Here is a 57,671-nt window from a genome sequence, read left to right as displayed (position 1 = left end):
GAGATGGCTCTTTTAGAGCCCCACTTAGGAGAACAGCGCGCTACGACACAATTACATTTAGGGGGCGGTACGCCTACCTTTTTACAAGCCGATGAGTTAACTAAACTCATGCAAGGCATTCAGCAGCATTTCCAATTTACCGCAGACGCTGAATTAAGCATTGAAATTGACCCCCGCACGGTAAATGCTGAAAGCTTATCGTTTTTAGCAGAATTGGGTTTTAATCGCACGAGTTTTGGTGTGCAAGACTTTGATCCGGCGGTGCAGCAAGCGATTAATCGTATTCAGCCTTTAGAAATGGTAGAGCTTGCTATTGCCTCAAGTCGAGAAGTGGGTTTTGAGTCTATAAATACAGATTTAATTTATGGCTTACCAAAACAAAGCATCGCTAGTTTTAGTGATACGGTTGATGCTTTAGTGGCGTTACGTCCTGATCGTATTGCTTTATATAATTATGCGCATTTACCGCAACGATTTAAGTCACAGCGCTTGATTAATGCAGAAGATTTACCGAGTGCGGATGAGCGTCTACAGATTTTTTTGATGGCTGCACAGCGCTTATTAGATGCGGGGTATGAGTACATTGGTTTAGATCATTTTGCCTTACCTAATGATGAATTAAATTTAGCACGCTTAGATCATAGCTTACAACGCAATTTTCAAGGATACACCACGCGCGCAAATAGCGATCTTATTGGATTAGGGGTGTCAGCTATAGGTAAGGTGGGCGGTACGCATATTCAAAATCAACGCTCTTTAAAAGAATACCGTGCCACTATAGCAGCCAATGAATTAGCGACTTTTCGCGGCTTTGTGATGGATCAAGACGATCTATTACGTAGTGATGTAATTATGACATTAATGTGCAGCATGCCTGTGCATTTCTCCACATTCAACGCGCGTTACCAGATAGATATACAGCAGTATTTTGCCGCCGAGTTAGCGGCATTACAACCTTATGTAGAGGCAGGTTTAATAGAGATCACAAATCGCCACATACACGTCACAGCCAAAGGCCGTTTGTTCGTACGTGCTATTAGCATGGAGTTTGATAAATACTTACGTCAAGCGACTAATGCAACGTATTCACGGTTAATTTAACGGAAAATCAATCATGGTTATGCGGTTAGCGAATCACTCTTTGTTTCAAGGTTGGAGTAAGGCGGAGTTAAAAGCGTTATTCGCTGAATCGAGTCCGCAAGATTATAAGATGGGAGAGGTGATTTTTAAGCGAGGGCAGTACAGTACAGCTCTTTATTTCATTGAGGCAGGACAGGTGCAATTACAGTTAACATCGCCTAAAGGAGTGGTTAAGAAATTTACCACTCTGCATGCTGGTGAAAGTGTGGGTGAGGCGTATATGCTCATGGATAAGCCTTATGGTATTGATGCGGTGGCATTAAGTCCGGTAAATATGAGCACCGTGTCGCAAAAGTCATATTTTGAATATATAGCACAACACCCCCATTTAATGCGTTTACTGGTGGCTAGTCTCAGTGAGCGGCTTTATTACTTATTGGGTGATCTGTTTACTGCAAGGCTGCATTCAGGTACTCAGCGGGTGATTTGCTATTTACTGGAAGATTCGTTCTTGAGCTCAGGACCCCGTATTAGCTTAACGCAGCCTAAATCGAAGATAGCCGCCGCGTTAAATTTAACGCCGGAACACTTTTCTCGCATCTTAAATGACTTGTCATCACGCGGTTTTATTGTGGTAGAAGGGCGGCATATTGAGTTTTTAGATATAGAAGGACTGTTTGCTTATGAGCGCTAGTTTTTCTTTTCTCCACCTAAAGCGTCTAGCAACTCAGTAATCAACACATTCAGCTCTGTGCTCATCAGTAAAAAATCACTATCAAAGCTTTGGGCTTCATCTTGAGCGTTTTGTTCTTGTTGGTCGCTAAGTAAGTCTGTGGGAGTTAAACGTTTGACTTCTAAGCCGTCTGTTAGAACAAAAGAGATTTTATCTGCCCACGTAAGTGCTAAGCGAGTGCATTGTTTACCCTCACTAATATGCTTACGTACTTCGTCACTATCTAGATTATGACGAGCATAGCGTACTATCGCACGGCTTTCGCCAATTGCACGTAGCTCCGTATCTTGATCTATAGAAAATGGGTAAGGGGCGGTGAAATCAGCCAGCCAGCTTGTCATGGCGGTGCTAGGAGAGAGTTCAGTATAAACTGGTACAGCAGGAAACACCTCAAAGGTTTTAGCTAATAAACCCATCACTTCATCTGCAGTAGCCGCTGCGGCAGCATCTACGGCTAACCAATGGTTTATAGGATCTATCCATACAAAAATCTCCCGCTTTACACTAAAGGCGCGTGGTAACAGTTCTAGAATTAGATCGTCTTTCAGATCTCTCATCTGTTTGCGCCCCACCTTATAGCCTTGCTCTGCGGCTTTTTCTTTGGCACGTTCACGAGCGATTTGATTAATCACAGTGGTGGGCAACAGTTTTTTCTCTGCTTTAGCACACAATAAAATTTGCCCTTCAATACGATGCACTAAATCCGTATCCTCGCGCGGAGCTGTCCAGCCTAAGCTAACCGGATCTTGGCTGCCACCAGGTGTAAAAGCCTGTTTAGCAATGGCTTCGTCTATGGACTCTAGCTTCCACTCAGGGTGCAGACGAAAAAAACGTAAATTTTTAAACCACATAATTAAATAATACTTAATACAATAATAAATGAAAAAACAGACTTCAATTGTACGCACAAATACAGCACGCTAGGCTGAAAGTGCAGTTTTTTTAGCCATTGCTATTACTACATAGAGCAAAATAAGCGGAAATCTATTAAGCTAAACGATATGAGGTGTTAGTTAAAAGTGATTCGCCATCTGTTTATTTATACAGTACAATAAGAGCATAGCGATAACAATGAATATGGGCAAGCGCTCATTAATACAAAAAGGATAGTTACATGGATGATAGGCGTAATAAAGCAGTAGCTGCAGAGCGTGAGAAGGCTTTAGCCGCAGCATTATCTCAAATTGAAAAACAGTTTGGTAAAGGCTCCGTGATGCGTTATGGAGACAATCAAGTGGAGCATGATATACAAGTGTGTTCTACTGGTTCTTTAGGCCTTGATATAGCCTTAGGCGTTGGTGGTCTACCTCGTGGGCGTGTGATTGAGGTGTATGGCCCAGAATCTTCGGGTAAAACTACCCTTACCTTAGAAGTGATTGCAGAAATGCAAAAACTAGGCGGTACCTGCGCTTTTGTTGATGCTGAACATGCTTTAGATGTGCAGTATGCCTCTAAACTGGGGGTTAACCTTAGTGATCTTCTTATTTCTCAGCCAGATACCGGTGAGCAAGCCTTAGAAATCACAGAAGCGTTAGTGCGCTCGGGTTCTATAGATTTAATTGTGCTGGATTCGGTTGCGGCACTTACCCCCAAGGCTGAGATTGAGGGCGACATGGGAGACTCTTTACCCGGTTTACAAGCCAGACTCATGAGTCAAGCTTTGCGTAAACTTACTGCCGTTATTAAACGCAGTAATTGCATGGTTATCTTCATTAATCAGATCCGTATGAAAATTGGGGTAATGTTTGGTAATCCCGAAACCACTACAGGTGGTAATGCATTGAAGTTTTACTCTTCTGTGCGCTTAGATATTCGCCGTATTGGTGCAGTAAAGCGGGGTGATGAAGTAATAGGTAATGAAACCCGCGTTAAGGTAGTAAAAAATAAAGTAGCACCTCCTTTCAAGCAAGCTGAGTTTGACATCATGTATGGGGGCGGTATTTCACGTGAGGGTGAAATTATCGATTTAGGAGTGAAGGCTGAAATCGTCGATAGGGCAGGTGCTTGGTATAGTTACGAAGGCACACGTATTGGTCAAGGCAGAGATAATTCCCGTGAATACCTACGAGAAAATCCGGCGTTAGCACGTGAGATTGAAAACAGAGTCCGTGCCCACCATGGTATTGCTCCCCTAGAAGCCATCGTAGAGGAGGCCAAAGAAGAAGAGACTCCAACAGCAACAAAAACTGCGGCTAAAACAATTACAGACGACAAATAAGAGTGTTAATGCCTTATGCGTGAATTTGGTTTTGATGCTAACGATAATGATGAGGATTTTGAGCAGCTCGTAACTGAAGAGTCTAAAAGTACGAGCGCTGCCACAAACGCTACGCGCAAAGGGCCTAGTTTAAAAGCTCGCGCTATTGATTTTTTATCACGGCGTGAGCATTCGCGTTTAGAATTACGGCGCAAATTACAACGTCATAGTGATGATCTAGATGAAATTGATGCATTACTGGATGAGTTGCAAAAAGAAAATTGGCAGTCTGAAGCGCGTTATGCCCAAAGTCTTATTAATAGACGTGCGTATAAGTTTGGTACGGCTCGCGTAGTTCAAGAGCTGCGCCAAAATGGTGTTGCAGATAGTCATATAGAAGCGGTGCGTGAGCAGTTACAAGAGTCTGAGTTTGAGCGTGCCTTAGAAGTGTGGGAGCGCAAATTTGGCTTTGTTCCTGAAGATCGTAAGGCCTACGCAAAGCAGCACCGCTTTATGGCGAGTCGTGGTTTTAGTCCTGATCAATTGCGGCGCATACTCGATCGTCTTAGTAACTCCTTCTAGCTTAAAACTACTTTTACGCAAAATAGTGAAAAGCAGGTTCTTCAAGCATTAACATGGCTTTTATTCATCAATAGATAATTAATTATGTCTCATGGCCATTGGTTTTATGGTGATTAGGGCATTTTTCACCTGGTCTCACATATTACGGACAGCACGCAGGAAAAATGCGGCGTATTGAGTCAGGTGCGTTATACTCGGATGCTTAGATTCTTTGGTTATGTGTTTTATATAAGAGTGGTTTTTATGACGGTATCTACAACGCCAGTAGCACGTAAACCGCTACATAAACGCTCAATTACTCTAGAAGTGTTTGAGCGCGAAGACGGGCTTTGGGATATAGAAGCGCAGCTAATAGACACGAAGGCTTACAGCTTCTCTCTCAAAAGAGGTGGCGAACACCCGGCAGGAAAACCCGTGCATAATATGTTGTTATGTATCACTCTTGATAGTACGTATACTATTATTGATGCAAAAGCACAGTATATGGCAGCGCCGTACATAACTTGTGATGCAATTGCCAGCAGTTATAAGCAGTTAATTGGTTTAAATTTACTTCGGAAATTTAGGTATGAGGTTCGAGCCCGTTTTGCGGGTAGTCATGGTTGTACGCATATGACTGAGCTTATTAATGTGTTGCCTACAGCAGCCATTCAGGGCATTGCCTCTAGAGTAAAACCTGCTAAGTCAGATTCTGAACCAACTACGCGCCCATTTCATATTGGGGGCTGTCATGCTATGCGTGCTGATGGTGAGGTGGTACGAGAGTATTATCCTCAGTGGTATGAAAACCCCAATGCAGCATCTTAATCAAAGTAAATATGAGTTTTATTAATTAGGCTGATTGAGATAATTAATAATTTTTTTATGTGTTCTTAGACTGACAGGTACTAAATGAAAATTCATGAATATCAGGGCAAAGCACTGTTAAGAAAGTACGGTGTCGCAGTGCCAGAAGGCTATCCTGCGTTTTCCGTCGATGAGGCAGTGGCAGCAGCTGAAAAGCTAGGTGGGCCCGTTTGGGTGGTGAAAGCGCAAATTCATGCCGGCGGTCGCGGTATGGGTGGCGGCGTAAAAGTCGCACGTTCTATGGATGAGGTAAAGCAATTTGCTACTGAAATTTTAGGTATGCAACTGATTACCCATCAAACCGATCCATCCGGTCAAAAGGTACGTCGTTTACTGATCGAAGACGGTGCAGACATTAAACAAGAGTTTTACCTAGGTATAGTCACTGACCGTGAATCACAGCGTGTGTGTGTGATGGCTTCTGCCGAAGGCGGTATGGAAATTGAAGAAGTGGCTGAAACTAATCCTGAGAAAATTCTTAAGGTATTTGTTGATCCAGCCAAAGGGCTTACAATCGAAGAAGCCACCGGTTTAGCGGCAGGCATTGGTATTCCTGAAAGTTCTCAAGCACAAGCCGCTGATCAAATTCAAAAGCTATATCAGGTGTATTGGGATACAGATGCCTCTTTAGCAGAAATTAACCCGCTTATTTTGACGGGGTCCGGCGATATCATGGCCATTGATGCCAAGTTTAACTTTGACACCAATGCTTTATTCCGTCAGCCAGAGCTCGTGGAATTTCGTGACCTAGATGAAGAAGATCCCGCTGAGGTTGAGGCCAGTAAACACGATCTCGCTTACATTCAACTAGATGGCAATATTGGTTGTTTAGTGAACGGGGCGGGCTTAGCGATGGCTACTATGGATACCATTAAATTATTTGGTGGTGAGCCAGCCAACTTCTTAGACGTAGGGGGTGGAGCTACCGCTGAAAAAGTCACGGAAGCCTTTAAAATCATGTTAGCAAACGATGATGTTAAAGCTATTTTAGTGAATATTTTTGGTGGTATTATGCGTTGTGACGTGATTGCCGAAGGGGTAGTTGCAGCGTGTAAGGCAGTAGATTTAGATGTGCCGCTAGTAGTACGCATGAAAGGCACGAACGAAGAAATCGGTAAGAAAATCTTAGCCGATTCAGGTTTGCCTATCATTAGCGCCGACACCATGGCTGAAGCGGCCACTAAAGTCGTTGCTGCCACTAAATAACCGGAAAGGATTTTTTTCATGTCAATTCTGATTAACAAAGACACCAAGGTTATTACCCAAGGTATCACTGGTAAAACAGGCCAATATCATACTCGTATGTGTCGTGAGTACGGCAATGGTATGGCTGCCTTTGTGGCAGGGGTAAACCCACGCCGCGCAGGCGAAGAGTTTGAGGGCGTACCTATTTACGCCACGGTTAAAGAGGCCAAAGAGGCTACAGGTGCCACTGTATCTGTAATTTATGTGCCCCCAGCAGGTGCTGCAGATGCCATTTGGGAAGCTGTAGAGGCAGATTTAGACCTCGTTATTTGCATTACTGAAGGTATCCCTGTGCGCGATATGCTTGAAGTGCGTAATCGCATGCGAGCTGAAAACAAAAAGACCTTATTGTTAGGCCCCAATTGCCCCGGATTAATTGTGCCTGATGAAATTAAAATCGGTATTATGCCTGCACATATTCACCGTAAAGGTCGCATTGGTATCGTAAGTCGTTCAGGGACTTTAACCTATGAAGCCGTAGCGCAAGTGACTGAGCTTGGTTTAGGCCAGTCTGCTGCTGTTGGTATTGGAGGGGATCCCATTAATGGTTTAAAGCACATTGATGTGCTCAAAATGTTTAATGATGACCCCAACACCGATGCGGTGATTATGATTGGTGAGATTGGTGGTCCTGATGAGGTGATTGCCGCTCGCTGGGCCAAAGACAACATGACTAAACCCATTGTAGGCTTTATTGCTGGTGTTACCGCTCCTGCGGGTAAACGTATGGGCCATGCTGGTGCGCTTATCTCTGGTGGTGATGACACCGCAGATGCCAAGCTTAAAGTGATGGAAGAGTGCGGTATTAAAACCACACGTGATCCGTCTGAAATGGGTAAGTTGCTTAAATCTGTTCTTGATAGTTAATCATTAATTATCAACAGTTAAGTTTTGCTCATAGACCCTGCTTATTAATAGCGGGGTCTTTTTTTAAAAAATTATGGAAAATACTAGGCAAGCATTAGATACCCGAGCCAGCAGTTTAATGGTGTTGATGTGTTTAATTATGGCTTTTGGTCAAATTACACTTAAATACACTGTGGCCGATATGAACCCTACACTACAAATAGCATTGCGTTCAGGGGGCGCGGCTTGTTTGATTGTCTTAATGGCTTTGTGGCAAAAGCAGCCTTTATTTATGCTTAAAGGCGGTTGGAAGCCCGGGATAGTCGTGGGTCTACTTTTTGCAGGTGAGTTTTTATTGGTAGGAGAGGCGTTACGTTATACTACCGCTTCTCACGTGGCTATTTTTTTATATACTGCCCCTATTTTTGCTGCAGTAGGTTTGCATTTGTTCATTCCTACTGAGCGCTTAAGTTTTATACAGTGGCTAGGTGTAATACTTGCCTTTGTGGGTATAGTTATTAGCCTTTTAGGGCGTGATGGTAGCGGAAATACCTTAAGTAGTCCTAACTTATTTCTGGGCGATCTTTTAGCCATAGGTGGTGGTTTGTTTTGGGGGGTTACTACCGTTGTGGTGCGTAGTACTCGTCTTAAAGAGGCGCGAGCTACTGAAACGCTGCTGTATCAGCTTATTGCCGCTTTTATTCTTTTAGGGCTGGCAGCACTACTTATGGGTCAAGCGACGATCACTTGGACTTTTGCCTTATCTGCAAGCCTATTTTATCAAGTGGTTATTTTATCTTACGGGGCTTTATTACTTTGGTTTTGGTTGTTGCGTAAGTACTTGGCGTCACGTTTAGGAATATTGTCTTTTATGACGCCTTTGTTTGGTGTGATTTTTGGTGTGCTATTGCTTGATGAGAAAATTGATCGAAATTTTATCATGGGTGCTGCTTGTGTGATTGCTGGAATCTTGTTGGTAAATAGAAAGTAGTCGTTGTTTGCAGTTTGCAAGGGTAGTCAAATTACGTTACCCTTTGCGTGGGTATTTGCTTGGCATGGGGTTAAGCAAATAGGTAACGCGTAGGTCGGGCCGCCTATGCATTTAATTTTGAGTTTTATTATGGGTAATAATACCTCACCTAACACCCTTCCTTTAGGTCATCGTATCAGCCAGTCCGTGTCGGACGCTATCTCCCGTTTAACGCATATAGAAGCCTTTGGTGGTGTCGTATTGATTTTAGCGGCCTTGATAGCGTTAATTTGGGCTAATTCACCGTATGCACAAGGTTATACCGATTTTTGGGGGCAAACCGTGGCCTTTCAAATTGGTGATTTTTCCATGTCAAATAGTCTGCATTTTTGGGTTAATGATGCGTTGATGACGGTGTTCTTTTTAGTGGTAGGGATGGAAATTAGGCGTGAGATTCATGAAGGCGCTCTTGCAAGCTTTCGTCAAGCTTCCTTGCCTTTAGTGGCTGCAGCCGGTGGCGTTTTAGTGCCAGCCTTAGTTTATTTGGCGTTAAACTCAACGCCTACGCTTAGTATGGGATGGGCTGTGCCTACAGCCACTGATATTGCCTTTGCTGTAGGTGTATTGGCATTATTAGGTAAATCCATTCCTTCTAATGTACGCGTATTGTTATTAGCCGTTGCTATTATTGATGATATTGTTGCTGTATTGATTATCGCCTTTTTCTATTCAGGCGGTTTGGATTACACAGGTTTATGGTATGTGTTACTTGGCGTTGTATTAGTTATCACTTGGCAACGTTTAGGTTTTGCTTCCGCTTATCTTTACATTATTCCTGGTGCCATTTTATGGTTTGGTGTGATGAAAATGGGTGCTCACCCCACATTAGCAGGGGTAGTGCTGGGTTTAATGACCCCTGTTTATGCTAGACCTATGCTTGAAAACCCCTTGGTGCAAGTGGAAAAAAACATGCACCAAATCCGTAAACAGAGTGAAAATCCAGATACGGACGAAGCGCTTTTGCTACAATCTATTGAGAATATACGTGAAGCTCAGCGAGAGATGTTACCCCCCGTAGCCCGAGTGCAAATGCAGCTACATCCGTGGGTATCTTTTATTGTGATGCCAGTATTTGCTTTAGCCAACGCAGGAGTGAGTTTCCAAGGCTTAGATGTTTCTAGTGGAGGTGCCCAAACTGTTATGCTGGGTGTCATACTCGCTTTGGTTGTGGGTAAACCTCTGGGTATTTTTGTACTGTGTCGTTTAGCGGTATTGCTTAATATTTGTCAGTTACCAGAAGGGGTCAGTTGGTCTGGGGTTTTCCTTATTGGCTTATTAGCTGGTATAGGCTTTACGATGTCTATTTTCATCGGCACCTTAGCATTTGCAGATCAAGAGTTACTCGGTGCTGCTAAATTAGGGGTATTAACCGCTTCATTGTCAGCAGCTCTTATGGGCTTGGCATGGGGAGTATTTTACCTGCGACGCTTGCGTGCTTAATTCATACGTGTGGAATATAAAATGGGTTTCTTTTATTTAGGTTATTATTTATGCTGTGGGTTGTAATCGCTATTGCTGCCATATCTGTTATTTTAATGGTGCGAGGCGGCGGCTGGTATTTCAAAGAAGACAACAGCATAGAATATGCTCCCACGAAACGTAAAGGGTTTTATTATATAGTCGTGGGAGCCAGCCTAATTATGAGTTTGGCCGCTTGGAATGAGTTTTATTATAAACGTTCCCAAACGTCTTTAGAGCGTGAAGAAAAGCGTTTAGCCGCCATTTGTACTGATGTGGTTAAAGCGTATAACCGCTCTAAAGAACCCATAGAAGCCACCATGACAGACATGAAGCTTGTACAGTTTCCATTTTTACCGCGGGCGGCTTCTAAAGCCATTGGTAATTGTCAGTTTTCTATTATTGCTACGGTAGATGCCACGTATAGAACGGGTGGCACCCATGAGAAAACGTACGAAGCCTTAGTGGAGTTTGATCCCACGCAGGAAAGCTGGCATTTGCGCGATATAAAGTGGTTGGATGACTAACTATCTGTTATAACAAATAATTATGGCTGGCTAATTACTATTGGTATTATTGGTTAAAATTATGACTCAACACACTATAGATCGCAGCGCAGGCAATTGGTTTAAAGCGGAAGAATGGGAGACACTCAGTGAAGGTTTACCCGTTTATAGAGGCTTTAGCCGTCCTTTAGCAGAAGGGAGTAATCATATAGATCCTCCCACAGATAGGCAGCCTAAAAATATTCCTATGGCCGCTCACCGTATTATTGATCAATGGTTTTTAGAACATTTTGGTTTTAATTTCCGTACACGAGCACTTTTTGGCAGTGGGAGCACTGAAAAAGCAAAAGCCCACGCCGAGGGCGGGGAAATAGGCTTAATTCGTCCGGCGGCGGACTTCATGTTTTGCTGGAGCCCACACAGTTATGATTTATTTGGTGAATACGCTCAGCTTGAGTCTGATGAGCAGCTCCCAGAGCTACTAGAGCGGTTGGAGTTCACTACAGAAAACTTAGGCCTAGCCATTCGGTCTGGGCATGAAATTATGCTGGCATCAGACGCTTTTATTGCTGAAAAAGTACGTTATATCTAAGTCATCAATACCAGGTTAAAGGGTTACAAACCGGTTAACCCTCTAAGATCGATTCATCTAAAAAGCCCCCACTTTGGTGTGACCAGAGTCGAGCGTATATACCCCCATGTTGCAATAATTCTTGATGGGTGCCTTCTTCTACAATACGTCCTTTATCTAAGATGATCAGTCTATCCATGGCCGCAATAGTGGATAAACGATGGGCAATAGCAATCACGGTTTTGCCTTCCATTAGTTTGTCTAAGCTGCTTTGTATAGCCGCTTCTACTTCGGAGTCTAAGGCACTGGTGGCTTCATCCAATAATAAAATAGGGGCGTCTTTGAGCATGACGCGAGCAATGGCCACCCGTTGACGTTGACCGCCTGAAAGTTTTACACCGCGCTCACCCACTTGAGCATCATAGCCAGTGTTACCGTGCATATCGGTCAAGTCACTGATGAAGTCCGTGGCTTTTGCGCGTTCAGCAGCCTTTAACATTTGCGCTTCAGTAGCTTCAGGGCGCCCATAAAGAATATTGTCACGCATAGAGCGGTGTAGTAGCGAGGTGTCTTGGGTCACCATACCTATGGCACTGCGTAGGCTATCTTGGGTGACATCTGCAATGTTTTGTCCATCAATAGATATGCTGCCACTTTGTGGCTCGTGAAAACGTAGTAACAAATTAACTAAGGTGGATTTACCCGCGCCTGATCGTCCAATTAAACCTATACGCTCTCCGGGTTGTATGGTTAGATCAAGGTGATCAATCACGGGTTGATCTGAGTCTTTATAGCCAAAATTAACCCCGTTAAAGATGATTTTACCTTGACGTATTTTTAAGGTGGTAGCGTTAGGGGCATCTAGACTTAGGCGCGGTTTACTTAAGGTGTTGATACCATCTTGTATGGTACCTATGTTTTCAAAAAGTCCCGTCATTTGCCACATGACCCACTGTGAATAGCCAGACAGACGCAAAGCCATGGCAATAATGGCGGCTACTACACCCGCACTGGCTTGGTTTTGGGACCATAAATAGAGCGCAGTGCCACTGGAGCCTAAGAGTAGTAGCGTAGCCATTAGGTGGTTTGTGATTTTAAAGAAGCTTACAAGACGCATTTGAGCGTAACCAGTGATCCTAAACGCATCCATGGCTTGTTTGGCATAATCTGCTTCCCGCTTAGTGTGGGCAAACAGTTTTACCGTGGCTATATTAGTGTAGGCATCAGTAATACGGCCCGTCATCATAGAACGGGCATCCGCTTGTTTTTGTCCAATTTTTCCTAAGCGCGGTACAAAATACCAGCAAGCCAATACATAGATCATAATCCACACCACAAAGGGGATCATTAGACGTAATTCAAAACTACCTGCCAAAATTAAAATGCTGATTAAATAAACACTAATTCCAACCAGCACATCTACCACCATAAACACCACTTCACGCACAGCTAGTGCGGTTTGCATGATTTTAGTGGTGATACGACCAGCAAACTCATCGGCGTAAAAAGACATGCTTTGATCTAACATGAGGCGATGATAAAGCCAGCGTAAACGCATAGGAAAGTTAATCGCTAGCACTTGATGCATCACCATGCTTTGTATGGCGACTAACACCACGCTAGATAGTAAAATTGCGCCTAAGCCCAACAAGGTGCCACGTTGATCTTGCCAGAAATCAGCAGGTGAAACTGCACTTAACCAATCAACCACTTGACTCATAAAGGCAAATAAAACGGCCTCATAAGCCGCCAGCGCGGCTGAAGCGAGTGTTAGGAGGGCAATCCAGCTCCGCGTTCCCGTTGTGCAAACCCACATAAAGGCAAAAAAACCAGTAGGTGGTGTTACCAAGTCTGTTTTGGGGTAAGGCGGTACACGTCGTTCAAAAAAAGCAAACACAACTAATCCTTTGTTTTTCAATCAAGAGCAGGGTACCATTCCCTAAAAACCAAAAAGCCCGTATATCATTACGGGCTTTCTTAAAATTATTCTACCCTATGGGCAGTATAGAGGACGATGTCTTGCTTAGGCAGAACAAGATAAACATTCATCAGGTACTACCACGCCACTTTTTGAATAAAAGTAATATTGACTTAAGACGTTTTCATCCGTAAAGGCCATGGTCATTAGCTCTGCAATCTGATCTTCAGAGCCTTCGTCTGCAACGAAGAAGTTAATAGACTGACCTTGGCAGGTGTGTTTTTGACGCTGTGAAGCATGACGCAAAATGACTTTTTGCTCTACCTCATACGCATTCATAAACACTTGCTTTTCTTCATCAGTGAGCCAGTCTACATGTTGTACGCTACCGATATTGTTAATAATATCGCGTATAGTAGCTTCATTATAGACGCCTTTTTCTTTCATTTTCTCATAGAAGACGGGCGGAATACGACGCAACTCACCTACAGCAGATGCCATATCAAAAATCATCCCCGCATCAGGTGACCATGACTCACTCACTCCACCCATTAATAAGGCGGTGGATTTTGTGGGTGCATAGGCTGTGCGGTGTGTATTACGTACGCCATAGCCTTTACACCATTCGGGCTCACCAAATTTTTCAGCTAACCATTTGGAGGCACGTAAAGATTCTTCTGAGATGTGTTTTGCCATTTCATTAGATAAAAATTGCGCCTCTAAGCTGCCATAAGGAATGCCTTTAGACTGCAAATAGGTATGAAAACCCATGGCACCTAAACCTATAGCTCTGCCTTTAATCGTAAAGTCGCGTACTTTTTCTAAGCCAGGCATACCCTCACTGTTACGAATAAAATCTTCACATAAGCAGTCTAGGAATACCGTAGCAATAAAAACGGAGTCTGAGTTTTTTATCTGCTCCCAATTAACTAAGTTCATGGAGGCTAAGATGCACGAATAGGTATAGTCTTCAGAACTATGCAGCATGATTTCTGTACATAGATTTGTGGCCTTGATATCTAAGCCTAAGTCTTTGTACATCTGGGGGCGCTGTCTGTTAGCCTTATCAATAAAGAAAAAGTAGCCTTTACCAGTAACTAGCTTGACATATAAAGCACGCGTAAATTTACGACTGGCTTCGGGGTCACCATTTTTTAGGGCTTCAATAAAACTATCACGTACGGTCCAACCAAAGTTTTTACCGTCAGGATCTCGCATAAGCAGATCAACGGCTTCATCCCAGTCAGGGTGCTCTATATCTAAATAACCCGCAACGGCACCACGTCTATTGCCGCCTTGGCTAATTTTAGAAGCGCAAGTAAAGTAATCTTCCATGACGGGGACGGGACCACTTGCTTCACCGCCCGCTGTAATTGGAGCACCACGAGGACGGATGGAGCTGAAGTCAGCACTTGTACCGAAACCATTTTTAGATAGTAGCGCCATCTCTTTTAAACCATCATAAAAAGAGACCACACTATCGCCCACAAATTGCCCTGAGCAAGACACGTTCATGCCGCGGTTAGTGCCCGTATTGGAAAGCGCGGGAGTAGCGGGCGATAAAATGCCATTCCAGAGTTCATTAAAAAAGAGCTCTTCCCATTTTTCTTCTTCCCCTACCATATATTGCGCTAAAGTTTTAGCAATAGTACGGTGACGCCCTAATACAGCCGGCTCATCTTGGTATTGGTAGTTTTCTTTAAAAAGCTGCCAGCCTTGCGTGATGTACCAAGGGGGGAGGTGGCCAATTTCTTGTAAATGTTTACGTTCAGCACTGAGTTGTTCAAACATCTGTACTTTATCTTCCGCAATACCGGACTCTCTATACGGCGACATGCTCTACCTCTGGTCTAAATGTGAGTTTATAACGATCCCAGTTACGACGGTATTGGATTTGAGTGCCGGCAAAAAAATCAGGCACCTTTACGGTGTTAAGTTGGTCGTAAAACCAGCCTGAAATTAGACCTGGCTCTTGGTTAAACATAGCAGGCATATCTAGACGTTCAAGTACAATATCAACGCGATCTCGTACAAACTCTAGAAGCTCTTCTTTGGTAGTAACACGGTTGCCCGGTATCTCAAACATGAGATCAATGATGCGAGCTTCATGTTGGTAGAGCGTTTCTGCCATCTTCCAAATGGCTTCGCGTAGTGCTTTATCTTGTGCTTCGTTGTGAAAGCCCATGGCTGCGCGCTCTTGTTTGCATTCTTTGTGTAAAAAGCTGGAAGCAATAGAGTGAAAGTTTTCATCTTTGGCTGAGGCATCTATACCCGACACAAAATGCGGAATAAGGTTAAAGCCGCGGCTATTAAAGCCTTTGAAAAAACCAAAAGCAGAATACAGTACCACTCCTTCAAGTAAAGCTAGAGCAGCTGTGACCTCTAGAGGGCAATCGCTTTCAGCGTAACTGTCTATGAAGTCAATACGTTCAGCCAAAATAGAATCCCGCTTCCATTGTGTATAGAATTCATCAGTGGAATTACCCATTACCTTGTTACCTAAGTCATAAAAAGGCGCGTGTACGTGTAGTTCTACATCTGTGAATTTGGCACACATACGAGCAATTTCAGGGCGAGGAAACATTTTGGGGATTTTGCCACCCCAAAGGTTTTCACCACCTAACATCAGCTCATATTGGGTGAGTATGGATTGTGCTGTTAAGACCCCATGAAGTTCAGCTTCATTTAGATTGATTTTGAAATCCTGCTCATCTTCTTCTACGCCAAGTTCTTCAGCGGTCCAGTAAATGTCTTGCTGACCAATGGCCATTTCGGTGGCCCAGGGGTATCTGGCAACGTACGAATCCGTAGGGGTTTCTATTTGACTTTTGTAGATCATAAAATCCTAGTCCTTGGTTATAGGCTATGCAGAATGCGGTGGTGTGCTTGTCTCGTTGCTAACTAGCGCAGACAATAGCAAGGCATCCTAAACAGAGCACTAGGCTCAAAATTTAGCCGGTAATTTTTTAGGGAAAGGTATAGGTGCTGTTTTTTGTACAGTACGCTTTGGTTTTTTGTGTTCAGTGCCACCATGTAGATGGTTAGGGTGTTAAACCACAACATTTGGTGTTTTTATTTATTGTAGTACGTATAGGTTGTGGTTTGCAACTGAAGAGCACAAATATAATATATGACGTTTTTTCGCAAATGCTTGTGCTTGAGCAGCTATATTTAGCCTAAAGCATCATAAGCGATTCGTGGTGTAATAGCAAAACGTTGTGGTGTATATGTCTAAAAAAATTAAGGAATTCTATGAGCAAATATCGTTTTATGACCGCGGCTATTGTGATGAGTGGTTTGCTGGGCGCGTGTGCTACGCAAAAAGATATTTTGCCCACTCAGGAGAATGTGGATTTAGCAAAATATGCGGGGGTTTGGTATGAGCAGGCATTATTGCCTAATCGTTTTCAAAAAAAATGTGTTTCTGATGTGAGTGCGGAATACTTGCCACTAGATAGCACCCGTTTGCAAGTGGTAAATCAATGCAGAAAGGCCGATGGTAGTTTGAGTGTGGCTAAAGGTGTGGCTAGGCTTAATGGTTCTATGAAGCCAGCGAATCCTGCTGTGTTACAAGTGCGTTTTGCGCCCGCTTGGCTTAGTTGGTTGCCTATGGTGTGGGGTAACTATTGGATTATAAAAACAGTGGGCGAGTATGAGTATTCTTTGGTAGGGAGTCCAGACCGTAACTATTTATGGGTGCTTTCTAGAGAGAAGCAAGCCGATAGGACGGTGGTAGAAGAATTGCTAAAGTATGCTGATAGCTTAGGTTTTGCAGTTGATAAGGTGAAATATACCGCGCAGAACCCCTAATAAACACAAATTGGAAAAAATAAACCCAAGTAAATACAGGTTACTATAGTGTCTTTAATTGAAAAAAGATTGGCTTAAGAAAAAGGGAAAAAGAGTTATGTTTGAGCTGTTAAGAGTAAAGAAGGTGTTGTTAAGCTTCTCTTTAATAGCAGTCAGTGCTGTGTCATGGGCGCAAGATGAGATTACAGTGGCTTTAGCACGCAGCACAATTACGGCAGCAGAGGAAACATTCACTATCGCCGTGCCTAAGCAGCTGGGTTACTTTGATGAGGAAGGTATTCGGGTTTCTATTATTACTACTAATGGCTCTACGGCAGCCTTACAAGCGGTAGCAAGTGGGAGCGCTGATATTGCTTATACGTCTTCTGCAAATATTGCTGTAGCCATAGAGAAAGGTATGCCCATAAAGGCATTTGCAGGAATTACGGTGCAATGGCCTTATTTTATAGGAGTTCCTGCCGGTTCTGATATTGCATCCATAAACGACTTAAAAGGAAAGCGTATTGGGGTTATTAGTATGGCATCAGCGTCGTATGCAGATTTAAAAGCAAATTTAAACATTGCGGGCTTAAGTGAGCAAGATGTCACTATTATTCCTGTGGGTGCCGGTGTGCGAGCTGCTGCAGCTTTAAGTAGCAACCGGATTGATGCAGTGGATAGTTATTCCGATTCTTTTACCGTGATGCAGCAAAATGGGGTGCACTTAGAGTTATTAGAGCGTCCAGAGGAAATGGCAAATTTGTTTAGTGTGACTATGGTGACCAGTCAGAAGATGCTGGATAATGCTCCAGAGTTATTAACTAAATTTGTTCGTAGTGCTTATAAGGGTATTATTTACACGCAGCTTTATCCAGAAAACGCCTTAGCACTTAGCTTCAAAGAGTTTAGGGATTTGCCGGGTAGTGAGAATCCTCAAGGGAAAGAAGCGCAAAATACCTTGGAGGCTATGCAGGTGGCCTTAGCAGATTCCACCCCTAGTGATGAGGATGATCCTCATAAATGGGGGCAGTGGTTAAATATTAGTCCAAATCGTTGGCAGTCATTATTAGATTTTTCCTATGAAACCGGACAGATTGAAAGTAGAATGACGCCAGATCAGGTTTGGGATGGTAGGTTAATGGACGCCATTTACTCATTTGATATTGCGGATATTGAGATGCATTAATCGGCTTAGGAGTTTTAGAAATAATGGTGTTTAAATGAGCATAGATGAGAGCTCACCTTCAGATTTTTTTGTACAGATTTCAAATTTAAAGAAAGAGTACCGCACAAAAAAATCGCACTCCATTGTGGCCTTAGATGAGGTTAATTTATCTATTAAAAGAGGTGAGTTTGTTTCTTTAGTAGGCCCCTCTGGTTGTGGTAAAACCACCTTACTCAAGATTTTAGCCTCTTTGATCAAAAGCACAGAAGGAGAGATTCTTATCGATGGGCAGAGAGTGAGGAAACCATCCGCCGATGTAGGAGTAGTGTTCCAAGAGCCTACGTTACTACCGTGGCGTACCATACTTGAAAATATTATGCTGCCCATTGAGTTAGTGCGCGGTTTAAATAGAGAGCAGTATCTCGAGTCCGCTTTAAACTTGATGAAAAAGGTAGGTCTTAATGGTTTTGAAAACAAATACCCAAAAGAGCTCTCGGGCGGTATGCGCCAGCGTGCTGGTATTTGTAGGGCGTTAATTCGTGATCCTAAAGTGCTTTTGATGGATGAACCTTTTGGTGCTTTAGATGCAATGACACGCGAGTTCTTGAATGTGGAATTACAGCGGATTTGGATGGAGCAGAAAAAAACCATCGTTTTTGTTACGCACTCCATACCAGAAGCCGTTTTTCTCTCTGATCGTGTAGTAGTTATGTGCCCTAGGCCAGGAAGGATTAGTGAAATAGTGCCTATTGATATGCCTAGAGCCAGAAAGCTGAGTGATATGAATAGCGAGTACGCGGGAGATGTTTTAGCGCATATTCGGCGCCATTTTGATAATAGCTCTATGATTGACTAGCAAAGCGCAGGCTACAGGTATTTTAATGAGAAAAAGAAAAACGAATAAAGTAAGACAGTATTTGCTAGTGTTAGCTGTTTTTTTTATATTCACCTTGGTCTGGCAATGTGCTGTCACCGTACTTGAAGTGCCAAGCTATATTTTGCCTCCACCTACCGAAGTGGGTAAAAAGCTTATTGCTTTACCTAGCACATATTTTTTTTGGAATGATGTGGTCACTACGGTGCGAGAGGCATTTTATGGTTATGCGATTAGTATTATCATTGCGGTGATTTTAGGTGGATTAATTTCCCAGTTTTATATATTAGAGCTGAGCCTGATGCCTTATATAGTGGCATTCCAGACCATTCCTAGCATTGCTTTAGCGCCCATTTATTTAGTTTGGTTTGGTTATGGGATAACGGCAAAAATTGCCATGGCGGTTACTATTGCCTGCTTTCCTATCATGATTAATGTTATAGCAGGCTTGCAATCTACCAACTCCGATCAAATTCAAATGCTGCGAGCATTTGGTGCCAGCCGTCTACAGGTGTTTTATAAAGTATCCATACCCAATGCCTTACCGCACTTTTTTACCGGCTTAAAGCTGGGCGTGATTATGTCTTTAACTGGGGCATTGGTGGCTGAGTTTGTAGGTGCTAAGGCCGGGCTGGGTTTTAGAACCATGCAGTTTTATGAGCAGCTTAAAATAGCCGATATGTTTGGAGTGCTCGCTGTTTTAGGACTCATAGGCATACTGGCCCATGCACTGATTTCTTATTTAAGACGGAAGGTGATTTTTTGGGAAAGAGGGGATGAAGGATAAACGCATGAAACTAAAACAAAAAACCCGCAAAGCCATAGACTGTGCGGGTTTTTGGTGCTTATAGACAGCTTATGGAGTCTATAGAAACATGAATTCTGGTAGGCAGTACTGGATTCGAACCAGCGACCTCTACGATGTCAACGTAGCGCTCTAACCAACTGAGCTAACCGCCTAAAGAATTTACTATAGCTAAAAACTATAAGTATTGTCAAGATAAAAGAAATTTATACAAAGTAATAACAAAGTAAAAGATAGATTGGTAGCGATATTACAACAGGTTGTCTTGGTTTTTCCTGCTAGGTGGGGCTTCTGATGGTAAACTAGTAGCAATTGCTATTAATTTAGATTTATATATTTATACAAACACACAAATCTTGAATCAGGTGCATGAAAATGACATTTACGCGAACTACTAGCTGGCAACAATAATTTTGGCTGCATTGTGTTCGCTCGTTGATTCAAGCAAATTACAGATACATTAAACCGCGGCCTTAGTGCCGCGTTTTTTATTTTTAGGATGTTGTATGGTTCAGATTACCTTGCCCGATGGTTCGCAGCGCTCGTTTGACGGGCCTGTTTCTGTTGGCGACGTGGCTCATTCAATTGGTGCTGGCTTAGGGCGTGCTGCTCTTGCAGGGCGAGTGACTACAGAAGGAACTGAGCCTACGTTGGTCGATACCCATTACGTGCTTGATGAAGATGCGCACTTAGCGATCATTACTGCTAAGGACCCCGAGGGGCTGGAGATTATTCGTCACTCTACTGCGCATTTGCTTGCTTATGCTGTACAGGAGCTCTATCCAGAAGCCCAAGTGACTATTGGGCCAGTGATTGATGATGGTTTTTATTATGACTTTGCTTATAAGCGTGCTTTTACGCCAGAAGACTTGGAAGCCATTGAAAAGAAAATGACAGAGTTATCGCGCGCGGATTTGCCCGTTAGCCGCGAAGAATGGGATAGAGATGAAGCCGTTGAGTTTTTCAAAAGCATAGGTGAGATTTATAAAGCTGAGATCATTGAGTCTATTCCTGCCGGAGAGACCATCAGCTTATATCGCGAAGGGGATTTTATCGACTTATGTCGTGGGCCTCATGTACCTTCTACCGGTAAGCTTAAAGTTTTTAAGCTCATGAAAGTAGCAGGGGCGTATTGGCGCGGTGACAGTAACAATGAAATGCTACAGCGTATTTACGGCACGGCGTGGGCCACCAAAGAAGAGCAAAATGCGTATTTGCATATGCTTGAAGAGGCTGAGAAGCGTGATCATCGCCGATTAGGGCGTGAGTTAGGTCTTATTCAGTTTCACGAAGAGGCTCCTGGTCTAATTTATTGGCACCCTAAAGGCTGGACGGTTTGGCAGCAAGTTGAACAGTACATGCGTAAGGTCTACCAGCGTAACGGTTATCATGAGGTCAAAGCGCCGCAAATATTGGATTTATCTCTCTGGAAGAAAACAGGTCACTGGGATAATTACTCAGAAAACATGTTTACCACTGAGTCTGAAAACCGAGTGTATGGTCTTAAGCCCATGAATTGCCCTGGTCATGTACAGATTTTTAATCAAGGGCTGCATTCTTATCGCGAGCTACCCATAAGATATGGTGAGTTTGGTCAGTGTCACCGTAATGAGCCTTCAGGATCATTACACGGCATGATGCGGGTGCGTGGTTTTACTCAAGATGACGGTCATATTTTCTGTACTGAAGATCAACTGCAACAAGAATGTATTGATTTTACCGCTTTACTGCAGCAAGTTTATAAAGATTTTGGTTTTGAAGAAATACTTTATAAGGTAGCCACACGTCCTGAAAAACGCATTGGTGACGATGAGGTATGGGATAAGGCTGAGGCAGCTTTAATGGAAAGCCTACGTCGCACAGGGTGTGAATTTGAAATTGCGGAAGGCGAAGGCGCATTTTATGGCCCTAAAATTGAGTACACGCTGAAAGATGCCATTGGTCGTCACTGGCAATGCGGTACCATACAGGTTGATTTTTCCATGCCAGCCCGTTTAGGCGCTGAGTACGTGGACGCAAATGATCAGCGTCGTACACCTGTTATGTTGCATCGCGCTATTTTAGGGTCTTTTGAGCGTTTTATTGGTATTCTGATAGAAAGCTACGCAGGTGCTTTGCCTGCTTGGTTATCTCCTGAGCACGCGGTGGTGTGCTGTATTGCAGAGTCTTCCGCTGATTATGCGAAGCAAGTGGCAGCCGAGCTCACCGAAGCGGGGTTCAGGGTTAATAGTGATTTGCGTGGTGAGAAAATCAACCGTAAAATCAGAGAGCATAGTATGCAAAAAATCCCCTACATATTAGTTGTAGGAGATAAAGAGCGTGAGGCAGGTACGGTCGCAGTACGCGGTCGTGGGGGCCTCGATCTAGGGGTTATGCCACTGGCCGATTTTTCAGAACGGCTACATAATGATATTAAACAACGTAACTAAAGCAGTATCCTTAGTCTTCGTTGATTTATTGCTATTATGAACTCATGCTGGCATAGATAATATTTATTTAATTTTGGGAGTTTTAGACATCGCAACTGATAAAAAACATCGTATTAATGGCGAAATTCGTGCTAATGAGATTCGACTCATCGGTATTGATGGTGAGCAACTTGGCATTGTAAAAGTCGCAGAAGCATTAGCTATGGCTGAGGAAAACGAAGTTGACTTAGTGGAGATTGCACCTACAGCAAAACCACCCGTCTGTCGTTTAATGGATTATGGCAAGTTCCGTTATCAAGAACAAAAACGCCAACAAGAAGCCAGAGCCAAACAAAAAGTCGTACAGCTCAAAGAAGTGAAGTTCCGTCCTGCTACGGATGATGGTGACTACAACGTAAAATTACGTAATGTGCGCCGCTTCATTGAGGAGGGTGACAAGGTCAAAGTGTCACTGCGTTTTAGAGGGCGTGAAATGGCTCACCAAGAGTTAGGTATGCGTGTACTAGAGCGTGTGCGTGATGATGTAGAGGAAATCTGTCAGGTGGAGTCGTTTCCACGCTTAGAGGGTAGGCAGATGGTAATGGTGCTTGCGCCACGCAGGAAAGCCGATTAATTTCTTTATATCGTTACTTTATGCCCCTTCGTGGATAGTTCATCACGAAGGGGTTTATTTCAGGAATGCTCATGCACGTTTTATTTATTATTGATCCACTGCCAGGTTTGGCGGCTTATAAAGATACGTCTGTTGCCATGATGCGGGCGCTCATAGCACAAGATCACACGGTGAGTGTCACTCTACAGTCTGAGATTTATATTGATAGTGGCCGTGTTAAAACAACCGCACAGCCTATACATATTGCGTCTAATGCAGACTTACATGCTCCGCAATGGTGGGAGTTGGCGGGTGCGCAGATTGATGTAGAGCTAAATCATTTTAGCGTAGTCATTATGCGTAAAGATCCTCCCTTTGATATGGAGTATTTTTACTCTACGCATCTCTTGAGTTTTGCTGAAGAGCAGGGTGCTAAAGTCTTTAATACAGGCGCTGCATTGCGTAATCACCCCGAAAAGCTTGCGATTACCGAGTTTTCACAGTTTACACCTGTCACTTTAGTTACGCGTGATATGAGCAAAATTCGTGCTTTTCATCAGCAGCATAAAGATGTGATTGTTAAGCCCTTGGATGGGATGGGGGGCGCGGGAATTTTCCGCATGCGTGAAGATGAGGTCAATGTAGGTGCTATTTTAGAAACCCTCAGTAAAAATAGCACCGAAAGCTTGATGGTGCAGCGTTATGTGCCTGAAATTGTTGATGGTGATAAACGCATTATTATTATTAATGGTAAGCCGGTGCCTTATAGCTTAGCTCGTATTCCATTAGCCGGAGAAACCAGAGGTAATTTAGCAGCTGGCGGTAGAGGGGTGGCTCAACCGCTTAGTGAATACGACTGGCATATTGCTAACACCATTGCTCCAAAACTGGTCGAGCGCGGCTTGTTTTTAGTTGGTTTGGATGTCATAGGTCAGTACGTCACAGAAATTAATGTGACTAGTCCTACTTGTTTTGTGGAAATTACAGAGCAAACAGACTGTGATGTGAGCCAGCTTTTTGTTGAGGCCCTAGTCTCTAGCGTCAATGAACGATAAATTATCCTCTCAAGTAACGGTAGTTTTAGTAACGCATGCTCCTTTAGGGCAAGCGTTACGGCTATGTGCGCAACATGTATTAAACACGAAGCCAGAACTGTTGGTGGCTGATATTTTACCCACCGATTTACCTGAGCCTTGGATTCAAAAACTGGTGCAAGACCTACGTCAAAGCACTAAACCTTATGTGTTGTTACTGTGCGATCTTTACGGCTCTACACCCTACCATATTGCTACTGGTGTACAGCGCCAACTCACTATTAAAGGGCAGCATGTACATTTACTGTCTGGAGTGAATGTCTGCATGGTGGTAAAAGCCTTATCGGACACTTCGGCTTCTATTGAAGAGGTGGTACAAAATACCTTATATGCTAATCAGCGTGGAGTGGTACACCAAGCGCCCACATTTCCTTAGACTTTGTCCTCTTTTCTTAGCGTGTTATTTATTATTCGTCTTATAAAATAAATTATGCCTTCTATTGATATAGTAATTAGCAATAAATTAGGGTTGCATGCACGAGCGGCAGCGAAGTTGACGGAGCTTGCTGGGCAGTTTCAAAGTGATATTCACGTAGCCAGAGCCGAGCAGCGTGTTAATGCGAAAAGTATTATGGGTGTAATGATGTTGGCGGCAGGGCTTGGCGTTGAGGTGACCGTTGATGCGCAAGGACCCGATGCCGAACAAGCCTTGACTGCTATTTCTGAGCTATTTGCAAATAAGTTTGGTGAGGATGCTTAACGGTGCAGGCTTTACAAGTGAATACGGCAATGTGCACGGTGTCTGGTCAAAGCGTAGTGGGTGGCTATGCTATAGGCAAGGCAGCTGTGATGGGTGCGGCCGCTTTAGAAGTACCTCATTATCGTATTTCTGTTGAAGCCATTGATGCTGAGTGTGCGCGTTTAGAAAAGGCAATTGCTACTGCTCGGGCTGATCTTTTGCTTCTGAGTCAACAGCTTCCCAATGATGCTCCCCGTGAAATTGCTCCCTTATTAGAAGTGCATAGATTGCTTTTAGAAGATCCTTTGCTTAGAGAAAAAAGTAATGAGTTAATTAAAGAGCGTCTTTATAATGCCGAATGGGCTTTAACTACTCAAGGGCAGTTCTTGATAGCTCAATTTGAGCAGATGGAAGATGTGTATTTGCGCGAGCGTAGCGCTGATATACGGCAAGTGATAGAACGTGTACTTTTTATTTTAACGGGGCAAGCTACCCATTCTAATGAACTGGCTATTAACGCATCCCCTACTGATGTAGGTTTAATCGTAGTAGCTAGAGATATTTCACCCGCTGATATGTTGCGATTACGTAAGGGGCGTTTTGCGGCCTTCTTGACTGATTTAGGTGGCCCCACTTCGCACACAGCCATCGTGGCGCGTAGTATGAATATACCCGCGGTGGTGGGACTTAATAGCTTACGTCGATTGGTGCGTGATGGCGATCTGCTGATAGTTGATGGTTTTAAGGGCGTAGTAATAATTAACCCCTCCGAACAAGTACTACAACAATATCGCCAATTACAAGCACAGCACTTACAACAGCGTGAGCAACTCTCGCAGTTACGAGACACGCCCGCCGTCACCTTAGATGGCATTCTCATTAAGCTAGAAGCGAATATAGAAATGCCCCAAGAGGCGCAGTATGCGTATGAGGCTGGAGCAGATGGCATTGGTTTGTTTCGTAGTGAGTTTTTGTTTATGGGGCGCTCGGAGTTGCCTTCCGAAGATGAACAATATGAAGCGTACAGTGCTGTGGTTAAAAAGATGCAAGGGCGCCCAGTTACTATTCGCACACTAGATATAGGCGCCGATAAAACCTTAGATGGTGAGCAAACTGTAGCCACAAATCCGGCTTTGGGTTTACGAGCTATACGTTATTGTTTAGCCAATCCTAAGTTATTTCAAACCCAGTTACGTGCTTTGTTGCGTGCTTCTCAATATGGTTTGGTGCGTATTCTTATTCCTATGATTAGCACAATGGAAGAGGTGCATGCGGTACGTTTTGCTTTAGATCAAGCTGAGCAAAGCTTGCTGGCTGAAGGGGTAATACATGCCTGTCACATTGAGCTGGGCGCCATGGTGGAAGTACCTGCGATTGCCATTGCCATTGAACCTTTTGTGCAAAATCTTGATTTTTTATCCATAGGCACCAATGATTTAATTCAATATGTGATGGCGGTGGACCGCACCGATTCTGCGGTAGCAGACCTTTACGATCCTACCCATCCAGCGGTGTTACGATTAATATCACATACAATTAATCAAGCACAAAACTACGGCAAACCTGTTTCCGTGTGCGGTGAAATGGCCGGAGATGTACGCTTAACGCGTATGCTCTTAGGTTTAGGTTTAAAGCAGTTTTCTATGCCTGCCACGCAAATTCCCACCATAAAACAAGAAATTCTGCGTTCGCATTCGGCGGCTCTAAGGTTAAAAGTAGCGAGCGTATTAAATAGAGCAGGCCGTATTGATTTATTAGAGCTTCATTAAGAATGTAAAACACCCTCATTTTCTATGATTTAGACTGGTAGAATATGATCGGTAGGTATAAATATAACTGTAACTAGAAAGTAAGGAATGAATATGAAAAAAACGCGTACCTCCTTAGCTGTGCTGGCCCTTTTCTCGGTAGCAATGCTTACGGCTTGTTCTGATGATGACGTAAACAAACCCGTAGCTTCTCCGGAAACAGAGGCTACTGAGCATAAGGTTGAAGCAGTTAAACAAGATATGATCGCTACAGAAAAAGAAATTGAAGCGGACCTCAAATCTGGTACAGAAGCAGTAGAGGCCAAAGCGGAAGCAGAAAAAGCGAAAGCCAGTGCCGAAGCGCAGCGTTTAGCTGCAGAAACTGCTGAGAAAGCCGACGCTGCTGATGATAAAGCCGATGAGTTGGAGGCCGAAGCAGAAAAGCTTGAAAAAGAAGCCGCTACTGGCTCGGAAAGTCTAAAGGATAAAGCGGAAGATGCCTTAGAAGTGGTGAAAGACATGGGATCTGATGCGGCTGAAGCTACTAGTGATGCCGTTAAAAGGGCCGCTGCTAAAGCAGATAAGGCCATTCAGGATGCAGTAGGGGATGGTAAGTCTGCTCCTGTAAAAACACCGGTTGAGCCTAAGACTGAGCTTTAATGGCTTTATGAGTAAAAGGCCACCTCGCTTAACTTAGCTTGCCTTAGTTAAAAGCCGCCACTTGGCGGCTTTTTTGATTACACTAATAGATACAAAATACAAGGAGAGTATTATGGATTCACGCAAAGACTTTTTTGGTCAACTTCAACAAAACTTATCAGATCTAATCGCCAATAGCCCGGCTGCTGACGTAGAGAAAAACATGAAGGCTTTTATGGGGCAAGCCTTTACGCGTATGGATTTACTCACTCGCGAAGAGTTTGATACGCAATTGGCACTTTTAGAGCGTGCTTTAGCACGGATAACCAGTTTAGAGCAGCGTGTGCAAGAGTTAGAAAACAAGTTGGGCGACAAAGAAGAGAAGCCTAGCGTTGATAAGCCGGCAGACGTAAAAAGTTAAGTAGTTTTACGTAGGCTTTAAAGCACACGTTTTCATATTTCACCCTCTTAACTTAGCGCATACTAGTAATGCAGTTATATAAAAAAGGGGGTGATATGACATTAGCTGTATTAAGTAGTTGTGCTTTAGTGGGCGCTGAAATGCGTGTGGTGCGCGTAGAAGTACACATAAGTCGAGGTTTACCTAGGTTTTCTATAGTAGGTATGGCTGACTTAGGTGTGCGTGAGAGCCGAGAGCGTGTGCAGTCTGCTATTGCTAGTAGTGGTTATAATTTTCCTGCTGCTCGCATTACGGTTAATTTGGCACCTGCTGATTTACCTAAAGATTCTGGCCGTTTCGATCTGCCCATTGCCTTAGGCGTGCTATTAGCTTCAGGGCAAATGCGTCTAGAAAAAATACCGGGGCAAGGAGCGCAGCCGCCTGCCATAGATCATTTTGTGTTTGCGGGAGAGCTTTCTTTAACGGGCGCTGTAGTGCCCGTAGCTGGCTCTTTAGCCATAGGTTTAGGGGTTAAAAAACGCTTCCCGCAGCGCTGCTTGATTTTACCGCAACAGTCTGCTGTGTTAGCAGCACATATTCCTGCGCTAACTGTTATACCGGTTCAAACCTTAGCTGAAACCGTTAATTATCTTTGTAATAAGCAAGACATAGCACCGGCTGTGGCGGCTGAGCCATCGCTTACACCCATACAAAAGCTGTGCATGTCAGAAGTGTATGGGCAGCAACAAGCCCGGTTAGCTTTGGAGTTAGCGGCCTGTGGCGGCCATAGTTTACTTATGACAGGGCCGCCGGGGGTAGGGAAAAGTATGCTAGCTCAGCGTTTGGCTACTATTTTACCCCCTTTAGAAACGCAACAGCAGTTAGAAGTCGCTGTGCTTCATCAGTTAGATACGCGTTCACAGGGGGGATTTGTGTTTAGTGATGCGACACCTTTCAGGGCGCCGCATCACTCTTGCACCGTACCCGCTATGATAGGGGGTGGCCGTCAACTACGCCCTGGTGAAATCAGCTTAGCGCATCATGGGGTTTTGTTTATGGATGAGTTCCCCGAGTTTGAACGCAGGGTGCTTGAGTCATTGCGCGAACCTTTAGAAAATGGTGAGGTGGTCATAGCGCGGGCTAATCACCATGGGCGCTTTCCGGCTAAGTTTCAGCTTATTGCTGCTATGAATCCTTGCCCTTGTGGCTATTTAGGGCACCAGAAAATTGCGTGCACATGTAGCCCCGAACGCGTGAGTCGCTATAAGTCAAAATTATCGGGGCCGCTTTTAGATCGTATTGATTTACATTTAACTTTACATTTTGAGCCAGATGTTTTACAGAAAAAAGGGCAGACGGAAAGCTCAGAGACTATACGTCAGCGTGTAGCGGCTTGTAGAGCCGTGCAGTATCAACGGCAAGGGTGTTTAAATTCTGCTTTGCAAGGGGCTGCTTTAGAAGAGCATGCACCGTTGCAGGCTACTGCATCTAACATGCTTGAGACGGCCATGCAGCGTTGGGCGTGGTCAGCGCGCACCATACAAAGACTAAGACGAGTGGCCCGTACCATTGCAGACACAGAAGAAGCATCTTTAATAGAAGCCGAACATGTTGCGCTTGCGATGCAATATAGGGAGCAATTAGGCCTAAGGCCTTAATTTCTTAGACACTATTAGACAAATTTTTGATTAGCTACTATAATTTACCCTTTTATTGGCTCTTAAAAGTAAAAAGCTTAATAAAAAATCAATAAGTGCCTAGCAGGTTAAGAAAGCGAGACTTTAGTTTTAGTCTACACCTATAGGTCACAACTTAATTTTGAGTGTTCTTATGCCTAAAATGAAAACAAAGCGTGGTGCAGCCAAACGCTTTAAAGTACGTGGCAGTGGCTCTATCAAACGTGGACAGGCTTTCAAGCGCCACATCTTGACAAAGAAAACCACTAAAAACAAACGTCAGTTACGTGGTAGCACAGCAGTGCATGCCGCTGATGTCGCATCCGTTAAACAGATGCTACCTTATTCTTGATCGGAGTTTAAAACATGTCACGCGTAAAACGTGGGGTTAATGCCCGCACTCGTCATAAAAAAGTTTTAGCTGAAGCCAAAGGTTTCCGCGGTCGTCGTAGTAAAGTCTATCGCGTAGCTAAGCAAGCGGTAATGAAAGCCGGTCAGTATGCATATCGCGACCGTCGTAACCGCAAACGTGTATTCCGTTCTTTGTGGATTACGCGTATTAACGCGGCTTGCCGTGAGTTAGATTTAAGTTACAGCCAGTTTATCGCTGGTTTAAATAAAGCGAATATCGAACTTGATCGTAAAGTGTTGGCCGATATGGCTGTTAACGATAAAGCAGGTTTTGCTGCGGTAGTAGCCCAAGCTAAATCCGCCTTAGCCGCTTAATCGCACACTCCGATTTTGTATATGTACAGACGGGCTCTTTTAAGGGCCCGTTTGTTTTTGGAATTAGACTTTAATTATGACACTACCTGCCGACGATATGATTGAACGCGCCCAGACCTTATTTGCTGAGGCTACGGACGCTGCTGCTTTGGAAAATGCTAAGGCCACTTTCTTAGGAAAACAAGGTGAAATTACGGCCTTGATGAAAGGTTTAGGTAAATTGCCTCCCGATGAGAGACGAAATCAGGGTGCGGCAATTAATCAAATAAAACGTCAAATTGAGACATTATTAGATGATCGTCGAGCAGCCTTGGCGCAAGCCCAGCTAGAGCAGCGTTTAGCTTCTGAAGCCATTGATGTCACCTTACCCGGGCGTGGTCAAATGATAGGGGGCATTCACCCCGTTATTCGTGCGTGGCAGCGTGTGGAGGCTATTTTTCGCTCTATTGGTTTTGATGTGGCCGATGGTCCAGAAATTGAAAATGACTGGACAAATTTTACGGCCTTAAATAATCCTGAAAATCATCCGGCGCGTTCCATGCAAGATACTTTCTATGTGGATATGCAAGATGAAAATGGTTTGCCCTTTCTCTTGCGTACACATACTAGTCCTATGCAAGTGCGCTATGCGCGTATGCACAAGCCGCCTATTAAGGTGATAGCACCAGGGCGTACCTATAGGGTTGATAGTGATGCCACGCATTCGCCTATGTTTCATCAGGTGGAAGGGCTGTGGATTGCTGAAGATATCTCTTTTGCAGACCTCAAGGGGGTATACACCAATTTCTTGAAGGCGTTTTTTGAAACGGATGATTTAGTCGTGCGTTTCCGCCCTTCCTTTTTCCCTTTTACTGAGCCATCTGCTGAGATAGATATGATGTTTAGCTCGGGGCCTAATAAGGGACAGTGGTTAGAGATATCTGGTTCAGGCCAAGTGCACCCGGATGTGATACGTAATTATGGGTTAGATGCAGAAAAATACATTGGTTTTGCCTTTGGTTCTGGCTTAGAGCGCTTAGCTATGTTGCGTTATGGTGTCAATGACTTACGGCAGTTCTTTGAGGGCGATCTTCGTTTCTTAAAGCAGTTCAACTCTTAACTTTAGCGCGGGCAATTACTCATGTTTGTTTCTGAATCCTGGTTACGTACCCTTATTAATCCCTCTCTAGATTCCGACACACTGTGCCATCGACTCACTATGGCTGGTTTAGAAGTGGAAGAGTCTGTGACTGCTGCACCTGCCTTTACAGGTATTATCGTTGCTGAAATTATTGAAGTTGCACCTCATCCAGATGCCGATCGTTTACAGGTTTGTCAGGTGAATACTGGCACTGAGATCGTGCAAATTGTGTGTGGTGCCCCTAATGCGCGTCAAGGGCTTAAAGCCCCTTTGGCCCAAGTGGGCGCCGTATTGCCGGGCGATTTTAAAATTGGTAAAGCTAAAATGCGGGGTGTGGACTCCTTTGGCATGCTGTGCTCGGCAAAAGAGCTTGGCATCTCTGATGACAGCGATGGTCTCTTAGAACTGGGTGCTGATGCACCGGTAGGCACTGATATACGTGAATGGTTAGATTTAGATGACCACATCATTGAAATTAAAATGACACCCAATCGGGCAGATTGTTTATCTATGATGGGTGTGGCACGGGAAGTGGCGGCACTTACTGGTGAGAGCATGTCTTTACCTTCCTTTGAGCCCGTGGCCGTGAGCATAGATGATCGCTTAGCTGTTCGTATAGCTGCGCCCGATTTGTGTGCGCGTTTTGCCGGTCGTATTGTTAAAGGTATTAACGCTAACGCCCCCACGCCCGAGTGGATGGCAAAGCGTTTAATCCGCGCAGGCCAGCGTCCTGTCTCTGCCTTAGTCGACATTTCAAACTACGTGATGTTGGAATTAGGCCGTCCTACCCATGTGTTTGATTTGGCTAAAATCCAAGAAGGTTTAGAGGTGCGTTGGGCGCAAGCCGAGGAAAAGATTACATTGCTTGACGGTAAAGAAATCACCTTAACTGAAAACGTAGGGGTGATTGCATCAGGTGGTATGCCGCAAAGCGTAGCCGGTATTATGGGGGGCGAAGAAAGCGCCGTAGACCCAGAGACTACCACCGATATTTATATAGAAGCCGCATTTTGGTGGCCTGAAGCCATTATGGGGCGGGCCCGTCAATATAAGCTTCACTCTGAAGCCAGTCACCGTTTTGAGCGTGGCGTAGATTACGAACACGTGACTGAGCATTTAGAGCGTATGACCCAATTAGTATTGGAAATTTGTGGTGGCCAAGCGGGCCCCATTGATGACCAACATGTTAATTTGCCTCAACCCCATAAGGTGAATATGCGTTTAGCGCGCTGTAACCGTATCTTAGGTATTCCTGTATCGGCTGAGGAAGTGAGTCAGATTTTTAGTCGTTTAGGTTTTGAATTCACTGTAAAAGACGAGGTGTTTACGGTTACTTCACCTTCCTATCGCTTTGATTTGCGTATTGAAGAAGATCTTATCGAAGAGGTAGCACGTATTTACGGTTTTGAACGTATTCCTGATTTAGCGCCTGTTGCTCCAGCGAATATCTTGGTTGAGACTGAAGAGCTCAAAGGACCCCATGCTTTACGTGCCAAAGTGGCTGCTTTAGGGTATCAGGAAGTCATTAACTTTTCTTTTGTAGAAGAAAAATGGGAAAAAAACTATGCGGCGAATACAGACCCAATTCGCTTGTTGAATCCCATCGCCAGTCAATTATCTGTGATGCGCTCCTCTTTATTAGGCGGGCTTTTGGCTAATATTGAACACAACGCACGTCATCGTCAAAGTCGGGTTCGCGTGTTTGAGTTAGGTAAGGTGTTTATGCGTGATGCTAGCGTTGAAAATGGTGATTTAACCGTGGCAGGGGTGAACCAGCCTCTGCGCTTAGGGGGCGCTGCCTGGGGGCCAGTAATACCCGAGCAGTGGGGGGCTAAAACACGAGCGGTTGATTTTTTTGATGTGAAATCCGATGTAGAAAACTTATTTGGTGTGCGAGCTGCTCAGTTGCGCTTTGTGGCTGACACCCATCCAGCGCTACACCCAGGGCGCAGTGCGCGCATAGAGCTCAATGGTGAATCTGTGGGTTGGTTAGGTGAGCTGCATCCCGAATGGTTACAGCAACTTGATATTAATACTGCACCGGTGTTGTTTGAGTTAAATGCTGATGCTTTAGCCTATACACCCATGCCTCAAATCACCGCGCAGTCGCGTCAGCCAGTGGTGCAGCGAGATTTAGCTTTTTGGGTAGATACTACTGTTAGCTATCAGCAAATAATTGATACGCTCCATGCGACTCTAGCCGCAGAGCCTGCATTGGGCATTGTAAAAGATTTTAAATTATTTGATGTGTGGAAAGCAGAGCCTCAAGCCACTGAGCAAAGTTTAGCAATGCGTTTTTGGTTACAAGATGCTCAAGCTACCTTAGACGATGCTAAAGTAGAGCAAAGTATGCAAACATTGCTCAGCGCTTTGGTGCAAACACATCATATTCGTCAACGAGCTTAATTATGATGATGCAAATTGATCGTACATTAACCAAAGCAGAGTTAACGGAGTTTATTTTTACCCAGGTTGGTTTAAATAAACGTGAAGCTAAAGAGTTAGTTGATGCTTTTTTTGCTGAAATTTGTGCGGTTTTAGAAAAAGGGGAAGAAGTGAAGTTATCTGGTTTTGGTAACTTCATTACCCGAGATAAATCCTCACGCCCTGGGCGTAACCCAAAAACAGGTGAACCTATTCCTATTTCTGCCCGTCGTGTTGTTACATTTCACGCCAGTCAAAAACTCAAAACCGCAGTTGAAAATACGGGATTATAATCCGCTAAGTAGAGATTTACTGGAACTGTGTAATCGGTATATAAGGAAAGTCGTATGAGCACTACAAAAAGCCAAGTATTAGCTCCATTGCCAGCTAAACGTTATTTTACTGCTGCGCAAGTTTGTGAGCTTTGTGCAATAAAACCCAATGTATTGCGTTATTGGGTGCAAGAGTTTTCTACTTTTGGCACCGCTCTTAAAACCCGTGCGCCGCGTCGTTATTATCAACATCATGAAGTGCAATTGCTACGCCGTATTCGCCATTTAGTGTATGAAGAGGGTTTTACTTTGGCGGGGGTGCGTAATCAACTGGAAGGTGGTGGAGTGGCTGAACCTGAGGCACAAACAGCTGTCCGTCTTTCGGCTGCGGAATTGCAAGCTGTACGCCATGATTTAACTCAAGTGAAGGCAGTCTTAGATAAAGCGTTGGCTTTTTAATAGAATGCGGGCATGAATAAATATTTACGTGAACACGCTTTACACGCTCTACTTATCTCTAATCCCAGAAAAAAAGCACAATACATTAAAAGTTTGCAACACACTGGACCATGGGCCGTAGGGGCTGATGTAGTGATTGAAGAGCCTTCAGGTATTCCCGGACGCCCACTGGCACCACAAATTGTTTCTCCTCAGCAAGTAAAACAGCGAGGCTTAGGTACTATTGAAGGTCGCGCCACTTTGTTACATGCTTTGGCACATATTGAATTTAATGCCATTAATTTAGCTTTAGATATTATTTGGCGTTATGCAGATATGCCAGATGCATTTTATGGGGAATGGCTTTGTGTTGCCTACGAAGAAGTGTTACATTTTGAGCTGCTTACCCATCGTTTATATACTATGGGTTATGAATATGGCGATTTTCCCGCTCATGATGGTTTGTGGGATATGGCTGAGCGCACAAAAGAGAGTTTAGTGGCGCGTTTAGCGTTGGTGCCCCGTACTCTAGAAGCCAGAGGTTTAGATGCTTGTCCGGTGGTGCGTGCCAAATTAGCACAAGCTGGAGATGAAGAGGCCGCTGCCATCTTAGATATTATTTTACGAGATGAGATAGGGCACGTAGCGCTAGGGAATAAATGGTATCGTTGGTTGTGCGCTCAAAAAAATCTAGATGCGGTAGCCATTTATCCGGATTTAGTCGCCGAACATAGTGCCCCACGTTTGCGTGGACCCTTCAATATAGCGGCTCGGCAAGCGGCAGGCTTTCAGCCGCTGGAGCTGGACTATTTGCAGCAGCAATCACAAATCAAATAGCCGAAGTATCTGAAGTGGCAGAAGGAGCCGCGTTCTCTGCAGGTTCAAATTCGCCAAAATTTACAATACGTCCAATAAATAAAACAGCACCAGACGGGGTAGCAGAACCTTGGCTAGGTTCTAAGGTCATTTCAAAAATTTGTCCTACCTGCATTTCGCCTATGAGCTCCTTGGGTACGGTCACAGGCTGATTAGGATTTAATAAACCCAGCGAACGCATTTGTGGATTAGTAGGGCTTTGAGTCCAGAGCTGTACGGCTTTCCCCGTTTGGACTTCGGTTGTGACTTGAGGGGTGAGTAATACGTGACCTTCTGGATCTACAGTTGCTATCCAGCCCGGGGTGGAGCTTTGACCAGGAGCAAGTAATACTGCGCCTGCGCGCGGAGTCATCTCTATGCGCTGAACAATAGGCGCCTTGGGCATAAAGGCCCAAATGAGTAAAGCGCTGATAATAATAATGACCAGAGCGATAAGCCAATAGAGATTATGCCAAAGCTTTTTTTCCTTTGCTCTTTCCGCTTTCACCGTTTGCTCTACCTTTTCGGGTATCTTATTTTTCTCTGGTTTTTCTTTAAGCGGCACCTCAAAATCTGCAGAGCTAGTAGGGGATGCAGGCTCTTTATTTAGCATTTCCACCGAAGATTTGTTAAGTACGGCATTTAAGCTGGCACTACGAGTGGTGTTTTGAGCTGATATTGAGGAGAGTGGGGGCACTACAGGTTTAGGAATCGCTTGTAGCCCTAGATCTTGATAGATCCGCGCTAAAAGGTACGAAGGCAATGAGGGCGTAGCTAAGGTATGAGTCAAAGCGCTTAAATGCTCTTCCCAGAGGAGTAAATCATGTGCGGCATCAGGGTTGTTACTTAGCAGGCTCTGCGCCTCGTTGAGTTGTTGTGGGTCACGTAATAGACCCAGACAATATAAGCCCAATACAGTGAGATCTTCTTTATTTTCGTTTTTCCAGCCCTTAAAAACTTGGGTGAGTACAAGCAAAGCATTATTAAGGTGATACTGGGTTTGTTTGATGGTGCTTTGACATTCTTTAGCTATCTCAGCAAAGCTGTAAGCGTGTAAATAGGCAAGCCCCAGCATATGGCGAGCTTTTTCATCTAAACGTTGAAAGGGTAATAGGCTGCTTGGTGCTGTTGAAGGGATAATAAACCGTGCTTTTGTTTTATTAAAAGGGCTGAGAGTTGGACTTTGTTTAAGCCGTTGTAAGGCCTTAAAACGGAAAATGCTGTAAATCCAAGCTCTAGCTGAGCCCAAGTTGGGATCATAAGCATCCGCATTGCGCCAAATAAGTCCAAAGCTTTCTCGCATTAATTCTTCGGCATCCGAAGGTCTATATAAAAGACTAATGCCTAATGCGAGTAAATGGCTAGCTTCAAGGTCATAGAGATGTTGCAGTGCGGTGGGCTGCTTCAAAGCACATTGTTCTAACAGGGTTTGATAAGAGACGGTAGTGTCAGCCATTGGCTTGCCATGAAAATAAGTGAGTAAATTTGACGTATATAGTACCGAAGCGGTACTATATAGAAATAGTTAGTTATTTCAGTAAATAAAGTTAATAACCGAGGCGTATATGCTACGAATTAGCAAAATCATTGATTATGGCACCTTAGTCCTAACACATATGGGCAGTAGTGATGTCCCAAATAGGGTGTTTAGTGCTTCGGAGCTAGCTAATGTCTTAGGTTTAGGGCAGCCCGTGGTCAGTAAGGTCTTAAAGTTACTTTGCCAAGATGAGCTGGTGGTTAGTACCCGCGGCCCACGAGGAGGGTATGCTTTAGCACGAGCCGCCGAAGAAATTAGCGTAGCACAAATCATAGACGCGCTCGATGAGCAGCCTTTTGGTTTAACTGAATGTGTAACACATCCAGGGTCCTGCTCTGTAGAGCAAGATTGCCAAATGCGAACTAACTGGCAGCGAATCAACGATATTGTACGCCGAACTTTAGAAGATGTCAGCGTTGCAGATATGCTTCATCCCAATAAAGAATATCCTTTAAAACAAGCCGACGGATTTTTAACCAAATCGCGTCGTCAAGTCAGCACTTCCACAGTGGAGTTATTTAATGAGCACAATTAACGCACACCTCGACACGTTCTTAGATCGTGACTATGAGGCGGGGTTTATTACCAATATTGAGTCTATTACTATCCCTAAAGGGCTTAGTGAAGATACGATTCGACGCATTTCAAAAATTAAAGAAGAGCCGGAGTTTATGCTTGAGTGGCGTTTAGCTGCTTATCGTAACTGGCTAGAGATGGATTATCCCAAATGGTCTGTGGCAGAGTATGAGCCCATTGATTTCCAAGAAATTAGTTATTACTCAGCACCTAAAAGCAGGACCGATGGCCCTCAAAGCTTAGAAGATGTTGATCCTGAGTTACTGCGCACATATGAAAAACTAGGGGTGCCGCTACACGAACGTGCCCGTTTAGCTGGTGTAGCAGTAGATGCGGTCTTTGATTCCGTATCCGTGGCCACGACGTTTCGCAAACAATTGCATGAAGTAGGTGTTATTTTCTGTTCGTTTTCCGAAGCAGTAAAAGATTATCCAGAGCTAGTGCAAAAGTATTTGGGTACGGTTGTGCCTCCGGGTGATAACTTTTATGCGGCATTAAACTCTGCGGTCTTCTCAGATGGCTCCTTCGTTTATATACCGAAGGGGGTGAAGTGTCCCATGGAGCTTTCTACGTACTTTCGTATTAACTCACCCGATACGGGACAATTTGAGCGTACGTTGATTATTGCCGAAGAAGGCGCTTCTGTGAGCTACTTAGAAGGCTGTACGGCCCCAATGCGTGATGAAAATCAGCTGCACGCAGCAGTGGTGGAAATCGTTGCATTGGATGATGCGAAGGTGAAATATTCTACTGTACAAAACTGGTACCCTGGCGATGAAGACGGGGTGGGTGGTATTTATAACTTCGTGACTAAACGCGGCGAGTGCCGTGGTGCGCGTTCACATATTTCTTGGACGCAAGTGGAAACCGGTTCAGCCATTACATGGAAATACCCCAGCGTGGTGTTACGTGGTGATGACTCAATCGGTGAGTTTTATTCCGTGGCTTTAAGTAACCACCGTCAGCAAGCAGATACCGGTACAAAAATGATCCACATGGGTAAAAACACCACCAGTACCATTATTTCTAAAGGGATTTCTGCCGGTAGAGGCTTAAATACTTACCGCGGTTTGGTGCGTATCAGCCCTTTAGCTGAAAATGCCCGTAATTACACACAGTGTGATTCCTTACTTATTGGTAAAACCTGTTCCGCTCACACCTTCCCTACTATAGAAGCGCAAAACCCTACGGCTAGCGTAGAACATGAAGCGACCGCTTCACGTATTGGAGAAGATCAGTTGTTCTACGCCATGCAGCGTGGTATTTCAGCTGAAGATGCCGTTTCCATGATCGTAAATGGTTTTTGTAGAGAAGTGATTAAAGAATTACCCATGGAGTTTGCCGTAGAGGCACAAAATTTACTAGGACTCAGCCTTGAAGGCAGTGTTGGTTAAGGATTATTTAAAAATGTTGAAAATCAAAGATTTATATGCCTCAGTTGAAGGCAAACAAATTCTACGTGGCTTAAGCCTAGATGTTAAGCCGGGTGAAGTGCATGCCATCATGGGCCCAAATGGCTCGGGTAAAAGTACCTTAGCACAAGTGTTAGCTGGGCGCGAAGACTACGTCATCGATTCCGGCTCCGTAGAGTGGGAAGGTCAGGATCTATTAGAAATGGCGATAGAAGACAGGGCGCGTTCGGGCTTATTTATGGCCTTTCAGTACCCCATTGAAATCCCTGGCGTTTCAAATGCTTACTTTTTACGTACTGCGGTTAACGCCATTCGCAAAGAGCAAGGTAAGCCTGAGCTAGACGCCATTGATTTCCTTAAAGTCGTAAAAGAGGAAATGGCAGCGGTGGGTATGCGCGAAGAGTTTTTACATCGCTCGGTAAACGAAGGCTTTTCAGGCGGTGAGAAAAAACGTAATGAAATCTTACAAATGAGCATGTTAGAGCCTAAGCTCGCTGTTTTGGATGAAACGGACTCCGGCTTAGATATTGATGCCTTACGCATAGTATCGGATGGCGTGAATCGTTTACGTTCTCCAGAGCGTTCCATGATTGTAATTACGCACTATCAGCGTTTACTGGATTATATCGTGCCTGATGTGGTACACGTCTTGTCAGAAGGTCGCATTATTCGTACGGGTGACGCTTCCTTAGCACAAGAGCTAGAAAAAGATGGCTACGCTAATATTAAAGCCCAAGCCAAAGGAGAGGCTGTATGACCACCTTACCCACGTGGGTGAATCCCTTTGTTGAGCAAACATCGCACCAAGCAGGTGCTGATGCGGCTTGGCTAACCGAATTACGCCAGCAGGCTTTAGCGCGCTTTGCGTCTGAAGGCTGGCCTACTAATCGTATAGAGGCTTGGCATCATACCTCTTTAGCTGCTATGGAAAAAAACAGCTATGAGCTTGCCACTGACGCCGATGCTTCCGCTTTGTTTACTTCCTGTAAAAACGAAGAAGACGGCTACTGGATGGCATTTGTTAATGGTAAATACAATGCCGAATTATCTAATGTGGACCGTTTAGAAGAAGGCTTACACATAGATTCAGTTGCGGCTATGTTGGCTAAAAATGATGAAAGCTTAAAAGACATTTATGGCAATGTGGATGCTGGCTTTAGCCCTGAGGCTCTAAACTTGGCCTTGGCTCAAGATGGTGCCTATATTCGTGTGAAGCAAAGTCACCAAATCAGTAAGCCTATTCATTTAGTGTTTATTACCACGGATGCTAAAGCGGCCACTTTTACTCGCAATTTTATTGCGGTAGAGGCGAATGCCCATGCCACAGTGGTTGAGCATTATTTAAGTGCTGAAGAGTACACGGGCTTGACCAATACCGTGAGTCGAGTCTGGACAGATAAAGATGCAAACTTAGTACACTTAAAGCTGCAAAATCAAAGTGAAGAGTCCGTGCACTTAGGTGCTATCGATGCAGAGCAAGAGCAGTCTTCGCATTATGAATCGCATTCCATGTCATTTGGGGCACGTTTAGCGCGTACGGGAATTAAAACCAGTTTCAAGGGCGAACGGTGTCATGCTTTATTAAATGGCTTGTATTATGTAAATGGCCGCAGGCACGTGGATCACTTTACACAGATATTCCATGAGCAGCCTAATTGTACCAGCCACGAATATTATCGCGGCATTATGGCCGATAGGGCGCGCGGTGTGTTTTCAGGGCGTATTGTAGTTGCCGATGGTGCTGATGGTACGGATGCAATTCAGCGTTCTGACAGCCTATTATTGTCAAAAATGGCACGTGCAGATACGCGTCCAGAGTTAGAAATTTATGCCGATGATGTTAAATGTGCTCACGGTGCCACCGTAGGCCAAATTGACGAAGAGGCTATGTTTTATTTGCGCACGCGTGGATTAAGTCATAAAGACGCCTTTGATGTGTTGATTTATGCCTTTGCCACTGAGGTCTTAGCACGCATTTCTTCAGCCGCATTACGCAAACGTGCTGCTGCGGGGATTGAAAGCTTATTGCCGGGTGGTAGTGAAAGTTTGGAGCAAAACTAATATGCTAGAGCCGATCAAAAAACCTGCAATGCAGCTAGATCGGCGCACGGATTTTCCTATCTTGGCGCAGCCCGTTCGCGGGCAGCGCCTTGTGTACTTGGATAATGGTGCGACCACTCAAAAGCCTGCAGTTGTTATTAATGCTGAGCGTGATTTTTACGAAAACGCTAATGCCAATATTCATCGTGGTGTGTATTGGTTATCCCAACACGCCACTGATCTCTACGATCAAGCCAGACTGACCACAAAGCAGTTTTTAAACGCAGCGCACGTAGAAGAAATTGTCTTTACCTCTGGTACCACGGATGGCATTAATTTAGTGGCTTATAGCTGGGGGGTAGAGAATTTATCAGCGGGTGATGAGATTTTATTAACTGGCTTGGAGCATCATTCCAATATTGTGCCGTGGCAGTTAGTAGCAAAAAAAACAGGCGCAGTTATTAAAGTCGTGCCCGTACTTGATAATGGTGAGCTAGACTTAGATGCCTATCAGTCTTTACTATCATCCAAAACTAAATTTGTGGGTATAGTGCATGTTTCTAATGCACTAGGTACCGTTAACCCTGTGGCAGACATGATTGCTATGGCTCATCAAGTAGGGGCTAAGGTATTAATAGATGGGGCTCAAGCGGTTGCTCATACACCGGTTGATGTGCAAGCTCTAGATTGTGATTTTTATGTGTTTTCAGGTCATAAAATTTACGGTCCTACCGGAGTGGGCGTATTATATGCTCGTTATGACATCTTAGATGCCATGCCGCCTTGGAAGGGTGGGGGCGATATGATTCATACGGTGAGTTTTGAAGAGAGCACGTATGCACCCATACCACAGCGTTTTGAGGCGGGCACGCCCAATATTGCCGGTGTAGTGGTATTAGCTGAAGCCTTACGTTATGTGTTGAGCATAGGCTTAGAAGCCATCGCCGCCCATGAAGATGCCTTATTAAGCTATGCTACCGCTCAGTTTAAAATGATCAAAGGGGTACAGTTCATAGGGACTGCGGCTAATAAAGCCGCTGTATTGTCATTTTTAGTTGATGGTGTGCACCCGCATGATTTAGGAACTATTTTAGATATGGATGGTGTGGCCATTCGAGCAGGCCATCATTGTGCTATGCCCCTGATGACCCGTTTCGGTATTCCAGGCACGGCTCGTGCATCGTTTGCAGTGTATAACAGTTTTGACGATGTAGATGCCTTGGTTGCTAGTTTGAAAAAAGCCCAAAAACTATTTGGAGTCGATGATGAGTGAGGATTTTGGCGGTCTACGTGAGCTTTATCAAGAGATGATTTTTGATCATAATCGTAAACCGCGTAATTTTACCCACATGGAAGATGCCACGCATAAAGCCGATGGTCATAATCCCCTATGTGGTGATCAGTTACGCGTTTATGCGCGCATTGAAGATGGCATCATAGAAAAAGTCTCGTTTATAGGTCAAGGGTGCGCCATCTCAAAAGCCTCGGCATCCCTCATGACAGAAGCCTGTGTAGGTAAGACCATGGCTGAAGTCGAGCAACTTTTTAAAGATATGCATCAAATGCTTACCGAAGATCATCCTGATCGTGATTTAGGCAAGCTAGAAGTGCTGTCAGGTGTTAAAGAATTTCCGGCACGAGTGAAATGTGCCTCTTTAGCTTGGCATACCTTAGATAATGCCATTCACCAAAGCGATGAAATTGCTATAACCGAATAGAGGTATTTCCAGAGATGAGCTATTTTGAGCGAGAAGATGTAGTTGTAAGCCGTGATTGCCCAGCTTTAACCATTCCTTATGGTTCACCGGTTACCATTGAAAAAGGATGTATGGCGACTATTAGCCAAAAATTGGGTAATAGCTATACGGTAATTGTAGAAGGCAATATGTACCGTATTGAAGGCGTAGACGGTGACGCTATTGGGCAAGAAATCAAAGAGGATGAGATTTTTGTTCCTGAGCAGCCTGCTACAGTAAAAACCATAGAGGATGCCTGTTGGGTAGTGCTCACTCAGGTTTTTGATCCGGAAATTCCGGTAGATATTGTTAATTTAGGTTTGGTTTATACTTGTCATGTAACTGAAACTGAACCGGGCAACTTCGCCGTATTATTAGATATGACCCTAACTGCACCAGGCTGTGGCATGGGACCGGTAATAGCTGAAGAAGCTCGCTTTAAAGTGTTAACCATCCAAGGCGTAAATAAAGTCGATGTTAACTTGGTGTGGGATCCACCATGGAGCCGAGAGATGATGAGCGAATCTGCGCGACTGCAGCTAGGCATGATGTAAACTTACATCTTTAGCTGTTGAAAACCGTTAAATGTAATGTTTAACGGTTTTTTTGTTGTAAAATGTAACCATGAAAGAGAATTACTGCATTGCTTTACAGCCCATTTGCGATAGAGACATGAATCACATCGCTGATGAGCTCTTATATCGCTCAAGTGCCTTAATTAATGCCGCCAATATAAGTGATGACATGTTAGCCACAGCGCGTGTGGCAAATATCGCCTTTTACGAGTTTGGCCTAGAGCGTTTGGTAGGCCATCGAAAACTATTTGTTAATACACCACGTGATTGGTTGTTAAATCCAAGTCTACTTCCCCCTAATCCACAGCAAGTAGTGATAGAGGTATTAGAGAATGTAGAGGCGGAACCACAAATCATCGCCGCTTTAAAAGCCATACGGAAAAAAGGCTATGAGGTTGCTTTAGATGATTTTGTTTTTAGCTCAGATAACCGAGCCTTATTAGATCTAGCAACCATAGTTAAAATAGATCAGTGGCAATCCATTAGCTCAGATGAAGTGCTTTTTTATAAGCAGAAAGGGCTAAGGTTGCTAGCTGAGAAGGTAGAGGAAATCGAAGATTTTGAATATCTACATGGATTAGGTTTTGATTATTTCCAAGGCTATTTTTATGCTAAGCCAGAAATGCATCGTGGTACAAGCCGTATGCGCAGCAGTAATCAAAAAGCCCAAATAGAAATTTTAAATGAGCTTCAAAAAGAATATGCCGATTTTAATAAGCTAGAAAAACTCATTAAACAAGACCCACACTTAGCTTTTGTCATTTTGCGCCAAACCAATTCGGCTTTTTATGCGCGCGTTAATAAGGCGTATTCTATTATTGAAGCCATTAATACTCTAGGCTTAAAGCAAATACAAACCATTGTTTTAACCGTTATGCTTGCCAATAATGGTGCGGCAAGCCGTTTAATCTTACCGCAAATTCTAACTCGTGCTGCCATGTGTGAGCAGCTAGCGTGGCAGTATCAAATAGATCCAGATTTAGCCTTTACTTCAGGGTTGCTCTCACAAATGGATCAGCTTTTAGGAATTCCTTTAGAGCAGTTGCTGCGCGAAGTGGGTTTAGATGAGACGGGTATTGAAAATATTGTTGAGCAAAAAGGCTCAGTGGGTAGGTTGTTAAAAATGGTTTCATGTTTTGAAAATGCAGATGTGTGCATGGACAGTCACTCAGTAGAGGCGTTAAATCAAACCTGGATTAAAAGTCGCATTTGGGCTGAAAATATTTTACAAGCCACCTTAAACCAAACGTAGTATTCCTTGTATGACTCATTCAAATAGAGAAAAGGTATGTTAAATCAGCTATAATTTACAACCCTTATAGAGAGATAGATTAGAATTATTGTGCATACACTCCAAGAGCTTAAAGAGCTTAACATCGCTTTAAACGCACATGCGATTGTAGCTATTACTGATACCCGCGGCATAATCACTCATTGTAATAATAAATTTTGTGAGATTTCTCAATACTCACGAGCAGAGCTGATAGGACAATCACATAAACTGATTAATTCCGGATATCACTCTCAGGAATTTTTCCAAGATTTATGGTTAACTATTTCCTCTGGTGGTGTATGGAATGGTGAAATCTGTAACCGTGCTAAAGATGGCTCAATTTACTGGGTGCATACTACGATTGTGCCGTTTTTAGGGGAAGATTCACAGCCTAAAAAGTACATTGCGATTCGTGCTGATATTACCCAGCGTAAGCTAGCGGAGCAGCGTATTTATCACTTAGCACGGCACGATACCCTCACGGATTTACCAAATCGAGCCTTTTTTTATGATAAGTTACAGCAGACCTTAAGTCAGATAGAGAAAACCGGTGATCATGCGGCATTAGTATTATTAGATCTAGATAACTTTAAAGATATAAACGACAGAATGGGTCACGATATGGGTGACAAACTGTTAGTGCAAGTGGCCCAAATATTACGCGGTTGTATACGGAGTGAAGACACAGTAGCGCGCTTGGGTGGTGATGAGTTTGTCATTTTGTTTACTCATCTAGCAGAAGATAAAGAGACCGCAATGGAGCAAGCAAAAAGCTTAGCACAGCGGGTACGTAAGGCATTGAGCATTACATTTAATGTGGATGGCTTACAGGCACACTGTACTTGTAGTGTGGGTTTATTGCTCTTTGATGAGACAGAAAAAAACAAAACAGAGCTTATAAAACAAGCAGACATGGCGCTTTACAAAGCAAAAGAGCGGGGGCGTAATACAGTTTTTACTTTTGAACCGCACTTGCAAGCTGAAGTGTTAAATCGCAATCTCTTGCTTTATGATTTACAACAAGCGTTATTGCGCCAAGAGTTTTGTTTGCATTATCAAGCTATTGTGAACGATGAGCGTGAAGTACGTGGCTTTGAAGCCTTGGTGCGCTGGCAACACCCTATTAAAGGGCTATTACCGCCAGGGGTTTTTATAGAGTTAGCTGAAGACAGCGGCTTAATCCTCCCTTTGGGGCAGTGGGTACTTGAGGCTGCGTGTAAACAGTTAGTTGAGTGGAGCCGCTGTAGTAGTACAGCGCATCTAGTGGTGTTTGTTAATGTGAGCGCTTTGCAATTTGAAGATGCACGTTTTGTATCAAATGTACGTAATGTGTTGCGTCGCACTGGCGCAAATCCTTCTTTGCTTTGTTTAGAGCTTACCGAATCGGTATTTCTAACTGATATTGAGAAAAACATCGCAAAAATGCAAGCGCTTAGAGCCATAGACGTGCGTTTTGCTCTAGATGATTTTGGGACGGGTTATTCGTCTCTACAACATATTAAAAGACTACCCCTAGATTTTTTAAAATTAGATGGTTCATTTGTGCAAGGCTTACCCGAGGATCCGAATGACGTTGCTATTACAAAAACCATATTGGCTTTAGCTTGTACATTAAATCTACGTGTGGTTGCCGAAGGGGTGGAGACACTGGGGCAGTTTAAGCATCTCTTAGACCAAGGTTGTGATGTGTTTCAAGGTTATTATTTTGCACGGCCAGTAGCAGTAGAAGACATCAATTTAGATCTTTAATTGCTACCAGTAGAGCTAAGGCAATGATCAAAATAATTGTGCTAAAGCCTATGCTTATAGCCATTGACCACGACGCATAATTTAATACACTAAACGTAATAGCTGTAATCAAGGCAATGCCTACCGAGGCACCCACACGTTGTGCTGTTTGCATGATAGCACCCGAACTGCCTGCATAAGCCACGGGTACATCGGCTAAGGTGATTGCTTGGTTTGGGCTAATCACCGCACCTTGCCCTAAGCCCAAAAACCCCAGTGAAAGTAGTAACCACCATATACTGCTTTGATAATACTCATGCAGTAAAATAAAACCTATGCTTAAAAGTAAGCCAAAAATAGCAAGGCTTAAGCCGGCTGCTACTATTTTACGGCCAAAGTGACTCACATGCTTGCCCGCCCAGTTGGATGCATAAGCAGATAATAAAGCTGCTGGAATACCTACTAAACTGGTTTCAAAAGCGGACTTTCCTACACTTTGCTGCATATAGATGGCAATAAGTACCCAAATACTGGTCATGCCTAAAAAATAAAGGCTCATAATTAAAATGCCATTGGTGTAGCTGGAGTTACGGAAAATACTGAGCTCTACCATGGGCTCATAGCCTAAACGGGCATAACGTCTTTCCCATTGAATCCATAAATAGAACAGTACAAAGCTAACAGGTAATAATAGCCATATCTGCAGTGGTTGAGTCCCCATAAAGGGAAATAATACACACAGCACAGCTAAGGTAATAATTATTGCTCCTATGGGATCTAAAGAACGTAAGGTGCTGTAATAAGAAACGGCTTTCAATGATTTAATTAAGGGTCTTGGAAACCACATAAAGCCTAAAACCAGTGTGAGTATGCCTATAGGTACATTAATTAGAAAAGTTAAACGCCAGCCTAAATCAGGGCCCACGGCGTTGATTAATACCCCCCCTAACACGGGGCCTAGCGCCACAGACACGCCTACCGTAGTGCCAAAAAAACCAAACGCTCTACCGCGCTCCTCACCTTGAAAATACTGCTGAATCATTCCCATACCTTGCGGGTTTAATAGGCCTGAACCTATACCTTGAAAAATACGTGCCGCTTTCAGCCAGTCAGCATTTGGAGCTAAGCCAGCCCCCACAGAAGCTAAGGTAAATACACTAACGCCAAGAAGAAAAAAACCACCACGTCCGAGTAAATCTCCGGCACGACCCGCACTCACTAAGACCACCCCAAAGGCTAAGGTATAACCAGATAACACCCACTGAATGTCTGATTGAGACGCCCCTAAAGATTGCTGCATTGATGGTAGAGTGACATTCACAATGCTAATGCTAATGAGAGACATAAAAATAGCTGCTAGCAATACAATTAATATTTTCCAGCGTATGGGGTTGGGAGTGGGTAAGGCTTGAGTCATAATGCTCCAGTGGGTTTTGTCGCTCTCTGTATAATGAAAGTATAAGAGTAATCGTATATTTTTTCTTAGGAGTCTATTAAGGATGCGTATTTTTGCTAATTTACTACTTTTGAGTTTTGTGCTCATGGCATGCTCAGAAGTGGAGTCATCCTCTGAGAAGCATGATGTGCCTCCACCTGCCGTGCTGGTGACTCCTGTGATTGAGCGTCTAGTAAGCTCAGGCGAGTCGATGGTGGCACGCACTCGTGCTGTGCATCAAGTTGCTCTACGTGCCCGCGTTTCGGGTTTGTTAGAAAAGCGTCTTTTTAATGCGGGAGAGCAGGTAGAAAAAGGGCAGTTATTATTTGTTATAGAGTCTGAGCAATATCAGGCCAATGTGGCTGCGGCGGTCGCTGAAACGGCGGAGGCTCAAGCCATCTACCAGCGAGCTCAACAATACCTTACGCGTTTGCAGTCCGTGGTGCGCGGCGGAGTATCCGCCACGGATTTAGACACAGCCCGCAACGACGTGCAGACGGCTAAGGCGCGCCTGGCTCAAGCACGAGCGCGTCAAGATTCAGCTAATTTACAATTAGCGTACACAGAAATTTATGCACCTATTACGGGTCGCATTAGTGAGGCCAAGATTGATACGGGTAATTTAATTGGTCCTGATAGTGGTGTGCTGGTAACCATTACGCAGTTAGACCCTATTTATGTGGATTTCACGATTAGTGAGCGTGAAAGCACACGTTTTATGCGTAATAGGCATGAGCTTAATCAAGGCCAAGCAGATGTAGAGGATTATTTATTACGTTTACGCTTATCGGATGGTAGTTTATACGAGCAAGCGGGGCAGCTGGATTATGTAGCCAATGAAGTAGATCGTGCCACCGGCACCTTAGCCATGCGTGCAGTAATAGAAAATCCTAAAGGCATGCTGCGTCCCGGGCAGTTTGTTACCGCTTTGGTGTCAGATACTACGCCGAATAAGGCCTTAGTGATTCCGCAGTCTGCGGTACAACAAGACAAAGAGGGCTATCACGTTTTAGTCGTTAATGCCAATGGTGAGGTGCTTCGACGTCGCGTAATGCTAGGCGATCGTAGTCAGATTGACTGGATTGTGACGTCCGGCTTGCAAGCGGGTGAAAGTGTGATTTTTGAGGGGCTCCAAAAGGTGCAAGCAGGTATGAAGGTAGAAGCGGTTTCTGGTGATCCCCGTGCCGGGCTGACCACTGAGTTCGGGAGCTAGGCTGTGTTTAGTCAATTTTTTATTCATCGTCCTCGCTTTGCTATTGTGGTGTCTATTGTTATTGTGCTGGCAGGTCTGCTGGCGCTTACGGCTCTGCCTATTACCCAGTACCCGGAGATTACCCCTCCTGGAGTGCGCGTAGTGGCTAGTTACCCAGGGGCGAGTGCTGATGTGGTGGAATCTACCGTCGCCACCGTGATTGAAGATGTGGTGAATGGGGTAGATGGCATGAGTTACATGGCCTCTACTAGTAGTAATGGCCAATACGAGCTTAATGTAACCTTTGAGCTAGGCACCGACCCCGATATGGCGGCGGTAGACATTCAAAACCGCGTGTCCTTGGTGCAGGCGCAGTTACCGCAGGCCGTATCAGATCAAGGCATATCCGTATTTAAGGCTTCCTTATCCATATTACAGATGTATGCCTTGTATTCACCCGATGAAACGCATGATGCTTTGTTTTTATCGAATTATGCCAGCACAAACGTAGTGGATAGTTTATCTAGGGTGCCAGGGGTTGGCGATGTGTTCATTTTTGGGGCTCAAGATTATGGCATGCGCATCTGGATGCAGCCGGATCGTATGGCTCATTTAGGCATAGTGCCTAGCGATATCGCCCATGCGGTACGTAGTCAAAACGTACAGGCGGCGGCCGGGCAGGTGGGAGCACCACCCATAGCCAGTGACCAACAATATCAATACACAGTACGTGCGCAAGGACGGCTTGAGCAGCCAGAACAATTTGGCAATATCGTCCTGCGTACTGCCACAGATGGTGGCATTTTGCGCATTAGTGATGTAGCAAATGTGGAGCTTGGCGCTCAGTCGTATCGTTCTTTTGGTCGTTTTTCTGAGCAACCCGCTATATTAATTGCCGTATTTCAGCAGCCCGGAGCCAATGCCTTAGAAGTGGGTAATGGCGCGGAGGCGCAAATGGCAGAAATTGCCCAGCGTTTTCCTGCAGGCATGGCCTATGAGTTGGCCTTTGATACTACGGATTTTATTGAAGTTAGCCTAGAAGAATTAATGATCACCTTGGCTGTGGCATTGCTATTAGTGATTGGCGTAGTGTATGTGTTTTTACAAAACTTACGTGCCACTTTGATTCCCGCCTTAGCTATCCCCGTATCATTAATCGGTACGTTTTCAGTCATGCTATTAATTGGCTTTTCCATTAATACTATTACCTTATTTGCGTTAATTTTAGCGATTGGGGTGGTGGTGGATGATGCTATTTTGGTGTTAGAAAACGTACAACGTCACATGGAAGAGGGTATGGCACCACGCGAAGCCGCGCTGCTTACTATGAAAGAGGTGAGCGGAGCGGTGGTGGCTTCTACGTTGGTGTTGTTAGCGGTGTTTGTACCGGTGACTTTCATGCCCGGCATTGCGGGTGAGCTCTATAAGCAGTTTGCTTTAACGATTTCTATTTCCGTTGCCATATCCTCAGTGGTAGCTTTAACGCTTAGTCCGGCGTTGTGTGCCGTTTTGTTAAAATCTAAAACAGAAGGCGCTGTTTTAAATCGTGGTTTTCGTTGGTTTAATACGAGCTTTCAACGTTTAACGGGGGGTATGTTCCGGGGGCGGGTTTTTTTGCTAAGCGGGGTGGGTTAACACTAATTGTGTTGCTAAGTACGATGGGAGGGGTGGGCGCACTGTTTATGGCCGCTCCTACCGGGTTTTTACCTGATGAGGATCAGGGAGCGCTATTTGTACAAGTGCAACTTCCCGATGCGGCTTCCTTAGAACGCACTGACCGTATCATGCGTGAGGTGGATGGCCGTTTAATTGCCATGGAAGGCGTGGCTGATGTGATTTCTATTCGTGGCTCCTCGTTATTAGGCAGTGATGGCCCTAACGTAGCCATGGCGATTGTGCAGTTGAACCCTTGGGATCAAAGGGATGCCAGCCTATCAGCGGCAGCATTGACTGAGCGGGTTGCACAACGTTTAACTGATATAGCGGGTGCTACCATCACCGTATTTGCACCCCCTGCCATTCCAGGCTTAGGGGTAGGCAGTGGTTTTGAATTTACCTTGCAAGACTACGATGGCAATGGCCCTGCCGCATTGGCGCAGACTGCCTTGGGTTTAGTGCAACGTGCTAATCAAGATCCACGGTTAACAAGAGTGTTTACCTCTTATTCGCCTAACGTACCGCAAATACGGTTGCATATTAATCGAGATCAAGCGCATTTACTTGATGTGTCCATAGACGATATTTTTGCCACTTTACAGGCTCAGCTGGGCTCACAGATTCTGAATGATTTCAATATGGATGGCCAGTTATATAAAGTGGTGATGCAGGCTGAGGCCAGCAGTCGTGCTATGCCTAGCGATATTAGCCGGCTCTATGTACGCAGCCGTGCTGGGGAAATGGTGCCTGTGGCTGCATTAGCAGAGACAGTAGCTGAGCTCGGCCCAGAAAGTTTAGGTCGCTATAACCAGTTTTTATCCGCTACTATCAATGGTTCACCGGCAGTCGGTTATAGTACGGGCGAAGCCTTAGAAGCCATGGAAGAGCTGGCAGCGGAGTTTTTACCCACAGGGTATGGTTTTGAGTGGTCTGGGGCGTCTTTCCAAGAAAAAAGCAGTGGTAGTGTAGCGCCTATATTGGCGTTGTCTTTATTATTCGTCTTTTTGTTTTTGGTGGCGCAATATGAAAGCTGGGCCATTCCCATTGCGGTGTTATTGATCGTTCCTGTTACCTTAGCGGGGGCGTTGTTCGCGGTTATAGTCGCTGGAAACAGTTTGGGGCTGTATGCGCAGATTGGGCTCATAATGCTAGCCGGATTATCCACTAAGCAGGCTATTTTAATTGTGGAGTTTGCGCGTACGCAGCGCGAGCAAGAAGGCCTATCGATTATAGATGCAGCAGAAACAGCTGCCCGATTGCGATTCCGTGCGGTGATGATGACGGCCTTATCTTTTATGCTGGGTGTATTTCCGTTATTGATTGCCACAGGAGCGGGAGCGGGTGCTAGATATTCTGTAGGAGTGGTGGTGTTTTTTGGAATGGCGGCGGCCACCTTAATTGGCACCTTGCTGGTACCTGGTTTTTATACGTTGGTTCAGCGTGGACGTGAGTGGAGTAAGCACGCGGAGGAAACATCATGAGAATTCAGCGCTGGACAATTACTATCGCCTCTGCGTCACTGCTACTAGGTGCTTGTACTGTAGTAGGGCCTGATTACACAGAACCGCAGATTGAATTAGATACGGAATTTACGTCACTAAAAGAGAATGCGGGGCTTAATATGGAGCAATCCACTGAATTAACGCTTTGGTGGGCAACTTTACATGATTCCGATCTCAATCGCCTAATTAATTAAGCAGTAAAACAAAACTTAGATTTACGCGCAGCCACCTCAAGGCTGCGGCAGGTGCGTGCTTTACGTAATGTGGCTTCGGGCGCGCGCTTTCCTACGCTAGATACCAGTGCACAGGCCCAACGTTCACGAGCTAGTGAGAATGTGGCACCGGAGGGCGCCGAGTTAACCTCGGGTTTGTATGCCGCCGGTTTTGATGCGGGTTGGGAAATCGATTTGTTTGGCGGTGTGGCACGGGCATTGGAGGCGGCCGAAGCCGATATAGAGGCGGCAGCTGAATCACAGCGTGATGTTTTAGTGTCTGTGTTGGCTGAAGTGGCACTTAATTACGTAGAGGCACGAAGCTTTCAGGAACGCTTACGTATTGCTGCAGACAACTTAGCCAGTCAAGAAGATACGTTTGAGCTTATTCAGTCACGTCATGCTGCCGGCCTCGTCCAAGATATTGATTTAGAGCGCGCCCGCAGCAATGTGGAAAACACACGCAGCACCATGCCGCAATTATCCACGCAATTAGAACGTGCAAGTAATAGACTTGCTCTCTTACTTGGTGAACAGCCAGGAGCCATAGATGAGGTCTTTAACCAAATTAAATCGGTACCCAGTCCACAAATTGAGGTGGCCATCGGTGTGCCAGCGGATTTGTTACGTCGTCGGCCTGATATTCGGCGAGCGGAGCGGATATTAGCCGCTGAAACTGCCCGTGTAGGTGAAGCTACCGCAGAACTGTATCCAAAATTACGCTTGCTTGGTTCAGTGGGTTTGGAAACATTGAGTGGAGGCAATTTATTTCAATCGGCAAGTCGTACCTTAGGGATTGGTTCTATTATTAGTTGGCCATTGTTCTCTGGTGGCCAGGTACGTAATCGTATTGAGGCGCAGTCTGAGGTGCAAGAACAAGCTTATATTGCTTGGCAAAACTCAGTGCTTAGCGCGCTTGAGGAAGTGAGTAATGCCATTACCGCGTATACCAATGAGCAAATACGTCATGCGGCCTTGCAATGCTCAGCTGAATCAGCCGTTCGTGCTGCAAGCATTGCCCGTTCACGCTATGACGCAGGAATTGCTGATTTCACTGAGGTATTAGACACCGATCGCGAACGTTTGTCGGTACAGGATGCGTTAGCTGCCAGTAATGCAGAGATTACCACCGATCTGATTCGTCTCTACAAAGCGTTGGGTGGCGGGTGGCAGTCATTAGCTGAAGAGTAAACTGTGCTAGGCTAATAGTAATAATAGGGAAGGAAGTCTGCAAAGGAAACAGGAAATAAAATGAGTGAAAAAACCAGCATAGGGCAAGTAATTAAAATACGCGGTGGTGTGGTCGATGTGCTCTTTGAGGCTCCTGTACCACGTATTCAAGACGTGGTCTATGCGGGTGATATTGCCATGGAGGTGGTTTCTTTATTGGATCAAGGCAAAGTGCGTTGCATGGCCTTGGCACCGGTACGCGGTTTAGGTTTAGGTATGCCGGTACAGGCCACTGGCGCTCCCATTCAAGTGCCTGTAGGCGAGGCCGTATTAGGTCGTATGCTAAATGTGTTTGGTGCGCCCATTGATGATAAGCCAGCCCCTAAAACCACACTTTCTCGTTCTATTCATCAAGCACCACCCCCCTTAGAAGAACGCGTGGTGCATAGCGCCATCCTTGAGACCGGCATTAAAGCCATTGATTTGCTTTCTCCTATAGAGCGCGGCGGGAAAACCGGCTTATTTGGGGGCGCAGGCGTAGGTAAAACTGTATTAATTACGGAGCTGATTAATAACACCGCCCAGCATTACAAAGGTGTGAGCTTATTTTGCGGCATTGGTGAGCGTTCCCGTGAGGCCGAAGAGCTCTACCGTGAGATGGGTGAAGCCGGTGTGCGTGATAAAACCGTTATGTTGTTTGGACAGATGAATGAAGCGCCCGGTGTGCGCTTTTTAATTGGTAAGACTGCACTCACCATGGCGGAGTATTTCCGAGACGACTTAGGTCAAGATGTGTTGCTATTGATTGATAATGTGTTTCGCTTTGTGCAGGCGGGTTCTGAAGTGTCTGGTTTATTAGGGCGTATGCCTTCTCGCGTAGGCTATCAACCCACCTTAGCCACTGAGCTGGCCTCTTTGCAAGAACGTATTACCTCCACGCGTAAGGGGGCTATTACCTCTATCCAAGCCGTGTATGTGCCCGCGGATGACTTTACCGATCCGGCTGCGGCACATATATTCTCCCACTTATCGGCCTCGGTGGTGCTTTCACGTAAACGCGCCAGTGAAGGCTTATATCCCGCCGTAGACCCTTTAGCTTCCACCTCCGTTATGCTAACGCCAGCAGTGGTGGGGCAGCGTCATTATGATGTGGCCCGTGCCGTACGCCGCACTCTCGCGGAGTACGAAGAGCTGCGAGACATCATTGCCATGTTAGGTTTGGAGGAGTTATCTACCGCTGATCGTGCTGTTGTGGCACGTGCACGCCGCTTGGAGCGGTTTTTAACACAGCCGTTCTTTTCAGCAGAATCCTTTAGTGGCCAAGCAGGGCAACACGTTTCTGTAGAAGAAACCTTAGCAGGATGTGAGCAAATTTTGGCGCAAACCGAGTTCAATGACAATGAGATGGATTACTACATGATTGGCGCGTTGCCGCAGTTGCAGGAGCTCACCTCATGAGTCAAGATAACCCCATGCAGGTTCATTTACGTTTGCCTACGCGATTACTTTTTAGCTGTGAGGCTGAAAAAGTCTTTGCTGAGGCTGAAAATGGCACCTTTATGCTGTTGCCTAAGCATACAGACTTCGTGAGTGCGTTGGTACCATCGGTATTAATGCTAACCACGATTCAAGGTGAGGAATTATTTTTTGGCGTAGACCAAGGCATCTTAGTTAAGCATGATTATACGGTAGACATTGCCGTACGCCGCGCTGTGCAAGGCAAGGACTTAGCCTCTTTAACGAGCACCATACAAGCCACTTTTATTGCAGTAGACGAAGACGAACGAGTGGCACGCACTGCTTTATCAAGGCTAGAGGCGGGCATTGTGCGGCGCTTCAGTGATTTACGGAAACCCCTAACATGAAAGATGAAAAACCCCAAGAGGAAAAAGAAGACGCGTCTGCAGCCGCTATCCGCCAGCGCACAGAGCGTATGCAAAAAACTCGTAATGATAAAGGGCCTAAATACAGTTCATTAAGCGGCTTAAGTGTGTTCGGTGTAATTGGTTGGTCTATTGCTATTCCTACCGTGGCTGGCGCTTTTTTAGGTATGTGGCTAAATCGAGTGGCTCCGCAAAGCTTTTCATGGCCTATTGCTTTAATTTTAGGTGGTGTGGTGATTGGTGCTATAGGTGCTTGGCGATGGATAGAGAAAAGTTATGATAAGTAATATGGCTATTAATGCCAGTGCGCTGTGGTGGGGAATTGCAGTGGGTTTGCCCATGAGTGCCTTGTTTTTTTGGGGGCTAAGGTGGGGGATGCGTTTGGCGATGAATTCCGCCCATCCGGGACGCTTACTGATGCTTAGTTTTTTCTGCCGTATGGTGGTGTTATTGGCGGTGGCTTTGCTGCTAAGTCGTCTTAGCGCATCCATGTGGGCCTTAGCCGGTTATATGCTGGCATTTTTACTCGTTCGTATCGTGGTCGTTGTGGTTTCAAAACAAAGAGGTGTGTAATTATGCAGCTAAGTCCTGATCAAACGGTGGTGTTTACTATAGGCAGTTGGCCGGTAAATGCCACTATAGTTAATACGTGGATTGTGATGGTGTTATTGGTGGGTATTTCTGTGTTGGTAACACGCAATTTACGCGCTGATACGTCACCGGGGCGTTGGCGTAGTGCGCTGGAGCTCATTGTGACAATGATTCAAGGGCAAATTAAAGAAGTAACGCGCACCAATGCCCGTCATATTTTGTACTTTGCGGGTACCTTGTTTTTGTTTATCGCCGTCTCTAACGTACTAACGGTAATTCCGGGTTTTGATGCGCCCACCTCATCGTTATCTACCACGGTGGGGCTCACGTTATCGGTGTTGATTGCTATTCCTATTTTTGGGATTGCGAATGGAGGCGTGCGGCAATATCTGCGTAAGTTTATTGAACCTTCCATCATTATGTTGCCTTTTAATATTATTGGCGAGTTTTCCCGTGGCGTGTCGTTGGCGGTACGTTTATATGGCAATGTGATGAGTGGCGCAGTGATAGCTGCTATTTTATTGAGCATTGCTCCTTTCTTTTTTCCGGTCGTAATGAGTATGTTGGGTTTATTGACCGGCATTATTCAAGCGTATATTTTCGCTATTTTAGCCACGGTATATATTTCCTCTGCCATGGCAGAACCACCTCTAAAAACGTCTACTAAGGATGAAACAGAATGACTGATCTTGCAATTATTGCCGCTATTTCTATTTTTACTGCGGGCTTCACGGTAGCCATTGGTTCTATTGGCCCAGCCTTGGGTGAAGGGCGTGCGGCGGCGGCGGCTATTGCTGCTATTGCGCAGCAGCCTGATGCGGCACCTACGTTATCGCGTACCTTATTTGTGAGCTTGGCGATGATCGAGTCCACTGCAATTTATTGTTTTGTGGTGGCGATGATTCTTATCTTTGCTAATCCGTTTTGGGATGCTATGCAGACTGCTGCAGGAGCGTAATACTTTATGTCTATTGATTGGATTACTGTCTTAGCGCAGATTGCAAACTTTTTGGTCTTATTGTGGCTGCTGAAACGCTTTTTATATAAGCCTATATTAGATGGTATCGATGCGCGCGAAAAAGAGATAACTAGGCGTATGGAGCTCGCTGCAAAATCCCAGCAAGAGGCCAAAAAAGCAGAGAGTCGTTACGTGAAACAACGTGCACAACTGCTATCTGAACAAGAGGCTTTATTGAAAAAGACCTTAGCCGACACAGAAGAGGAGCGTGCGCAATTGTTGACAGAAGCTCGTACTAAAATGCAGCAAGAGCAAGACGATTGGCGTCAGCATCTGGAGCAGGAGCGCCAAACTTTCAATCAACGTTTGCAGCAGACGGGCTCTGAGGCGTTATTGCAGCTTACACGTAAGGCGTTGCATGACTTAGCTGATGAGCAACTGGAAGACGCCATAGTGCGCCATGTGGGTAAACAGTTGCAGCCCATGGCTAAAGAGTTAGAACGGGCAGCCGCTGACAGCACCCAAGCACAAGTTACTACACGAGATGCCTTAGCACCTGCTACCCAGTCGTTATTACAAAAAGAAGTACAGCAATGGCTGCCCAAGCTTAGTTTAAATTTTGAGACGAACGCAACACAGTCGCCTGGTTTAATTATGCAGATAGGGGGCGCTCAGGTAGCGTGGACTACAGACAGTTATATTGATGAACTGGCTGAACTCTTAAAACAACATGCTTCCACCAGCCTCGATAACAAGGAGTTACGCTAACGTGGATACCTTTACTACTTGGATGGATAGACTCATTAATAGTCCCACACCTACACCGGTTTTAATTGAAACGGGGACGGTAGCCGAAGTGGGTGATGGCGTAGCCATTGTCTCTGGCCTGGCTCGGGCTCTATCTGATGAGCTATTGGTGTTTGCCAGTGGTGTGCAAGGTATTGTGCTGGATTTAGAGGCTGACCGTTTGGGTGTAATTCTACTGGGACCTTCGGAGCATATTCGTTTGGGAGAGACGGTATACCGCACGCGTAAAGTGGTGAGTGTGCCAGTGGGGGCGGCGTTACTCGGGCGTGTGGTAGATGCCATGGGTAGGCCTCGTGATGTATTAGGCCCTATCGCTGCCGTGGCTGAGCATCCCATTGAGGCGGAAGCCCCCAGTATTTTAAATCGTACGCAAATTTTCAAACCTCTTGCCACGGGTCTTAAAGCTATTGATGCCGCTATTCCGGTAGGTTTAGGGCAGCGTGAGCTAATCATTGGCGATAGACAAACCGGTAAAACCTCTATTGCAATTGATACCATGCTCAATCAGGCACGCTCAGAAGTGATATGTATTTATTGTGCTATAGGGCAGCGTGGCGATGCCGTAGCCCGGGTAATTCGTGCTCTTACGGAAGGTGATATGCTGCAGCGCAGTATCGTTATGAGTGCGGGTGACGAAGAAGCTCCGGGTTT

The 57,671-nt window shown here is 44.8% G+C and carries 56 protein-coding genes, 1 tRNA gene and 2 pseudogenes (2 of these 59 running past the window's edge); 52 read left to right on the top strand and 7 right to left on the bottom strand.

Annotation, left to right across the window (positions count from 1 at the left end):
- Together hemN and AC2UZJ_RS09730 are read left to right on the top strand one after the other, a co-directional pair.
- Positions 1–1,101, top strand: partial view of an oxygen-independent coproporphyrinogen III oxidase gene (hemN, locus tag AC2UZJ_RS09735; protein ID WP_486949955.1) — the 3' portion only. 303 nt of this gene lie to the left of the window's left edge; the window shows 1,101 of its 1,404 coding nt (coding positions 304–1,404); its start codon lies beyond the left edge, outside the window; the stop codon is at positions 1,099–1,101.
- A 13-nt stretch (positions 1,102–1,114) separates the two neighbouring features.
- The gene (locus AC2UZJ_RS09730) at positions 1,115–1,774 is read left to right on the top strand and encodes a Crp/Fnr family transcriptional regulator (protein WP_486949954.1); all 660 of its coding nucleotides are present in this window, start codon (positions 1,115–1,117) and stop codon (positions 1,772–1,774) included.
- On the opposite strand, the gene AC2UZJ_RS09725 is transcribed toward AC2UZJ_RS09730, so the two are convergent.
- Complete coding sequence (locus tag AC2UZJ_RS09725; RefSeq protein ID WP_486949953.1) at positions 1,771–2,664, bottom strand: recombination-associated protein RdgC; 894 nt, start codon at positions 2,662–2,664, stop codon at positions 1,771–1,773. The genes AC2UZJ_RS09730 and AC2UZJ_RS09725 overlap by 4 nt on opposite strands.
- 263 nt (positions 2,665–2,927) lie before the next feature.
- Here AC2UZJ_RS09725 and recA point away from each other — a divergent pair, with 263 nt between their 5' ends.
- From recA to AC2UZJ_RS09680, 9 genes are all read left to right on the top strand, one after another.
- Positions 2,928–4,031, top strand: coding sequence for a recombinase RecA (gene recA, locus AC2UZJ_RS09720; protein WP_486949952.1), 1,104 nt, complete (start codon positions 2,928–2,930; stop codon positions 4,029–4,031).
- A gap of 15 nt (positions 4,032–4,046) precedes the next feature.
- Positions 4,047–4,592, top strand: a complete 546-nt coding sequence (gene recX / locus AC2UZJ_RS09715; protein WP_486949951.1) for a recombination regulator RecX — start codon at positions 4,047–4,049, stop codon at positions 4,590–4,592.
- A gap of 243 nt (positions 4,593–4,835) precedes the next feature.
- The gene (locus AC2UZJ_RS09710; protein ID WP_486949950.1) at positions 4,836–5,399 is read left to right on the top strand and encodes a DUF2889 domain-containing protein; all 564 of its coding nucleotides are present in this window, start codon (positions 4,836–4,838) and stop codon (positions 5,397–5,399) included.
- Positions 5,400–5,483: 84 nt separating this feature from the next.
- Complete coding sequence (gene sucC / locus AC2UZJ_RS09705; protein ID WP_486949949.1) at positions 5,484–6,644, top strand: ADP-forming succinate--CoA ligase subunit beta; 1,161 nt, start codon at positions 5,484–5,486, stop codon at positions 6,642–6,644.
- 18 nt (positions 6,645–6,662) lie between these two features.
- Entirely contained in the window at positions 6,663–7,550 is an 888-nt protein-coding gene (gene sucD / locus AC2UZJ_RS09700) for a succinate--CoA ligase subunit alpha (protein ID WP_486949948.1), read from the top strand.
- 73 nt (positions 7,551–7,623) lie between these two features.
- Positions 7,624–8,520 carry a DMT family transporter gene (locus AC2UZJ_RS09695; RefSeq protein WP_486949947.1) on the top strand — a complete coding sequence of 299 codons (897 nt, stop codon included), beginning with the start codon at positions 7,624–7,626 and terminating at the stop codon, positions 8,518–8,520.
- A gap of 105 nt (positions 8,521–8,625) precedes the next feature.
- A complete protein-coding gene (gene nhaA / locus AC2UZJ_RS09690) occupies positions 8,626–9,999 on the top strand; it encodes a Na+/H+ antiporter NhaA (RefSeq protein WP_486949946.1) in 1,374 nt (457 codons plus the stop codon).
- A gap of 50 nt (positions 10,000–10,049) precedes the next feature.
- Complete coding sequence (locus tag AC2UZJ_RS09685) at positions 10,050–10,544, top strand: hypothetical protein (RefSeq protein WP_486949945.1); 495 nt, start codon at positions 10,050–10,052, stop codon at positions 10,542–10,544.
- Between the two features lie 61 nt (positions 10,545–10,605).
- Complete coding sequence (locus AC2UZJ_RS09680; RefSeq protein ID WP_486949944.1) at positions 10,606–11,115, top strand: hypothetical protein; 510 nt, start codon at positions 10,606–10,608, stop codon at positions 11,113–11,115.
- A 34-nt stretch (positions 11,116–11,149) separates the two neighbouring features.
- On the opposite strand, the gene AC2UZJ_RS09675 is transcribed toward AC2UZJ_RS09680, so the two are convergent.
- The 3 genes from AC2UZJ_RS09675 to AC2UZJ_RS09665 form a co-directional block, all read right to left on the bottom strand.
- A complete protein-coding gene (locus tag AC2UZJ_RS09675) occupies positions 11,150–12,991 on the bottom strand; it encodes an ABC transporter ATP-binding protein (RefSeq protein ID WP_486949943.1) in 1,842 nt (613 codons plus the stop codon).
- 126 nt (positions 12,992–13,117) lie between these two features.
- On the bottom strand, positions 13,118–14,848 hold the full coding sequence (locus tag AC2UZJ_RS09670; RefSeq protein ID WP_486949942.1) for a ribonucleotide reductase N-terminal alpha domain-containing protein: 1,731 nt from the start codon (positions 14,846–14,848) through the stop codon (positions 13,118–13,120).
- Entirely contained in the window at positions 14,835–15,851 is a 1,017-nt protein-coding gene (locus tag AC2UZJ_RS09665) for a ribonucleotide-diphosphate reductase subunit beta (protein ID WP_486949941.1), read from the bottom strand. Before AC2UZJ_RS09665 ends, AC2UZJ_RS09670 begins: the two co-directional genes overlap by 14 nt.
- A gap of 413 nt (positions 15,852–16,264) precedes the next feature.
- Between AC2UZJ_RS09665 and AC2UZJ_RS09660 the strand changes: the two genes are divergently transcribed.
- The 4 genes from AC2UZJ_RS09660 to AC2UZJ_RS09645 all read left to right on the top strand — a co-directional run bounded on the left by AC2UZJ_RS09660 (position 16,265) and on the right by AC2UZJ_RS09645 (position 19,627).
- On the top strand, positions 16,265–16,822 hold the full coding sequence (locus AC2UZJ_RS09660) for a lipocalin family protein (RefSeq protein WP_486949940.1): 558 nt from the start codon (positions 16,265–16,267) through the stop codon (positions 16,820–16,822).
- A gap of 97 nt (positions 16,823–16,919) precedes the next feature.
- A complete protein-coding gene (locus AC2UZJ_RS09655) occupies positions 16,920–17,987 on the top strand; it encodes an ABC transporter substrate-binding protein (RefSeq protein ID WP_486949939.1) in 1,068 nt (355 codons plus the stop codon).
- 34 nt (positions 17,988–18,021) lie between these two features.
- Positions 18,022–18,822 carry an ABC transporter ATP-binding protein gene (locus tag AC2UZJ_RS09650; RefSeq protein WP_486949938.1) on the top strand — a complete coding sequence of 267 codons (801 nt, stop codon included), beginning with the start codon at positions 18,022–18,024 and terminating at the stop codon, positions 18,820–18,822.
- 25 nt (positions 18,823–18,847) lie between these two features.
- Complete coding sequence (locus AC2UZJ_RS09645) at positions 18,848–19,627, top strand: ABC transporter permease (protein ID WP_486949937.1); 780 nt, start codon at positions 18,848–18,850, stop codon at positions 19,625–19,627.
- A gap of 96 nt (positions 19,628–19,723) precedes the next feature.
- Here AC2UZJ_RS09645 and AC2UZJ_RS09640 read toward each other — a convergent pair.
- Positions 19,724–19,800: transfer RNA gene (locus AC2UZJ_RS09640), tRNA-Val, on the bottom strand.
- A gap of 351 nt (positions 19,801–20,151) precedes the next feature.
- Here AC2UZJ_RS09640 and thrS point away from each other — a divergent pair.
- The 16 genes from thrS (at position 20,152) to AC2UZJ_RS09560 (ending at position 34,719) form a co-directional block, all read left to right on the top strand.
- A complete protein-coding gene (gene thrS, locus AC2UZJ_RS09635; RefSeq protein ID WP_486949936.1) occupies positions 20,152–22,074 on the top strand; it encodes a threonine--tRNA ligase in 1,923 nt (640 codons plus the stop codon).
- 73 nt (positions 22,075–22,147) lie between these two features.
- Complete coding sequence (gene infC / locus AC2UZJ_RS09630) at positions 22,148–22,687, top strand: translation initiation factor IF-3 (protein WP_486949935.1); 540 nt, start codon at positions 22,148–22,150, stop codon at positions 22,685–22,687.
- Positions 22,688–22,758: 71 nt separating this feature from the next.
- Positions 22,759–23,721 (top strand): glutathione synthase, encoded by a 963-nt coding sequence (gshB, locus tag AC2UZJ_RS09625; RefSeq protein ID WP_486949934.1) that lies wholly within the window; start codon positions 22,759–22,761, stop codon positions 23,719–23,721.
- The gene (locus AC2UZJ_RS09620; RefSeq protein ID WP_486949933.1) at positions 23,711–24,136 is read left to right on the top strand and encodes a PTS sugar transporter subunit IIA; all 426 of its coding nucleotides are present in this window, start codon (positions 23,711–23,713) and stop codon (positions 24,134–24,136) included. The genes gshB and AC2UZJ_RS09620 overlap by 11 nt, the downstream gene beginning before the upstream one ends.
- A 54-nt stretch (positions 24,137–24,190) precedes the next feature.
- On the top strand, positions 24,191–24,460 hold the full coding sequence (locus tag AC2UZJ_RS09615) for an HPr family phosphocarrier protein (protein ID WP_486949932.1): 270 nt from the start codon (positions 24,191–24,193) through the stop codon (positions 24,458–24,460).
- Positions 24,461–24,489: 29 nt separating this feature from the next.
- Positions 24,490–26,208: a phosphoenolpyruvate--protein phosphotransferase gene (gene ptsP, locus AC2UZJ_RS09610; protein WP_486949984.1), complete on the top strand. Its 1,719-nt coding sequence runs from the start codon at positions 24,490–24,492 to the stop codon at positions 26,206–26,208.
- Between the two features lie 93 nt (positions 26,209–26,301).
- A complete protein-coding gene (locus AC2UZJ_RS09605) occupies positions 26,302–26,847 on the top strand; it encodes a hypothetical protein (RefSeq protein WP_486949931.1) in 546 nt (181 codons plus the stop codon).
- Positions 26,848–26,959: 112 nt separating this feature from the next.
- On the top strand, positions 26,960–27,247 hold the full coding sequence (locus AC2UZJ_RS09600; protein WP_486949930.1) for an accessory factor UbiK family protein: 288 nt from the start codon (positions 26,960–26,962) through the stop codon (positions 27,245–27,247).
- A 95-nt stretch (positions 27,248–27,342) separates the two neighbouring features.
- On the top strand, positions 27,343–28,884 hold the full coding sequence (locus tag AC2UZJ_RS09595; protein ID WP_486949929.1) for a YifB family Mg chelatase-like AAA ATPase: 1,542 nt from the start codon (positions 27,343–27,345) through the stop codon (positions 28,882–28,884).
- Between the two features lie 172 nt (positions 28,885–29,056).
- On the top strand, positions 29,057–29,254 hold the full coding sequence (gene rpmI, locus AC2UZJ_RS09590; RefSeq protein WP_486949928.1) for a 50S ribosomal protein L35: 198 nt from the start codon (positions 29,057–29,059) through the stop codon (positions 29,252–29,254).
- A 14-nt stretch (positions 29,255–29,268) separates the two neighbouring features.
- Positions 29,269–29,628, top strand: coding sequence for a 50S ribosomal protein L20 (gene rplT, locus AC2UZJ_RS09585; RefSeq protein WP_486949927.1), 360 nt, complete (start codon positions 29,269–29,271; stop codon positions 29,626–29,628).
- 76 nt (positions 29,629–29,704) lie between these two features.
- Positions 29,705–30,727 (top strand): phenylalanine--tRNA ligase subunit alpha, encoded by a 1,023-nt coding sequence (gene pheS / locus AC2UZJ_RS09580; protein ID WP_486949926.1) that lies wholly within the window; start codon positions 29,705–29,707, stop codon positions 30,725–30,727.
- A gap of 21 nt (positions 30,728–30,748) precedes the next feature.
- A complete protein-coding gene (gene pheT / locus AC2UZJ_RS09575; protein WP_486949925.1) occupies positions 30,749–33,154 on the top strand; it encodes a phenylalanine--tRNA ligase subunit beta in 2,406 nt (801 codons plus the stop codon).
- Between the two features lie 8 nt (positions 33,155–33,162).
- Positions 33,163–33,465, top strand: coding sequence for an integration host factor subunit alpha (locus AC2UZJ_RS09570; protein WP_486949983.1), 303 nt, complete (start codon positions 33,163–33,165; stop codon positions 33,463–33,465).
- A gap of 54 nt (positions 33,466–33,519) precedes the next feature.
- Positions 33,520–33,903, top strand: a complete 384-nt coding sequence (locus AC2UZJ_RS09565) for a MerR family transcriptional regulator (protein ID WP_486949924.1) — start codon at positions 33,520–33,522, stop codon at positions 33,901–33,903.
- Positions 33,904–33,915: 12 nt separating this feature from the next.
- Entirely contained in the window at positions 33,916–34,719 is an 804-nt protein-coding gene (locus AC2UZJ_RS09560; RefSeq protein WP_486949923.1) for a ferritin-like domain-containing protein, read from the top strand.
- Here the strand turns inward: AC2UZJ_RS09560 and AC2UZJ_RS09555 are convergent.
- On the bottom strand, positions 34,712–36,193 hold the full coding sequence (locus AC2UZJ_RS09555; protein WP_486949922.1) for an anti-sigma factor domain-containing protein: 1,482 nt from the start codon (positions 36,191–36,193) through the stop codon (positions 34,712–34,714). The genes AC2UZJ_RS09560 and AC2UZJ_RS09555 overlap by 8 nt on opposite strands.
- A 109-nt stretch (positions 36,194–36,302) precedes the next feature.
- Here AC2UZJ_RS09555 and AC2UZJ_RS09550 point away from each other — a divergent pair, with 109 nt between their 5' ends.
- The 9 genes from AC2UZJ_RS09550 to AC2UZJ_RS09510 all read left to right on the top strand — a co-directional run bounded on the left by AC2UZJ_RS09550 (position 36,303) and on the right by AC2UZJ_RS09510 (position 45,635).
- Entirely contained in the window at positions 36,303–36,809 is a 507-nt protein-coding gene (locus AC2UZJ_RS09550; RefSeq protein WP_486949921.1) for an SUF system Fe-S cluster assembly regulator, read from the top strand.
- Positions 36,796–38,244, top strand: coding sequence for a Fe-S cluster assembly protein SufB (gene sufB, locus AC2UZJ_RS09545; RefSeq protein WP_486949920.1), 1,449 nt, complete (start codon positions 36,796–36,798; stop codon positions 38,242–38,244). Before AC2UZJ_RS09550 ends, sufB begins: the two co-directional genes overlap by 14 nt.
- 13 nt (positions 38,245–38,257) lie before the next feature.
- Complete coding sequence (sufC, locus tag AC2UZJ_RS09540) at positions 38,258–39,019, top strand: Fe-S cluster assembly ATPase SufC (protein WP_486949919.1); 762 nt, start codon at positions 38,258–38,260, stop codon at positions 39,017–39,019.
- The gene (gene sufD, locus AC2UZJ_RS09535; RefSeq protein ID WP_486949918.1) at positions 39,016–40,323 is read left to right on the top strand and encodes a Fe-S cluster assembly protein SufD; all 1,308 of its coding nucleotides are present in this window, start codon (positions 39,016–39,018) and stop codon (positions 40,321–40,323) included. Before sufC ends, sufD begins: the two co-directional genes overlap by 4 nt.
- 1 nt (position 40,324) lies before the next feature.
- A complete protein-coding gene (locus AC2UZJ_RS09530; RefSeq protein ID WP_486949917.1) occupies positions 40,325–41,575 on the top strand; it encodes a cysteine desulfurase in 1,251 nt (416 codons plus the stop codon).
- A complete protein-coding gene (gene sufU, locus AC2UZJ_RS09525; protein ID WP_486949982.1) occupies positions 41,568–42,020 on the top strand; it encodes a Fe-S cluster assembly sulfur transfer protein SufU in 453 nt (150 codons plus the stop codon). Before AC2UZJ_RS09530 ends, sufU begins: the two co-directional genes overlap by 8 nt.
- Before the next feature lie 14 nt (positions 42,021–42,034).
- The gene (gene sufT, locus AC2UZJ_RS09520; RefSeq protein WP_486949916.1) at positions 42,035–42,592 is read left to right on the top strand and encodes a putative Fe-S cluster assembly protein SufT; all 558 of its coding nucleotides are present in this window, start codon (positions 42,035–42,037) and stop codon (positions 42,590–42,592) included.
- A gap of 70 nt (positions 42,593–42,662) precedes the next feature.
- Positions 42,663–43,865 (top strand): EAL and HDOD domain-containing protein, encoded by a 1,203-nt coding sequence (locus AC2UZJ_RS09515; protein ID WP_486949915.1) that lies wholly within the window; start codon positions 42,663–42,665, stop codon positions 43,863–43,865.
- A gap of 90 nt (positions 43,866–43,955) precedes the next feature.
- Complete coding sequence (locus AC2UZJ_RS09510; protein ID WP_486949914.1) at positions 43,956–45,635, top strand: putative bifunctional diguanylate cyclase/phosphodiesterase; 1,680 nt, start codon at positions 43,956–43,958, stop codon at positions 45,633–45,635.
- Here the strand turns inward: AC2UZJ_RS09510 and AC2UZJ_RS09505 are convergent.
- Positions 45,619–47,031 (bottom strand): MFS transporter, encoded by a 1,413-nt coding sequence (locus tag AC2UZJ_RS09505; protein WP_486949913.1) that lies wholly within the window; start codon positions 47,029–47,031, stop codon positions 45,619–45,621. The two genes, AC2UZJ_RS09510 and AC2UZJ_RS09505, sit on opposite strands and share 17 nt — an antisense overlap.
- A gap of 82 nt (positions 47,032–47,113) precedes the next feature.
- On the opposite strand from AC2UZJ_RS09505, the gene AC2UZJ_RS09500 reads away from it, so the two are divergent.
- The 12 genes and pseudogenes from AC2UZJ_RS09500 to AC2UZJ_RS09445 all read left to right on the top strand — a co-directional run.
- The gene (locus tag AC2UZJ_RS09500) at positions 47,114–48,262 is read left to right on the top strand and encodes an efflux RND transporter periplasmic adaptor subunit (protein WP_486949912.1); all 1,149 of its coding nucleotides are present in this window, start codon (positions 47,114–47,116) and stop codon (positions 48,260–48,262) included.
- A gap of 3 nt (positions 48,263–48,265) precedes the next feature.
- Positions 48,266–51,378, top strand: a pseudogene (locus AC2UZJ_RS09495) (efflux RND transporter permease subunit).
- On the top strand, positions 51,375–51,593 hold the full coding sequence (locus tag AC2UZJ_RS09490; RefSeq protein ID WP_486949911.1) for a hypothetical protein: 219 nt from the start codon (positions 51,375–51,377) through the stop codon (positions 51,591–51,593). Before AC2UZJ_RS09495 ends, AC2UZJ_RS09490 begins: the two are co-directional and overlap by 4 nt.
- 12 nt (positions 51,594–51,605) lie before the next feature.
- Positions 51,606–52,802 (top strand): annotated as a pseudogene (locus AC2UZJ_RS09485) (efflux transporter outer membrane subunit); the annotation flags it as partial.
- 60 nt (positions 52,803–52,862) lie between these two features.
- Entirely contained in the window at positions 52,863–54,239 is a 1,377-nt protein-coding gene (atpD, locus tag AC2UZJ_RS09480) for a F0F1 ATP synthase subunit beta (RefSeq protein ID WP_486949910.1), read from the top strand.
- Positions 54,236–54,646: a F0F1 ATP synthase subunit epsilon gene (locus AC2UZJ_RS09475; RefSeq protein WP_486949909.1), complete on the top strand. Its 411-nt coding sequence runs from the start codon at positions 54,236–54,238 to the stop codon at positions 54,644–54,646. Before atpD ends, AC2UZJ_RS09475 begins: the two co-directional genes overlap by 4 nt.
- Entirely contained in the window at positions 54,643–54,951 is a 309-nt protein-coding gene (locus AC2UZJ_RS09470) for an AtpZ/AtpI family protein (protein ID WP_486949908.1), read from the top strand. Before AC2UZJ_RS09475 ends, AC2UZJ_RS09470 begins: the two co-directional genes overlap by 4 nt.
- Positions 54,941–55,237, top strand: a complete 297-nt coding sequence (locus AC2UZJ_RS09465) for an N-ATPase subunit AtpR (protein WP_486949907.1) — start codon at positions 54,941–54,943, stop codon at positions 55,235–55,237. Before AC2UZJ_RS09470 ends, AC2UZJ_RS09465 begins: the two co-directional genes overlap by 11 nt.
- A 2-nt stretch (positions 55,238–55,239) precedes the next feature.
- A complete protein-coding gene (locus tag AC2UZJ_RS09460; RefSeq protein ID WP_486949906.1) occupies positions 55,240–55,938 on the top strand; it encodes a F0F1 ATP synthase subunit A in 699 nt (232 codons plus the stop codon).
- Entirely contained in the window at positions 55,935–56,213 is a 279-nt protein-coding gene (locus AC2UZJ_RS09455) for a F0F1 ATP synthase subunit C (RefSeq protein ID WP_486949905.1), read from the top strand. The genes AC2UZJ_RS09460 and AC2UZJ_RS09455 overlap by 4 nt, the downstream gene beginning before the upstream one ends.
- Positions 56,214–56,219: 6 nt before the next feature.
- On the top strand, positions 56,220–56,981 hold the full coding sequence (locus AC2UZJ_RS09450; RefSeq protein ID WP_486949904.1) for a F0F1 ATP synthase subunit B family protein: 762 nt from the start codon (positions 56,220–56,222) through the stop codon (positions 56,979–56,981).
- A gap of 1 nt (position 56,982) precedes the next feature.
- On the top strand, positions 56,983–57,671 hold the start of the coding sequence (locus tag AC2UZJ_RS09445; RefSeq protein ID WP_486949903.1) for a F0F1 ATP synthase subunit alpha. 814 nt of this gene lie beyond the right edge of the window; 689 of the gene's 1,503 nt are visible here — the first part of the coding sequence; it begins with the start codon at positions 56,983–56,985; its stop codon lies off the right edge, out of view.

It is taken from the genome of Paenalcaligenes sp. DL 309, from assembly GCF_057475285.1.
The sequence above is the reverse complement of the archived record's forward strand: the minus strand, read 5'-3'. Positions and strand labels throughout refer to the sequence as shown.

Bases quoted from the DNA above. Each gene is read 5' to 3' on its own strand.
- AC2UZJ_RS09620 (WP_486949933.1), top strand. From the start codon at position 23,711: ATGAACGATAAATTATCCTCTCAAGTAACGGTAGTTTTAGTAACGCAT.
- sufT (WP_486949916.1), top strand. From the start codon at position 42,035: ATGAGCTATTTTGAGCGAGAAGATGTAGTTGTAAGCCGTGATTGCCCA.
- rplT (WP_486949927.1), top strand. From the start codon at position 29,269: ATGTCACGCGTAAAACGTGGGGTTAATGCCCGCACTCGTCATAAAAAA.
- AC2UZJ_RS09600 (WP_486949930.1), top strand. From the start codon at position 26,960: ATGGATTCACGCAAAGACTTTTTTGGTCAACTTCAACAAAACTTATCA.
- AC2UZJ_RS09685 (WP_486949945.1), top strand. From the start codon at position 10,050: ATGCTGTGGGTTGTAATCGCTATTGCTGCCATATCTGTTATTTTAATG.
- sufC (WP_486949919.1), top strand. From the start codon at position 38,258: ATGTTGAAAATCAAAGATTTATATGCCTCAGTTGAAGGCAAACAAATT.
- AC2UZJ_RS09725 (WP_486949953.1), bottom strand. From the start codon at position 2,664: ATGTGGTTTAAAAATTTACGTTTTTTTCGTCTGCACCCTGAGTGGAAG.
- AC2UZJ_RS09475 (WP_486949909.1), top strand. From the start codon at position 54,236: ATGAGTCAAGATAACCCCATGCAGGTTCATTTACGTTTGCCTACGCGA.
- AC2UZJ_RS09460 (WP_486949906.1), top strand. From the start codon at position 55,240: ATGCAGCTAAGTCCTGATCAAACGGTGGTGTTTACTATAGGCAGTTGG.
- recX (WP_486949951.1), top strand. From the start codon at position 4,047: ATGCGTGAATTTGGTTTTGATGCTAACGATAATGATGAGGATTTTGAG.
- AC2UZJ_RS09550 (WP_486949921.1), top strand. From the start codon at position 36,303: ATGCTACGAATTAGCAAAATCATTGATTATGGCACCTTAGTCCTAACA.
- AC2UZJ_RS09665 (WP_486949941.1), bottom strand. From the start codon at position 15,851: ATGATCTACAAAAGTCAAATAGAAACCCCTACGGATTCGTACGTTGCC.
- AC2UZJ_RS09470 (WP_486949908.1), top strand. From the start codon at position 54,643: ATGAAAGATGAAAAACCCCAAGAGGAAAAAGAAGACGCGTCTGCAGCC.
- AC2UZJ_RS09670 (WP_486949942.1), bottom strand. From the start codon at position 14,848: ATGTCGCCGTATAGAGAGTCCGGTATTGCGGAAGATAAAGTACAGATG.
- sucD (WP_486949948.1), top strand. From the start codon at position 6,663: ATGTCAATTCTGATTAACAAAGACACCAAGGTTATTACCCAAGGTATC.
- pheS (WP_486949926.1), top strand. From the start codon at position 29,705: ATGACACTACCTGCCGACGATATGATTGAACGCGCCCAGACCTTATTT.
- sufD (WP_486949918.1), top strand. From the start codon at position 39,016: ATGACCACCTTACCCACGTGGGTGAATCCCTTTGTTGAGCAAACATCG.
- AC2UZJ_RS09695 (WP_486949947.1), top strand. From the start codon at position 7,624: ATGGAAAATACTAGGCAAGCATTAGATACCCGAGCCAGCAGTTTAATG.
- sucC (WP_486949949.1), top strand. From the start codon at position 5,484: ATGAAAATTCATGAATATCAGGGCAAAGCACTGTTAAGAAAGTACGGT.
- AC2UZJ_RS09650 (WP_486949938.1), top strand. From the start codon at position 18,022: ATGAGCATAGATGAGAGCTCACCTTCAGATTTTTTTGTACAGATTTCA.
- AC2UZJ_RS09730 (WP_486949954.1), top strand. From the start codon at position 1,115: ATGGTTATGCGGTTAGCGAATCACTCTTTGTTTCAAGGTTGGAGTAAG.
- AC2UZJ_RS09565 (WP_486949924.1), top strand. From the start codon at position 33,520: ATGAGCACTACAAAAAGCCAAGTATTAGCTCCATTGCCAGCTAAACGT.
- recA (WP_486949952.1), top strand. From the start codon at position 2,928: ATGGATGATAGGCGTAATAAAGCAGTAGCTGCAGAGCGTGAGAAGGCT.
- AC2UZJ_RS09570 (WP_486949983.1), top strand. From the start codon at position 33,163: ATGCAAATTGATCGTACATTAACCAAAGCAGAGTTAACGGAGTTTATT.
- AC2UZJ_RS09530 (WP_486949917.1), top strand. From the start codon at position 40,325: ATGCTAGAGCCGATCAAAAAACCTGCAATGCAGCTAGATCGGCGCACG.
- sufU (WP_486949982.1), top strand. From the start codon at position 41,568: ATGAGTGAGGATTTTGGCGGTCTACGTGAGCTTTATCAAGAGATGATT.
- AC2UZJ_RS09645 (WP_486949937.1), top strand. From the start codon at position 18,848: ATGAGAAAAAGAAAAACGAATAAAGTAAGACAGTATTTGCTAGTGTTA.
- rpmI (WP_486949928.1), top strand. From the start codon at position 29,057: ATGCCTAAAATGAAAACAAAGCGTGGTGCAGCCAAACGCTTTAAAGTA.
- AC2UZJ_RS09660 (WP_486949940.1), top strand. From the start codon at position 16,265: ATGAGCAAATATCGTTTTATGACCGCGGCTATTGTGATGAGTGGTTTG.
- AC2UZJ_RS09680 (WP_486949944.1), top strand. From the start codon at position 10,606: ATGACTCAACACACTATAGATCGCAGCGCAGGCAATTGGTTTAAAGCG.
- AC2UZJ_RS09595 (WP_486949929.1), top strand. From the start codon at position 27,343: ATGACATTAGCTGTATTAAGTAGTTGTGCTTTAGTGGGCGCTGAAATG.
- ptsP (WP_486949984.1), top strand. From the start codon at position 24,490: ATGTGCACGGTGTCTGGTCAAAGCGTAGTGGGTGGCTATGCTATAGGC.
- gshB (WP_486949934.1), top strand. From the start codon at position 22,759: ATGCACGTTTTATTTATTATTGATCCACTGCCAGGTTTGGCGGCTTAT.
- AC2UZJ_RS09450 (WP_486949904.1), top strand. From the start codon at position 56,220: ATGTCTATTGATTGGATTACTGTCTTAGCGCAGATTGCAAACTTTTTG.
- AC2UZJ_RS09615 (WP_486949932.1), top strand. From the start codon at position 24,191: ATGCCTTCTATTGATATAGTAATTAGCAATAAATTAGGGTTGCATGCA.
- pheT (WP_486949925.1), top strand. From the start codon at position 30,749: ATGTTTGTTTCTGAATCCTGGTTACGTACCCTTATTAATCCCTCTCTA.
- AC2UZJ_RS09490 (WP_486949911.1), top strand. From the start codon at position 51,375: ATGAGAATTCAGCGCTGGACAATTACTATCGCCTCTGCGTCACTGCTA.
- AC2UZJ_RS09710 (WP_486949950.1), top strand. From the start codon at position 4,836: ATGACGGTATCTACAACGCCAGTAGCACGTAAACCGCTACATAAACGC.
- thrS (WP_486949936.1), top strand. From the start codon at position 20,152: ATGGTTCAGATTACCTTGCCCGATGGTTCGCAGCGCTCGTTTGACGGG.
- AC2UZJ_RS09655 (WP_486949939.1), top strand. From the start codon at position 16,920: ATGTTTGAGCTGTTAAGAGTAAAGAAGGTGTTGTTAAGCTTCTCTTTA.
- AC2UZJ_RS09560 (WP_486949923.1), top strand. From the start codon at position 33,916: ATGAATAAATATTTACGTGAACACGCTTTACACGCTCTACTTATCTCT.
- AC2UZJ_RS09500 (WP_486949912.1), top strand. From the start codon at position 47,114: ATGCGTATTTTTGCTAATTTACTACTTTTGAGTTTTGTGCTCATGGCA.
- AC2UZJ_RS09515 (WP_486949915.1), top strand. From the start codon at position 42,663: ATGAAAGAGAATTACTGCATTGCTTTACAGCCCATTTGCGATAGAGAC.
- AC2UZJ_RS09605 (WP_486949931.1), top strand. From the start codon at position 26,302: ATGAAAAAAACGCGTACCTCCTTAGCTGTGCTGGCCCTTTTCTCGGTA.
- AC2UZJ_RS09465 (WP_486949907.1), top strand. From the start codon at position 54,941: ATGATAAGTAATATGGCTATTAATGCCAGTGCGCTGTGGTGGGGAATT.
- AC2UZJ_RS09455 (WP_486949905.1), top strand. From the start codon at position 55,935: ATGACTGATCTTGCAATTATTGCCGCTATTTCTATTTTTACTGCGGGC.
- sufB (WP_486949920.1), top strand. From the start codon at position 36,796: ATGAGCACAATTAACGCACACCTCGACACGTTCTTAGATCGTGACTAT.
- AC2UZJ_RS09505 (WP_486949913.1), bottom strand. From the start codon at position 47,031: ATGACTCAAGCCTTACCCACTCCCAACCCCATACGCTGGAAAATATTA.
- atpD (WP_486949910.1), top strand. From the start codon at position 52,863: ATGAGTGAAAAAACCAGCATAGGGCAAGTAATTAAAATACGCGGTGGT.
- AC2UZJ_RS09555 (WP_486949922.1), bottom strand. From the start codon at position 36,193: ATGGCTGACACTACCGTCTCTTATCAAACCCTGTTAGAACAATGTGCT.
- nhaA (WP_486949946.1), top strand. From the start codon at position 8,626: ATGCATTTAATTTTGAGTTTTATTATGGGTAATAATACCTCACCTAAC.